Origin of the sequence: Mesorhizobium sp. M0954, assembly GCF_040319155.1 — a bacterium.
Taxonomy (GTDB): domain Bacteria; phylum Pseudomonadota; class Alphaproteobacteria; order Rhizobiales; family Rhizobiaceae; genus Mesorhizobium.
Genome location: NZ_JAMYNR010000011.1, coordinates 114,451 through 169,613, shown reverse-complemented (window position 1 = coordinate 169,613; position 55,163 = coordinate 114,451). Strand labels below are relative to the sequence as shown.

Here is a 55,163-nt window from a genome sequence, read left to right as displayed (position 1 = left end):
CCTTGATGCCACAGGCATCACCTCCGGCGGCGAGATAGGCATTGACCAGCGTGCCGATATATTCGTCGCACCGGTCCCGTTCCCGCCACAGCGCGGCGAGCTGGTGAAGGGTGCGGCCGGGCATCTTGAACGCACCCCAGATCCAGTTCGATTGGGCATTCTGCTGCTTGACCTGGATTTGCTTCACCCGGCCGTCCTGGTCGACAACGACGGCATCGAAGAACTCCGGCTGGTCCACCGGAAACAGCAGGAAGGACAGGCCGTCGTCCGGGAGGGCCAGGAAGCCGTCTTCGGGAAACCAGATCGTATCGGGCAACCCGACCAGAACGGTCTCATCGGCTGTGACGAGCGGTGCGGCACGGAAGATGGCGTCGCAAAGGCCGACCGGAGAGGGCTGCACCACAAACAGCGCAGTCGCGTCGGCATAACCGGCAGAATAATATTCGAGGATATCCGACTTACCCGAGCCGATGACGAAGCAGATCTTGTCGGCCCCCGCGCGCACCATGCGGCGCACCAGGTATTCGCTGACCGCGCAAGGCCGCTCGGTGTTGCCGTCGATGCGGCTGCCGACCGGCAGAAGCTCCTTCGAAAAGCCGAGCGGCTGGATGCGGCTTCCCCGTCCGGCTGCGGGCACGATGCCCAACATCAAACTGCCTCCTTCAACGGCTCGCCATGCGTGGAGCCGTGCAGTGCATCGGACAGGATGCGGTCGAATTCCTTCGCGCGCCGCGCCGAGGTGTGTTCGTCCAGCACCCGCTCGCGTGCTCGGCGGCGGATAGCGTCAAGCTCGGCGTCGGACAGGTCGAGCGCGGCGACCACGTCGTCGGTGCTGTTCGCCACGACGATCTCTTCGCCGGGCCGGAAAAAGGCCTCCAGTCCCGGCCATGTGTCGCTCACCATCGCGGCACCGCAAGCGGCGGCTTCGAACAGCCGGCCGGAAGGACACCAGCCCCTTTCGGCCATCGCCTCGCGGGTCACGTTCAGAGTCAGCCGTGATGATGAAAAGAAGGCGGGGTGGTCGGCCGGCGGCAGATGCCGGACGAAGAAAATATTGTCGCTCCACGGGAATTCCTGCGGATATTGTGCGCCGCCAATGATGAAACGGCGCTCCGGCAGGCGCGCAGCCGGACTGACCAGCAGCCTCTCGACCCCGGCCTGGCGGTCTGCCGCATAGGTCCCGAGATAGGAAAGGTCGCCGGCAAACTCCGGCCTGGGCGGGGCGGGCCGGTGTCGCTCTGGATCGACATGGCCGTAGAGCGGCATGACGTGGCGCGCACCCAGCATCGACCTCAATGCGTCGATCGCGGTTCCTCCCGTGTAGCTCAGCACGAGATCGAAATCGCGAAGCCCTTCCGGCCCGAAATAGGCCGGAGGCTCACCTTGTTCGATCCGCGCCAGCGTCACCGGCGTGTCCAGATCGTAGAACACCTTCAGTCCGCGGCAGGCCTGATGGGCAAGGCGCGACGCGCTCACGGCATCGGGGCAATAGGAGGTGACGATGACGACATCGGCCTCACTCATCGCCTGCTCGGCAACGCTCTGGATGTCCTGCCAGTCCGGATAAAGGACAATGCTGCCGCCATCCAACTGATCGAGGTCGCGCGTCCCGGCATAATAGGGAGTGTTGCGTTCGAAGAAGGTGATGGACCAGCCCAGCCCGGCCATCGCCCGGATCAATCCGCGCCACAGCGTGGCGTGCCCATTGCCCCACGACGATGTCACGGTAAGACCGAAAATAGCCATGCGCATCCGGCAAGTCCTCGTCAGGCAGCTTCGTTGAGTCTGATCAGCTTCGACCCCCAGTCCCCCCAAACAACCGTGGTGATCGACGCTGGGTCGATATCGAAGCGAAAGCAGTTTCCCAGCGACAGGCCGAGCACCTTGCACACGGCGGCCTTGATGACGTCGGCATGGCTGACCAGCGCGACGCCCTGGTTCTGGTAGGTGCCGCGGACCTGCTCGATCAATGAGACGACGCGTTGCTGCACGTCCAGCATGGTCTCGCCGCTCGGTGTTCTCGCCTGCTGACGCTGGTCGTTCCACACCCGCCAGTCGGCATCCTGGTTCAGCTCTTCGAAGGTCTTTCCCGACCAGGTGCCGAAGTCGATCTCATCGAGTTCATCGCGGATCGCGATTTCACCGGCATTGCAGGCGAGCGCGATCGGATTGGCCGTTTCCTGCGTGCGTTCGCGCGGGCTGCAGAAGATTGCCGCTATCGCCTCGCGCGCCATGCGGTCGGCCAGATGCGAGGCCTGTGCCTTGCCGGCTTCGCCGAGGCAAACGCCGGCCATCCGTCCGGCAAGATAACGGCCGACATTGTCGTGCGCGGCGTGGCGCACCAGAAAGAACGTCGTCGTCATTCCGCGGCATCGAGCATCGGCTCGTCCTTGCCGGCGATGAAAGAGAGCGTGCGCTGGCGCGCTTCCGCGTCGGTGAACTGCTCGGGCGGCGATTTCATGAAATAGCTGCAGGGACCGGTCAGCGCGCCCGCGATACCGCGGTCGAGCGCCAGCTTGGCGCAACGCACCGCATCGATGACGACGCCGGCCGAATTGGGCGAATCCCACACTTCCAGCTTGAGCTCGGCATTGAGCGGTACGCCGCCAAAGGTCGTGCCTTCGACCCGGATATAGGCCCACTTGCGATCGGTCAGCCACGGGACATGGTCGCTCGGCCCGACGTGAATGTTGCCGGGCTCCAGGGGAACGTCGATCTGGCTGATGACGGATTGCGTCTTTGAGATCTTCTTCGATTCCAGCCGCTCGCGCTCCAGCATGTTGAGGAAGTCGGTGTTGCCGCCGAAATTGAGCTGGTAGGTGCGATCGATGCGCACGCCGCGCTCGCGGAACAGGTTGGCGAGCAGCCGGTGGACGATCGTCGCACCGACCTGGCTCTTGATGTCGTCGCCGATCAGCGGCAGGCCGTGCTGCTCGAAGCGCCGGCGCCACTCCGGCCGCGAGGCGATGAAGACGGGTATGCAGTTGACGAAGGCACAGCCCGCCTCGAGCGCGCATTCGGCATAAAAGCGCGTTGCCTCCTCCGAACCGACAGGCAGATATGACACCAGGATTTCGGCGCCGCTTTCGGCGAGGATCTTGCTGATGTTGGCGACGGGTTCGTCGGCCTCCACGATCTCGTCACGCAGATATTTGCCGATGCCATCCAGCGTCGGTCCGCGTTCGACGCGGGCGCCGGTAGGCGCTACATTGGCAAAGCGGAAAGTATTGTTCGGCGCGCTGTAGATCGCGTCGGCCACATCGCGTCCGACCTTGCCCTTGGCGACGTCGAAAGCGCAGACCACCTCGATGTCCTTGACATGGTAGCCGCCAAGATCGGCATGCATCAGCCCGGGTATGGGCTCATTGCTTCTTGCGTCGCGGTAATAGGTGATGCCCTGAACAAGGGAGGAGGCGCAGTTGCCGACGCCGACTATTCCGATCCGAACTTTCTTCGATCCCACGAAACCGCTGCCTATGCTGTTGAAGGTAAGTTCTTCGTGCCAAACCGCCTGCCTCGCTGATTGTTCCTTGCCGGCTGCAAAAATCGTGCAACCGATGGTGGATCAAAGTAGCGCTCGCCGAGTTGTGCAGTGAGGTCAACCGGGACGGGACAATGATCGTCTATGGCGACCACAAGCGAATTGAGAGCGCGCGACATGTTCGCAGCTCGGCCTGCGAAGCGGCCGGGCACATTGCGGACATGCCCAGCGGGATCGAACGCCACGCAGCCCTGGTCGGCCTGTTCATCAAGACCTCGGAATTGGTCCAGGGCCTTGCCGATGCTGAATTCGAGGCCAACGGCATCGACAGGTATTCTCGACAGCGGATCGCGGGCGCAAATCTCCTGGTCGGCTTGGCCCGGGACGTGGGCAGATCGTGGAGGGCCGGATTCGCCGTCGACGGCCCGATCGATGCCGACGTGCCGCGAATGCTGGCCGAACTCGATTGCGACGGCGAAATCCTCATCGGCACGGCCGAGGGCTACGCGCATTACGCGCTCTATCCGGAAAGCTATTTGGTCGCCGCGCGGCAGTCGGGTCTCGATGCGAACACATGCGTAATCGGCATCCGCAGCATCGGCCTGGGGCTTGCAGCGATGGTGGCTGCAGCCATCGGCGCACCGGCACCCGTCAGCGTCCGTCCGACCGGTCATCCGTTTCGCAGGCGGCTTGCCGCCGATCCGGAGTTGATCGGTAGCTGGATGGCGAAGCCGTCGGCCCGCTTTGCCATCGTCGATGAGGGCCCGGGCCTGTCCGGCAGCTCGTTTCACGCCGTCGTCGCATGGCTGCAAGCGCTGGATATCGATGCCGGGCGCATCCATCTGTTCCCCAGCCATTCGGGTGGGCCGGGGGCCGAGGCATCGGCGGACATCCGTGAGGCATGGACGGTTTGCCAACAACACACAGCGGATTTCGAACGGACTTTCCCCGCGGGATCCGCTCTGCCGGCGCTGCGGGATTGGGTGGCCAGGACGATCGGCCGCACAGCGGTCAGCCTGATGGAAATATCCGCCGGAGAGTGGCGTCGCTTGCATTATGGCTCGCAGGATCATTGGCCACCCGTCCACCGCCGCTTCGAGCGGCGAAAGTTTCTTGCTTCTGCGGGCCGGGAAAAATGGTCGGTCAAATTCGTCGGCCTCGGTGAAATCGGAATGCACAAGGCCGAGACTGCCAGGAGGCTGCATGACGCAGGCTTTGGCCCGGAAATTGCCGGGCTGTGCCATGGCTTTCTCGTCGAACGCTGGAGCGACGGTGCAACGCTGGAGCGGGCAAGGCATTCGAAACAAAAAATGGTCGCTCATCTCGCGCGCTATCTGTCCTGGCGCGCAGCCAATCTGCCCGCCTCCGAACCGGGCGCCTCGCTGAAGGCGCTTGCCGACATGGCCGTGCGGAATACAAGCGAGGCTTTGGGCGAAAGCCGCGCGGCGGAGCTGCGGAACTGGTTCTCGAAACAGGCTCCACCAAAGACCATGCAGCGGGTCGAAATCGACGGGCGGCTTCATCCGTGGGAGTTCATCCTTTCGCGCGGCGGAACGCTGATCAAGACGGACGCCCTCGACCATTGCCGATCGCACGATCTGATCGGCTGCCAGGACATCGCCTGGGACATTGCCGGCGCCCGTGTCGAGTACAGCCTCTCCGACGCGGCGACTGCGGCACTGTGCAAAGCTGTCGAGGCGACTACGTCTCGTCCCGTCGATGCCAAACTGGTCCACTACTACGAGCCCTGCTATCTCGCCTTCCAGCTTGGCTTGTGGAGCATGGCTGAGCGATCGGGCGATGATCGGGAACAGATCCGGCTGGCGGCCGCGGCAAGACGTTACGCTGCCGCGCTGCTTCGTTTCCTGGAAAGCCAAGGCGACCTGCCGCCGCTCGAGCGGGATCAGTCCAGCCGGCGCAGCATATCTGCTTCCTTTTCGAGGATCGCGGCTACCTCCTCGCGCTGAAGATGCGTCATCATCAGGCTCACACAACATTCCAGATAGGTGATAGAGGCGCGCCGCAGGAAGGCAGCCGTCTCCTTTGCGGCCATTTGTTCGATGTCTTTGGCGGATCGCTTCGGATGCACAATCGTCTCCATCCCGGTACCTTGGCAGAACCAGAAGCTGGACGGGTTGTTCCCGCGACGAGAAAAAGTGACCAAATCCGAAACGACCGCGCGATCATACAGCGGCCAGACGCTCCTCGCCTCAGGCCGGCAGGTTTTGCAGCGGGCCTGATGCAGAACGCACGGTGGCGGCAATTCGACGTCTTCTGTCGATCATCTGCGCCGTCTCAAGCTCGGCAAAATAGCCGATCGTGTGCATCAAACCCTGCCTGAGCGGCACTTTTGGCGACCAGCCGAGAAGCTTTCTTGCGCGGGAAATGTCGGGTTGCCGACGACGAGGATCGTCTTGCGGCAGCGGCAGGAATTTCAGGCCCGATTTGGTTGCGGTCATGCCTCTCACCAGGCTCGCCAGTTGCAGGATGGTGAACTCCCCCGGATTGCCCAGATTAACCGGCTGGCGTGGATTGGGATCGACCTCCATCAGCCGGATCAAGCCGTCGACCAGATCGGAAACGTAGCAGAACGACCTGGTCTGCAGCCCGTCGCCGAATATCGTCAGCGGCCGTCTCTCGAGTGCCTGCATGATCAGATTGGAAACGATCCGTCCGTCCGCAGGGTCCATCCTGGGACCATAGGTGTTGAAGATGCGCGCGACACGGATATCGGCCTTTCCCATTCTCAAATAATCGAAGCATAAGGTTTCGGCGGTGCGCTTGCCTTCGTCATAGCAGGCGCGGGGCCCGATGCAGTTCACGTGGCCGACATAGTCTTCCTTCTGCGGATGCTGTTCGGGATCGCCGTAAATTTCGCTGGTGGACGCCTGCAGGAACCGGGCGCCATTGCGGGCGGCGAGCTCCAGCAGATTGAGCGTTCCGATGACGCAAGTCCGCGTCGTATGGACCGGGTCGGCCTGGTAACGCGGCGGCGAGGCCGCGCACGCCATGTTGAAGATGCGGTCAACCGGTTCGCCAAGCTCCAACGGTCGGCAAATGTCTTGCTTGATCAGCCGAAAATCCGGACGATCGGCGATCGATGCTATGTTCTCCATGCGGCCGGTAAGGAAATTGTCGACGCAGATCACGCGCCAGCCGGCCTGGAACATTGTCTCGCAAAGATGCGAACCGAGGAAACCTGCGCCGCCGGCGACAAGCACGGTCTTGGTCCGTTGCGCCTTTCTTGATAGCTGCATCTCTATCTTCTCCCGTCTGCGGGTCATGCTGCGCTCTCGACGTCCAGATCGAGAACAGAACGTGGCGATTTGGCCTGCGCCAGCAGCGAAACGAATTCGCGGGCTCTTGCGATGCTTGTGTGAGCTGCGAGGATGAGCACGCGCGCCTGCCTGGCCATGGCAAGCCGGGCGCCGTCGGATTCCCCGGACAGGATACCGACTACGTCCTCGGTCCTGCGAGCCGTGTGGATCGTCCGCTCTGGAAACAGGCTGTCCAGTCCGGCCCAGCTATCGCTGATGATCGCCGTACCGCAGGCGGCGGCCTCGAAGAGGCGCACGCTGGGCGACCATCCGGCCGCGATCATGGAACTGCGCGTGACGTTCAACGTGTAGCGTTGGCGGCTGTAAAAGGCGGCGTGATCTGCCGGCGGCAGGTGTTCGATGCGATCCACATTGTCCGGCCAGGCGATTTCGCGCGGATATTGCGAGCCTGCCACGACGAAGCGGCGCTCCGGCATGCGACGCGCCGGTTCGAACAGCAGCGTCTCCAGCGTCGCCTGGCGGTCGGGGCTGTAGGTGCCGAGATAGCCGAGATCCCAGCGGATTGGATCACCGGTTCCGTGATGCCGTTCAGGGTCGACGGAGCAGTAGAGCGGCTCGGCCCGCCTCGCGCCGAATTCCGCCGTCAGACGGGCAAGCGTCGGCCCGCCGGTGAAGGAGAAATAGACGTCGAAATACGGGACCTGCCGCCTGGCAATGTACTCGCAATCATCGCTCGAAAGCTTTGCCAGCGTGATCGGCGTGTCGATGTCGTAGAAACAGAACTGACCCGTGCACAGCGATGCCACGACGTCGATGATTTCAGGGCCTTCGGGAACGAAGGAGCCGACGACCACGATATCGGCATCGCGCAGGCAGCGCGCAAAATTGCGGCGAAGATCATCGATCGTTTCATAATAGCGCAAGGCGCAGAAATCGGGATCGCGCAGATCCCGGTGACTTGCGTACCACGGCACGTCGCGTTCGAGAAAAGTGACGCGGTGGCCGAGTTCGTGGAGACCTTTAAGCAGCCCCCGAAAAGTGGTGGCGTGGCCGTTTCCCCAGGATGAGGAGAGCGACAGGCCAAGAAAGACGATGTCGAGCGGCTTTGTCATTCGGCCACCTCCACGGTCGGACGCTCGAAATGGCGCCTGAAGATGGCGTCGGCCAAAACGGCACGTGTCGTATAGGTATGTTCGCCAAGCACGCGCCGAAGCGCCGATGTCCCGATCGCCTTGGCCCGTTCGGCACTAAGGCTTTGCATGATCTCGGCGACGTCCTCGCCATCGCGCGCGACCAGGATTTCCTCGCCGGGTTTCAGGAACAGGTCGACGCCGAGCCAGGCGTCGGTGATGAGGCATGCGCCGGCGCCCGCCGCCTCGAAAACGCGCGTCGCAGGTGAAAAGCCATTGGCCGCCATGCTGTCGCGGCTGATGTTCAGCACCGCCTTGGCCGTGACGTTCAATGCATTGTGGTCACGCGTGCCGACATGGCCGAGCCATCGGACATTGGCGGGCATCTGCTTGTCGCCCCAGCCCGATCCGCCGAGCAGGAAGCGCTGATCGGCGGAGCGGCCGGCCGGGTCGAGGAAGAAGGCCTCGACGCGCGCCTCGCGATCCGGCAGCCGGTTGCCGAGAAAGGCGAGATCGCAGGCAAAGCGCATATCCTTGCCGACCGGATGATGCGTTTCCGGATCGAGCGCATTGTAGATCGGCACGCATTCGGCCGCCCCCATTGCCCGATAGGCCCAGACCACCGGGTCGCCGCCGCCATAGGTCAGCACGAGGTCGATTTCCTGCAGCGCGCGATGCAGCGGATGGTCGGGCTCGTCGCGCAACTGGCCAAGCGTCGCCGGCGCATCGACATCCCAGAATACGGTGAGCGCATCGGCACGGGCGTGATCGAGCACCGCCCGCAACAGTGCGTCGTCGGCGAAACCGACGCCGCTCGCCTTGACGACGATATCTGCCTCCGCCGCTCGCGCCGCCACCTGCATCATGGCATGCGGAGTGGCCTCGTAGACGACGACGGCACACCAGTCCGGCGCCTCGATGTCGCGGTTCTTCTGGCGATCGTAGACATCGGGCTCATAGAAGGTGATGTCGTAGCCGAGCCTGGCCAAGGCCTTGAGCAGCCCGCGGTAATAGGTGGCCGCGCCGTTCCAGTAGGACGACAGCAGGCTTGACCCGTAAAATGCGATCTTCATTCGGCGGCCTCCTTTGCAAGGATCGTGTCGGCGGCTTGGCGGCGCCCGCATTCGGCGAGCACGCCGAACAATTGATCCGCCCGGTGCCGGCATGTGTGCCGCAAGCGGATGGTCTCGAGGCCCGATGTCGCCAGAGAAGCGGCGAGGTCCGCGTCGTGCAGCACGGCGCGAAGATGACGCCGCATCTCGGAACCGTTGTTTGCAAACAGAAAATCTACGCCGGGCCTGAACAGGCGTTCGACATCGGACCACGGCGCCGAAACCAGCGGGATGCCGCAGGCGAGCGCCTCGAACATGCGGATGGTCGGGATGCCGGGCAGGCTTTCGCGGTATGGACGCCGCGGGATGTGAACCGTGATGCGGTTCGCCGCGAACGCCTTCGGCACGTCGGCATTGGCGATCCAGCCTTCGCAGCGCAGGCCGGCGGCCGCAAGGTCGGCGAGCGCCTCCCGCGGATAGCGAACGCCGTGGACGGTTCCGCTCAGGCCGAGTTCACGCACCGGGCCGACCAGGAACTCCCTGATTTCGGCACTGCGCTCGTCGTCGCCCCAATTGCCGATCCAGATAAGGTCGGCGCTGCGCTCGATTTCAGGATGCGGCTGGAACAGGTGGTCATCGGCTGCTTCATGCCAGGTGAAGACCCGCTTGCCCCATCCGGCGCGAAGATAGCTTTCCCGCAGCGCCTCGCCGAAGGCGAGCACGCCGTCGTAATGTTCAAGCCGCAAGGCGGAAATCGCTTGCGTAGCCGAGATAGCGCGATGGTGCGTGTCGTGGAACAGCAGCGTGAAACGCCCGCCAGTTGCTTTCGCCCTGCCCAGCCGCGCAACAAGGTCCGGCTCGGTCCACTCATGCACGATCACCACATCGGCGTCGGAGATCCAGGCTTCGTGGTCGAAAGCGGCATCGTAGGTCACCGGCATCAACTCGGGAAAGTCCTTCCGGAATCGCTCGATTGCGAAGGACCCTTTCTCGGCCAGCAGGTTCGACCGGCTCCAGCCGTCGGCGGGCTCCAGCGCGATAGCCTGGTGCCCGCGCGCGACCAGCTCACGCATGATGCCGCGCAGGAAATGTGCGTTGCCGTGGTTCCAGTCGGACACGATCGAATGGGTGTAGAATAAAAATCGCATAATCAATTATCCGCCATGGTGGCCAGGGCCGCCTTGTCGTAGACGCCGCGCATGGCGGTCGCCTGTCTTGCCAATGAAAATCTGCGGCTTCGGCGAGCCGCTGCTTCACCGAGCTCTCGCCGGCGCTGCGCGTCGCTGCAAAGGCTGTTGACGCATCTGGCGAGATCGCCCGGATCGCGCGCGTCGAAGAACATGGCCGCCCCGTCCCACAATTCGCGATAGGTCGAGATATCCGCGAGCACCAAAGGCGTCTTCGACATCGCGGCTTCCAGCGTGGCCAGGCCGAACGGTTCGTAGAGCGACGGCGATACGAAAATGCCTGCCCGCGCCATCAGCGAGCGCACTTCCTCATGTGGCACCGGTCCGACGGGAACGGCGTGACTGAAGCCAACATGCTGGCCGTCCGGGCCTTGCAAGGAGCCGGCGACGAAGACCGGCCATTGCGTCAGGGAGGCGGCCTGGTCCAGCACCGCCGCATTCTTTCCTTCGTCCCACCAGCGCGCGGCGGCGAAAACCACCGATTCCCGTCTTTCGCTCTTCGCGCCGGGCCGCGCCCCGTTGCCGACGACGCTCAGGCGCGCGATCGGCCCGTAGCAGGTTTCGAGCATGTCGGCATGGCTGCGGCTGGGTGCAACGATAATGCCTGCTTTGTCGAAACCGCGCCGGTTGCGGTCCTTCTGCCAGGTCCATTCGCCGTCCGCCGCCTGTCCCTTGACGGCGTGGAACCATGTCACCACGCAGGAATGCGACACCGTCACGACCGGGCAGGGCACATCGAGCCCCGCGGCCTGCGTCGGCGCGTTGAGATGGACGATTTCGACGGCGTAGTCACGTATGAGCGGGTGCAGCTCCTGCTGTAATGTGTCGAGGTCGTGCTCGTTGCGGGTCATCCAGTCGGGCGGCGTGTTGAGCCATGTCAGCGCCGCGAATGACCGGGCCTCCTCCGCCTGCTGCCTGGACGGTTCCGGACCAAGCCCGGCAAGCACGACGCTGTCGCCGCCGGCGACCAGTTGCCTGGCCAGATCGAGCGCATAGCGCCAGACGCCACCGACGGCATCGACGGTCATCAGTATGCGACGCGGCGGGCTCAGTGTCCGCAACATGTGGCCTCCAATTCAGCCAGCGGACGCGGACGCTTCTCCTGGATGTCGCTGAACGTTCGGAAGGATGCGAGGTAATGTTCATGCGCGCGCTCCCAGGCGAGATCGTCCGGCTCGCCCCAAAGTTCGCGATAGCTGGGCGAACTCGGATAAGGGTAGAGCGGCACCGGTTCGTTGGCCCAAACGCCGTTGTCGATCAGGTGCTTTCGCCAATAATCGACGAGCGCGGGATCGTCCTCGACCACGCCGATCAGATTGGCTTGGACGAACGGCACGTGGCGCCTTGCGTCGACCAGCAACGCGGCCAGCTCCTCGGTGCCCAAACGGCAGCGTTTTGCCAGCATGGCGCGGCCTTCCACAGTCAGGCTTTCCAGGCCCGCCTCGATCGAGACGCAGCCGGCGGCACCGAGCAGCTTCAGCAATTCCGGCTTCCAGAGGTCGATACGGGTCTGCACGCCGAACTTCACATCGCGGTCGACCAGCGCCTCCAGCAATGCCTTTTGCGGCAGGAAGATCTCGTCGATGAAGTAGATGTAGCCGACACCCTGTGCGATCAGCCGGTCGATCTCGGCGATCACTGCTTCGTGGTTCCGGCGGCGATAGGCATCGCGGAAATCGATCTTGGCGCAGAAGCTGCAATTATACGGGCAGCCGCGTGACGCCTCGACCTCCGCGCCAAAGCCGACCTGGTTGTCGTCGAAGCGGTGATGGTGGTGCGAATGCGCGGCAATCCAGTCCGATGGCCATTCGAGCGGCGGGTGATCGATGAACGAGCTCGCATGCACGCCGCCGTTCGAGACCAGTTCTCCATCCTCGAAATGGGCCGTGGACGGCACCGCAGTCCAGTCGTCGCGCCGGGCAAGTTCCGCGACCACTTCCTCGCATTCGCCGCGCACGACGATGTCGACGCCAAGCTTGCGCAAAGTCGGCGTCGGCGTCGCCGAGCCATGCGGCCCGACGGCGACGGTGCGACCGCCGCGCCCGGCAAGATGATTGAGGAAATCGGCCGGCACGCGCAACTCGGGCGGTGCGCAGCGCCAGAACAGGTAGGTCGGCGCGGTGCTGACGACGGTCATGCCAGGCTCGAATGCGGCGACGCGATCGGCGAGCGCGGCGTTGTCGAGCTTCTGGATCTGCCCGTCCAGTATCAGCACCTCGTGGCCGGTGGCTTCGAGCAGCGCTTTCGAATAGCCGAGTTCGAGCGGCAGATGCGGCTGGCGGCAGCCGAAATAGATGCTGTCCTGGTACGTCCAGGACGGATTGACCAGGGCGACCTTCATGCCACGTACCTCGCCGGTTCGGGATGCGGGTCGAGGCGATGACGCTGCAGCCAGTCGGCGAGGTCGCGGATGCCATTTTGCCACGGGACGTGCGCTTTCCATCCCAGCGCCTCGATCGCGCGTGTGTCGGCGACGAAGAACGGTTGGTCGCCGGTGCGTTCGCGGTCGTAACGTATCGAAACGTCCCGTTTCGTTATGTCGCGAATCTCCTTCAGCAGCATGCGCAGGCTGACGGCGTTTTGTGGTCCGCCGCCGAGATTGAATGCCTGGCCGCTGACTTCCTTGATCCGGTCGAGCACGGCGCGATAGGCCGCGACCGCATCGGCAACGTGTAGGATGTCGCGCACCTGCTTGCCGTCGCCATAGATGGTGATCGGCCGGTCGGAGAAGGCGCTAAGCAGGAAGTGGGCGACCCAGCCCTGATCCTCCGTCCCGAACTGGCGCGGTCCATAGATGCAGCTCATGCGCAGCACCGCCGTCGGCAGGTCGTATGACTTGGCGTAGTCGAGGACATACTGGTCCGCCGCGCCCTTGGAGCAGCCATAGGGCGTGCAGAAATCGAGGCCGCGCGTCTCGTCGATGCCGTGCGCATGGATGGCCGCGTCGCGAGGCGCGTATCTGCCGTCCTCTTCGCGCATGGCGAGATCGGCGAGGCGGCCATAGACCTTGTTGGTGCTGGCGAAAACGACGGGGGTGCGCTTGCCGCTGCGGCGAGCGGCTTCCAGGACGTTGAACGTCCCGCGCAGGTTGACGTCGAAATCCTCGTCCGGTCGAACCAGGCTCGTGGTGACGGCGGTCTGCGCTGCAAAGTGGAAAACCGCCTTTGAACGCGCCACCAGCGGCGCGAGCGCCTCGGCGTCGCGGATATCGGCGATTTCGATGGTCAGGCGGCTGCCGTGCTTTTGCGTCAGCCATTCCAGGTTCTGCTCGACGCCGGGACGGCTCAGGTTGTCGATGACCAGCACCGGCTCGCCATCCGACAACAGGCTGTCGGCGAGGTTGGAGCCGATGAAGCCGCTGCCGCCGATAATGGCGATGGGCATTTCGCGAAAATCGGGTGACTCCGGTCTCATGATACCAGCCCTCGCGCTTCGAGTTCCCGCTTCATCTCGGCGCTGCGATCGATGGCGACCGTGTTGCGCACCCAGGCGACGAAATCGCCGAGCGAATGCTCCAGCCGGTACTGCGGCTGGAAGCCGAGCAGTTCGCGCGCCTTGGAGATGTCGGCAAAGCAATTGCGGATATCGCCGGAGCGTGCCTTGCCGAGGATTTCCGGCTGGCGGCCAGGCACGCCCATCGCTTCGGCGAGCAGCCGGGCGACGTCGCTGACCGCGTAGGCTCGCCCGCTGCCGATGTTGATGACGTGGCTGCGTGCCTGCGGCTGTTCCAGCGCCAGCCGGAAGGCGCGGGCGACGTCGCGTACATGCACGAAATCGCGCTGCTGTTCGCCGTCCTCGAAGATCAGCGGCCGCTGGCCGTTGGCGATGCGCGCGGCGAAGTTCGCCAGGACGCCGGTATACGGGTTCGAGAGCGCCTGTCCGGCGCCGAAGACATTGAACAGGCGCAGCGCCACCGCATCGACCCCATAGGCTTCGCCGAAGATCAGTACGGCGCGTTCCTGGGCGTATTTCGTCAGCGCGTAAATTGAGGCGAGATCGACCGGTTTCTGTTCGTCGGTCGGCAGCGGCGACAGGACTTCACCTTCCGGGGACAGGGGATTCCATTGGCCGCTGCGGATATCGTCCGGCTGCCGTCTTGCATTGTCGATGCGCCGGCCGTCCGGCGTCGCATAGAGACCCTCGCCATAGACGCTCATCGACGAAGCAACGACGATCCGTTCGATCGGGCGTTTGATCAGCGCTTCCAGCAACGTGGCGGTGCCGAGGTCGTTGGCGCCGACATAGCGGGCGATCTCGTACATGGACTGGCCGACGCCCACTTCAGCCGCCAGGTGAATGATCGCGTCGACATCGTCGACCGCCTCTGAGATGGCGTCGCGATCGCGAACGTCGCCTTTGATCAGCTTGGCGCCTGGCGGCAGGCTGATTGCCTCGCCACCATGCACCTGGTCCAGCAGCGCATCGAGAATTGAAACCCCATAGCCATGTTCAACGAGTTCCTGGGCGACGTGGCGGCCGATAAAACCGCAGCCTCCCGTGACCAGTATACGTTTCACGACAACTCCTCATACGAATGGCTTTGCCGCCCCAAACTTCCGGGCGAAAGGTTTGTTCCCTTGCTTCAACAAAGTTCCCGGAACGCTGCGCTCCGAAAGCGACCCCGCCTTGGGCTGGGCACGGGAACATCGAAGCGCGCTTGGTGTTAGGAGCCATAATCAACCAACCGCGCGCACATGCCGGGCAGCAATGCATCTGCTGGTTGTGTGAGGGCAGACCGGAGCAACGCGTGAGATCTCGCGGCCTGCGGTGGAATCGAAGGGAGATTGCGATGTCTGAATCCAAGACGACCACCGATCACGACGAAATCCGCCGTTGGGCCGAGAACCGCGACGGGCGACCGGCGGTGGTGCGCACCAAGGGCGAGGGAGGCATACTGCGCATCGACTTCGGCGAGCCTGAAGAGACGTTCGAGCCTGTCGAATGGGACGAGTTCTTCAGGATCTTCGATGAGAACGAACTGGCCTTCCTCTACCAGGATGAGACCAGCGGCGGAAAGACCAGCCGCTTCAACAAATTCGTCGAACGCAGCCGGAAGTAGGATCGCGGCAAACAGCGGCCACGGTCAGTGCAGCAGGTTTGGCCCGCGTGCCCTGACGATGTTTCGCATGATGCCGTTGAGCCAGTCCTCCGTGGAGGAGCCGGATCGTCTCTTGTCGATTTCGCCGATGGCCTGTTCGAGCGTTCGCTCGACCAGCCGGTCGGAGGCCTCCACATCTCCCAGCAGCAGGCGCGCCGCGAGCCTGAGCTTGGGCAGCAGCGAAAATACGTCGTCCGAGGGCTCCGACAATCGGCCTCCTTTCGATGCCGACGTCTCGGCTGGGAAGAGAGCATCGAAGACAGCCTGGCCGTTCGAGGATTTTCGGAGGCTGCTGGCATAGCGAAGGCGCTCAGGAATAACGATGTCTTCGTCGCCGCTGAAAAACACGAACGGCACGCCACGGCGCATCAACTCGTCGGCGATCGGGAATACCCGTCGTCCGTTGAGATTGACGTCCAGGATCGCGGCCTCCGCCTCGTCCGTATGTTTTGATGCCTGTTCGACCGTCGCCACCGGGCCAAGCACCACGGCGCCCATCTTGCTGAAGTAACGTGCAAGATCGCCCGCCAGCATCCATTCGTCCTCGACGATCAGGATATGCAAGCCTTGCAGGTCGCGCACCTCATTGTTCCTTCTTCCTGCGGGATTTAGGGCTGTCGGCGCGGACTTCCGCAAAATGGCGGGCCAGGACCTCTTGCAATCGTTCCGCGAGCGCGAGCAGGCGAGGCGGGATGTTTTCAGATACCGGGAACTTGGTCAGATCCGGCGAGGGCAACAGGATTCGCTTGGCCGGCTTTATTTCAGGTGGTCGTCTTGCCATTGGAACCGCCTCCGAAGTCAAATGTTAATGCCCAGCCGCGGTGCTTTGTTCCGTTACTGGACTATTTACTGGCCTCAGGCTCGGCCCGGTCTTAGTCTGAGGCGTGATTAGGGTCTGAGGCCCGATTTGACGGCTTTGTGTTCGCGGCTGTTACCAGGGGCTTGGCGTGGCATCCCAGAATGGAAGGTTTCCCATAGTCGGCGTCGGTGCATCGGCCGGCGGCATTCCGGCGATGGAGGGCCTGTTCAAGGGAATGACCGGCGGCACCGGCATGGCGTTCGTCGTCGTCACGCACCTCAGCCCGGAGCGGGAAAGCCTGCTGCACGAGGTCATCCGACGTTATACCGAAATGCCGGTCTTGGTGGCCGAGGAGGGGGCAGCGGTCCAACCCGACCAGGTCTATGTGATGCCGCAAAACGTCGTCCTCACCATCCGTAAGGGCGCGCTTTCGCTGCGCCGGCCGAACACGTTCAGCCGCGAGCGCAAGCCGATCGATATCTTCTTCAGCGCATTGGCCGAGGACCAGGGCGAGTATGCCGTCGGCATTATCTTGTCGGGTGGCGATTCGGACGGCACGCTCGGCGCCAGGGCAATCAAGGAGCATGGCGGGCTGACCATTGCCCAGGCCTCCAACGGTTCCGGCCCGCGCAATCCAGCCATGCCGCAGAGCGCGATTTCGAGCGGCCTGATCGACATAGCGGCGCCCGCCGAGCAGATCGGTGCAAAGCTTCAGGCGTTTGTCCGCGGTTTCGACGTGCTGAACGGGCTGACCGAAGCAGACGACGAACACAAGGCCGAGATGGATCGAGCCCGCGATGAAATCTACGCCATTTTGCGCAGCCATTCCGGTCACGACTTTTCCGGCTACAAGGCCAAGACGTTCCTGCGTCGCGTAAAGCGGCGCATGCAGATAACGCAGCTGCAGTCGATCACCACCTACACAGAACGGCTGAAAAGGGATCCGGACGAGGTGGCGAAGCTGTTTCGCGACCTCCTCATCAACGTCACCAGCTTTTTTCGCGACGCCGAAGCGTTCAAATTGCTGGAGGACAAGATCATACCGCAGATTTTCGAAGGCAAGAACGCCTCCGATGCGGTGCGTGTGTGGGTGCCCGGCTGCGCCACCGGCGAGGAGGTGTTCTCGATCGGCATCCTGATGCGCGAGCGCATGGAGAAGCTTTCGGCGCCACCGCGCGTCCAGATATTCGCGACCGACATCGATGAGCCGGCGCTCGCGGTGGCGCGTGCGGCACGTTATCCAGAAGCGCTGCTGCACGGGCTTTCGCCCGAGCGCAGGCAACGCTTTTTCCACAGTGACGGCGAGAGCTATGTGCTCGGCAAGGAGGTGCGCGAACTGTGCATCTTTTCGCCGCACAGCATTATCCGCGATCCTCCGTTCTCGCGCATCGACATGATTTCGTGTCGCAACCTGCTGATCTATTTCGGCCCGCAGATCCAGAACCGGGTCATCCCGATCTTCCACTACGCGCTGCGCCCGGGCGGCTATCTGTTCCTCGGGACCTCGGAAACCATCGGTCAGCACGGTGACCTGTTCGCCACGGTCGACAAGAAGCAGCGGATATTCCAGGCGCGGGAACATGCCACGCCGCGGCCGCCGGTCCTGATCGGCAATGGCCGCACGGGTGCCCTTCCGGTCGGACGCGGCGGCTCGAAGAAGGATGCGGCCAGCCATTCACTGCGCCAGGCGATCGAGGCTCAGGTGCTGGAGCGGTTCGCCCCGCCTCACGTTCTGGTCAATGGCGATGGCGACATCGTCTACTATTCGGCGCGGACGGGCAAATATCTGGAAGCGCCGCAAGGCGCCCCGAGCCGGCAGTTGCTGACCCAGGCCCGCCACGGGCTGAGACTGGAACTGCGCGCCGCATTGCGGGAAGCAGCCACGACGCGCCGCACGGTCGTGCGGGAGAACATAGCGGTCGAGGAAGACGACGGACAGCTTCAGTTCATTACATTGACGGTCGAGCCATACACGGAACGCGGTAATGGCGAGCCCCTCTACCTCGTCCTGTTCAATCCGGTGGGACAGGCCCAGCTACGCCCCGAGCCGGCACACGAAAGCCGCGGCACCGACGACGCGGCCGATCTCGAGCGGGAGTTGCGCGACACACGCGAGCGGCTGCAATCGACCATCGAGGAATACGAAACCGCGCTGGAGGAAGTAAAATCTTCGAACGAGGAACTCGTCTCCGTCAATGAAGAGGCGCAGTCGACCAATGAGGAGCTTGAGGCCTCGAAGGAGGAGATGCAGTCGCTCAATGAAGAGCTAAACACCATCAACGCGGAGCTGACCGGCAAGATAGAGGAACTCGATCGCGCCAACAGCGATCTCAGAAACTTGTTCGAAAGCACGGAAATCGCCACCATCTTCCTCGACCGCAACCTTGTGGTGCGGACCTTTACTCCCGCCGCGTCGTCGTTCTTCAACTTGCGTCCGTCCGATGTCGGCCGCCCGCTGACCGATCTTTCGAGCCGACTCGACTACCCCGAGTTGAAGCGGCACATCCAGGCGGTGTTCGAGACGGGAGAGACCCTGAACCATCACCTTGCGCGCGATGACAACGGCCGGTTTCACCTGGTTCGCATCAACCCTTATCGGGACAAGAGCGGCGGCGTCCAAGGCGTGGTCGTGACCATGATCGACGTGACGACGCTGGCGCAGGCGGAAGAGCGTCAGCAGGTGCTCATCTCGGAGCTGAACCATCGCGTCAAGAACATGCTGGCGGTCGTCGCCAGCATCACCAACCGGACACGTGAAAACTCGGCGTCGAAAGACGAGTTCGCCGACGCCTTGATCGGCCGCCTGCAGGCGATGTCACGAGCATACAGTCTGCTCTCGCGAGAAAGCTGGACCGAAGCTTCCGTCGAGGAACTGCTGCGCCAGGAACTCGATCCCTTCGGGGCCGAACGGTTCGAACTCCATGGCAAACGGGTGAGCCTCAAGCCGGTACAAGGGCTTTCCTTCGGCATGGCAATCCATGAACTTGCGACGAATGCCGCGAAATATGGCGCACTTTCGAAACCTGCCGGGCGGATAGTCGTGAAATGGTCGGTGGCGGACGGAACCTTCAGGCTCACTTGGCGCGAGAAGGGCGGCCCCCGCGTCAAGGAGCCAACCGACAGCGGCTTCGGCCTTACCCTTCTGCGCGGAGAAATCGGCTACCGGCTGGGCGGAAAGGTTGAAACAACTTTCCACTCAAATGGTTTGGAGGCGGAAATCGCATTCCCTCTGACCCGTGAGGGCTCGTCGTGACCGGAAAGATGCGTGTGCTGATCGTCGAGGACGAATGGCTGATCGCCGACGACGCGGCGGCTTACCTGCGCAAAGCCGGCCATCAGGTGGTTGGACCTGTTTCGTCGGTAACGGCGGCACTCCGGCTCGTTGGCGAAGGCGGGATCGACGCCGCGTTGCTGGATATCCAGCTGAACGACGAGACCAGCTATCCGATCGCGGAAGCGTTACGGACGCGCGGTGTTCCGTTCGCCTTCCTCTCAGGCTTTGGCGAACGCGAGATTCCAGCCGGGTTCCGCGCTTGCAGGATGGTGCAGAAGCCGGCGAGCCAGAGTGCGATCCTGAATGCTGTGGATGAACTCGCGCGAGCCGGCTGAGGTCGCGATTGAAAGTGGCGCCAGGTCACATCGGCGTGGTGCGTGCCTGCCGCGAACGACGAACGCCTATGGCAATATCCGCACCGGTACCGATTTGACCGCCGGAACATGAGCCCTCTCGGCTCTGTGCCACAAAGGAACCAGCGGGTTGAGCTCGGGGTAGTAACCGGCGCAATTTCCCTCCGGCACCGAGTAAGGCGTGATGCGCAGTCCGTGCACGCGGCGCTCCACACCGTCCCGCGCGTTGGCTTCGAGATCGACCTCCTGTCCCGCGCTCAAACCGAGGCGCTGGATATCCTTTTCATTCATCAACAGCACCATGCGTGTGCCGCTGATGCCGCGCAGCCGGTCGTTGTAGCCGTAGACGGTCGTGTTGAACTGGTCGTTGGAGCGCACCGTGATCAGTGTCAGCACATCATCGCCGGCGACATCGATGTCAGGATCGGTTTCAAGGCCACTTGGCAGCTTGAAATTGGCCTTCTTGTTCGGCGTCTCCCACACCCGCTTGCTCGCCTTGATGTCGCGATGGAAGCCGCCGGGCGTCAGGAAACGCTCGTTGAAGTCGCGGAAATGTTGGGGGTAGCAGCGCTCGATTTCGTCGCGGATGCGGGAATAATCGCCAACCCACTCATCCCATGGGATCGAACTCCTGCCCGGCACCGTGGCCTTGGCGAGTTCGGCGACGATCCTGGGCTCTGAAAGCAGATGCGGCGAAGCCGGAGGTCGCGATCCGAACGAGCCGTGGATACAGGCGGTGGAATCCTCTACCGACACCCTTTGGTCGCCGCTTGCCTGATGGTCTCTTTCCAGCCGTGACAGGCAAGGCAGCAAATAGGTTCTCCGGCCGGCGATCAGGTGACTGCGGTTGAGCTTGGTCGCGATCTCGACATGCAGGTCGAGCCCACGCCAGGCTTTCTCGACCAGGCCGGTTTCCGGAACGGCCCGCACGAAATTGCCGCCGAGTCCGACGAAGCCCTTGACCGATCCGTCGATGACGCCTTCGCAGGTCTCGACCGTATCGAGGCCTTTTTCGCGCGGCGGTTCAAAGGCGTAGAACTCGGCGAATTTGTCGAGCGGGACGAGCTCGGGTTTTTCCGATATGCCGACGGTGCGCTGCCCCTGGACATTGGAATGGCCGCGCAGCGGCGAAATGCCGGCGCCGGGTTTTCCGATATTGCCGCGCAGCATCAAAAGGTTGCACAGCATCTGGACGTTCTCGGTGCCGTGCCGATGCTGGGTCAGGCCCATGCCGTAATTGCTGATCACCGCGTTGGCATGGCTGTAGACCTCGGCGACATGCTCCAGGTCGGTCTGCGCAATGCCGGATCGCGCGACGATATCGCTCCACTGGGTTTTGCGCAGGAAGGCTTCGAATTCGGCGAAGCCATGCGTGTGTTCGGCGATGAAAGCCGTGTCGAGGATACGCGTCCTGCCGCTTTCGCGGGCGTCGTCGTCGAGCGCCAGCAACGCCTTGGCGATACCCGTCATCGCGGCGATATCGCCGCCCGAACGAACCTGGAAGTAGTCGCTGGACATTTTGGTACCCGGTCCGGGCGACAGCATGTCGAGGGGGTTTTGCGGATTCTTGAAGCGCTTCAGTCCCCGCTCGGGCAAGGGATTGAAAGTGAAGACGGGCACGTTGCGTTGACGTGCCTCCTGCAGCGGATGCAGCAGGCGCGGCGCCGTCACCCCGGTGTTGTGCCCGAAGAAGAACATCATGTCGCATTTCGCAAAGTCTTCGAGCTGCACGGTCCCCACCGGCGAGCCGATCGATTCCGGCAAGCCGACCGAAGTCGATTCATGACACATGTTGGACGAATCGGGCAGGTTCGAAGAGCCATAGATCCGCGCAAAAAGCTGGTACATGAACGAGGCCTCGAGCGAGGCCCGGCCGGACGTGTAGAACACCACCGATTTGGGATCGAGCCGCCGCAGTTCGGCAGCGATGTCGCGGAATGCATCGTCCCAGGAAACCGGCTCGTAACGGTCGGTGGCGGCATTGTAGCGCATGGGCTCGGTAAGCCTGCCCTGCTTCTCAAGATCGTGGTCCGGCCAATCGAGCAGTTCCGTCACCGAATGCTCGGCGAAGAAAGCGGGTTCGCAGCGCAGCTTGGTCTGGTCCCACATCGTCGCCTTGGCGCCGTTTTCACAGAATTCGAAAGGCCTCGGCTGGGCTGGCTTTGCCCATGAGCAAGACACGCACATATAGCCGTCGGCCTTGTTCTGCTTGAGCAGCGTGCTCCATATCCCGGACAACAGCAGGCCTTCGCCGCGCGCCTTGCGGACCAGGGATTTGAGCGATCCCCAGCCGCCTGTCGGGTGGTCGTATTTCTTGGTTTCGATGCGATCGGTTACGGCGGGTTTCATGCGAGCCACTCCCTGTAAGAAGAGCATGCATAAGAACCCGCCGTAAGGCTGAATGTTCCGGGCCGGGTCCGTTCCGTCTCGCCGGAACCATTTCCGCCATCGTTTGTTCGGCCCGAAGAAAGGAGCCGCGCGAAATGGAGCGACGTAACGCGTTAATTGCGATGGTGATTTCGGCCATCATCATCGTCGGCTTTCTCATCGGTTTTTTGTACGGCGATATGGGCTGGCGAACTTCGCCGCTCAAAAGAGCCCCTGAGCAGAACCAGGGTGGCAATGCTCCGGCCGACACCTCGCCTGCCGCCGGCATCAAGAAGAACCCCAAGGAAAATACCGAAATGCCAGGCCAGCAATGAGTGAGACTCAGCAATGAAGGCAGGCAATGCCACGAACTGAAACGGGGTCCTGTTTTTGCGGCGCCATAACGGCGGAGATGCGCGGCGAGCCGTTCTGGGTTTGCTCCGATCACGATGACGACTGCCGCAAGGCGATAGGAAGCCCGCTATCGGTGTGGGTCGGCTATCGGCCTTCCGAATTCACATTGCTCACCGGCACGCCGAAGACCTTTTCGAAAACCCCAGGCGTGCTTCGGTCCTTCTGTGCGGATTGCGGAACATCGATCGGCTATGTCGACCAGGGCCTGCCCGACGAACTCTATCTGTCGATCGGCTTTCTCGACCACCCCGAACGGTTTCCGCCGCAGGCCCACGCATATTGGGACATGAGGCTTCCCTGGGTCGACTTTCCAGACGAGCTGACGCGGCTGGGAAGGTATTCGAGGCGGCGCGATCCCCCGTTCGGAAATCCGGCGGACCGCTAGCCTGCTGCCCGCCTGCAGGTGGAAAACGTACCGTTCGCAGTTTCGTACGAATACGACAATTGGCGCGCGGCCGAAAACGCGCAATTATAGGCCAATGGGCCGCCGTTTGGATGACAAGCTCGATTGCAAGGCGTGTGGGACGATCCTGATGGAAATTCCCGACAACCCGAAGGATTCGACGCCGATCTATTGCAGCAATTGCGGCGCCTATCTTGGCGAATGGGGCGATCTGCAGGAGGATTTCTTCAGGCAGGCGTTCGGTGCTCAGGCCTTCGATCTGAACAACGGAAACATCATCAAGAAATAAATCCTGGATCCCGCCGGCCAAGCCACGGCCTGCGGGCCCGGCTATTCGCGGCAATTGCCGTTCGGACCGGGCCATCGGGAACCTTTCTCCCGAGCCGCTTGTTTGGGTGGCGGAAGGAGACACGCCATGAGCACAAAACCTCCCCCTGTGCCGCCGAAGAACCTGAGCCCAAAGGGCGCCGGTGACAAAAAACCGGTAGCAGCCGACCAGGCGCCGCAATCGACCGTGCCGGATCCCGACAAGCAGGGCCAGCAAGGCAATACGAAGGTCAACACCACCCATCAAGGCAACGTCCAGGATCGCTAGGTCATGTCCACGTCGAAGAAGACTCCTGCCAGCATCCGCCAGGGCGGTCCCGGCGCCGCGCACGAAAACGCCAAGAAGCCGCTGAGCGTCGAAAAGCCGCCGGCCGACTCCGACCGTCGCAGCCACAGCAAGGTCTCCGGCGGCGGCGGCGAACGCGACAGCCACCATACCCACGACCCCGAAAAGAAAGGCGACACCCGGTCCGCGCATCAGGACAAGTGAAGTCGGGCGGCGACGCGACGACCGGTGAGGTTCGAGCGAAGTGTCAGCGGGGACGGCGCGCCGAGGCAATCGGCACGACGTTGTCGACCACCGGCAAATCAAACAGCATCGGAAGCCCCCGCGTCGCGGCCATTTCCACGATCAGCTCCTCGATGGAGTGATCGGTCAGACGCGTCTCGACGCCCAGCCGGATCATCGCCGCCAGCTTGTGCACCGGCACCGGCACGGACTTCGCCCGGTCGTCGAGCAGCTTGCTGATTTCGATCACGACGTCGGCGTCGATATTCCTGGGCAAGTCTCGCATAAGCGCCTCCCCGCCAAACGAAACGAAAAGCCCGCCGCACCTTTCGATACGGCGGGCGATCCAGTAATGCGTACCGGCGAGGGATCGGGGTGGGCGTGCCGGCGCGCGCAGATCGCAAGTAATTTTAGTTAAATCCGTCAACTTCGATGTGTCACGGAAAAACGTCTGTACGCTTTTTACCGAACCGCGCGGATCGCTGGCTCTCCCCGCCGTCGCGCGGCGCGACCGCACGGATGGCGTGACCCTTTGCCCTCCGGACGGCGAACTCAAACAGTATACATTATAAACTTAAAACATCTTGCCAGGTGATCCAGCCTATGCTCCACTTGAGCCGGGAACATGGCTGATAGGTGGATTTCTGCCGACACGTGGCTGCATTTCAAACGGCACGACTGCGAGAACACAGCCTCAAACAATATACGAAATCTTCGCATGGGAAGGCGTGGATGACGGAAACGATAGAGCTCAAACGGGTTGGCGATGGCAATCTGCGTGCCCAGGTCTATCAACAAATCCGGCTGACGATACAGCATGGCGAATTGGCGCCTGGCCAGAAGCTCGTCGATGTCGATATAGCCGCCCAGCTCGGCATTTCCAGAATGCCTGTCCGCGACGCCTTGATGCAGTTGGTGCATGAGGGCTATCTCGTCGGCACGACACGCGGCTTCACCCTGCCCACGCTTACCGCGACGGATGTCGCCGACATCTTCGAGGTCCGCCGCCTGCTTGAGCCACGGGCCGCCGCGCACGCCGCACGGACACTTGACGCCGCTGGCCTCAAGACGCTGGCAGCCGCGCTTCGGGAGGCCGAGGCTGCGGCCGCCGCCGGCGATGCCGACCGCTTTTTCCAGGCCAATTCGGCATTCAGGAATTGTTGGCTCGGCGCCGTCGAGAACGAGCGCCTTTCCCAAACGATTGCAAGGTTCGCCGACCATGTGCTCGTCGTCCGCTTAAGGACGCTGTCGCACCAGCCGACGCAGGCCGTCATCGTTGCCGGCATGCGCGCAATCTATGAGGCATTCGTCAAGCGCGACGCCGTCGCCGCTTACGACCGCATGACCCACTTCATTCAGAACGCCGAGGAGCGTTTCACGAAGCTTAGCCCACCGTTTCAAAACTCCAACGGTGAAGGTGAGGGCATGTCGCGGCAGGGGAAAGCATGATCAGGAAGCAGCACCCGCTGAAAGGGCCGAACAGGTTCAAGCTCGGCGTCTTTTCAATGAATGCCGATGGCGGCCTGGCAATGACCACCGTTCCCGAGCGCTGGCGTGCCCGCTGGGAAGACAACCTAAACTCCGCCTGCATCGCCGATCGCGCCGGCCTCGAGTTTCTGCTGCCGATCGCCCGCTGGCGCGGCTTCGGCGGTTTGACGCATGTGCGGGAATGGTCGTTCGAGACGTTCACCTGGGCGGCGGGCCTTGCTGTCGCCACGGAAAACATCGGCCTGTTCATGACGGTGCATGTGCCGCTGGTTCATCCGCTGCAGGCTGCAAAGGCGCTGGCGACGGTCGACCACATCTCCAACGGGCGTGCCGGCTTGAACATCGTCTGCGGCTGGAACCCGGATGAGTTCGCCATGTTCGGGCAGACGGTCGGCGAGCGGACCTACGATCAGGCCGAGGAATGGATCAACATCATCGTGCGTGCCTATCAATCGAGGGAGCCGTTCGACTTCAGCGGCGAGTTCTATGATCTGAAGGGCGTCGTCAGCCGGCCGCCAAGCCTGCAGGCGCCGCGACCGGTGACCATGAACGCCGCCTTCGGCGCGCCGGGGCGCAACTACGCAGCGCGCCACTGCGATTATCTGTTTTCGACCTTTTCCGAAATTGCCGACGGCCGTGCGCATGTGGTCGACATCACCAACCGCGCGGCCGAAGTCGGGCGCGAAGTCGGCGTCTATACGGTTTGTCACGTCGTCTGCCGGGAGACCCAGCAGGAAGCCGAGGATTACTACCGGCACTACGCGCTGGAATGCGCGGACGAGGGTGCGGTCGACGAGCACATGCGCAAGAAGAAGGAATTCGCGAACTCGCACGATGCGAAGGCTTTCACCGAATATCGGCAAAGGTTCGCCGGCGGTGCCGGAACCTTCCCACTCATCGGCACGCCGGAAAAGATCGTCGACGACCTCACCGAGATCATGGACCAGGGTTATTCCGGCGCCGCCCTCACATTCGTCAACTACACCTACGAATTGCCATTCTTCTGCGACCGCGTGCTGCCGCTGATGCGCCAGGCCGGGCTTCGAGTAAATTGATGCCGGCGGCCGCCATTCCGACGCCGTGGGTGGATGGGCACGACGCCATCAATCCGCGCGCCTTCAAGCAGGCTATGCGGGCCGTGGCGGGCTCGGTCGCCATCCTCGCGTCGGAACATGACGAGATCGGTTTTTGCGGTATCACGGCGACGGCCCTCTGTTCGTTCAGCGCCGAGCCGCCTTCCCTGCTGGCCTGCGTCAACCGCGGCAGCACCTTTGCCTCGGCCATTCGCGAAGGCTCGCCGTTTTCGGTCAATCTTCCCGCCGGCGACCAGGAGAACGTTGTACGTGCCTTTGGCGGCATGACCAAAGCCAAGGGCGCCGCGCGGTTCTCGTCCGGATCATGGGTGCGTGGCGAAACCGGCGCGCCCTTGCTTGTCGGCGCACGGGCAATATTCGAATGCCGGGTGGCCGAAATCATCGTGCGGGCATCGCACATGATCGTCATCGGCATCGTGTCGGGCGTTGCGCTGGACCGCGCTCATCGATCGCCGGTCTTCTACGCGCATGGGCGGTTCCTGACAGTAGGAGATGATGCCAACTAACCGCCGTTCACGCGGCGGCGCGGCGATTGCAATTTTAGATCGAACCCGATCATGGACGAACTATCAAAGGGAGTATGGCAATGCGCATTTGGAAATCCCTTGTTCTGGCTGCACTCATGTCGGGTGTGGCGGGTAGCGCCGCGGCCGAAGAGGTCGTCCTCAACGCCGTGCATTTTACGCCGACGCAGAACGGCTACGCGCAGAGCTTCCTGAAGTTCGTTCAGAAGGTGAACGAAAAGGGCAAGGGCGTGGTCCAGATCAACGTCCGTGGCGGGCCGGAGGTCATTCCGCCGATCCAGCAGGGCGCGGCGCTCAGGAGCGGCCTGATCGATGTGATCGACACACCGGCAGGGCAGTTCCTCGAACTCGTGCCCGAAGGCGAGGTTTTCTCCGCATCGACGAAGACGCCGTGGGGGGTCCGCGACAATGGCGGCTGGGATTTCATCAGCGGAATTTTCGAGAAGAAGGCCAATGCCCACCTGCTGGCGCATGTCGACGCGGGCTCGGGCTTCAACGTCTTCACCGTCGACGAACCCAAGCTCAACAGCGAAGGCAGCATCGACTGGGGCAGCCTGAAAATCCGCTCGTCGCCGCTCTACCGCGATTTCCTTGAATCCTTGGGCGCAACGGTGATCGTGCAGGCGCCGGGGGATGTCTATACCTCGCTCGAGCGCGGCGTCGTCAATGCCAACGCGTATACCGTGTTTGGCTATGCGTCGTTCGGCTGGGACAAATTCACCAAATACCGTGTCGACCCGCAGTTCTTCAAAACCGACGTGCTGATCTCGATCAACAAGGCGAAATGGGACACGCTGTCGCCCGAAGCGCAGAAGCTGCTTGCCGACACGGCCGTCGAATACGAGCGCGCGAGCTATGACGCCAACCTTGCCCAGTCCGAAAAACAGGCACAGGCGATGATTGACGGCGGGCAGAAGGTGATCAGCTTGACCGGCGCCGGCCGCGACAAATTCCTGGCGGCTGCCACGCAGGCGAGCTGGGCGAGAATGGCCAAACGCGATCCCACCAACATCGATCAGTTGAAGAAATTCTTCCAGTAGCCCGAGCCGAGGGCGCTGGTGCGCCCCTTCATCAAGGTGGACATGAGGGTCGTCGCGCATGGACAGATTGTTTGCAGCGATTGGGAAGCTGAGCCTTGCGTTGGCGGCGGCGGCAAAAGTGGTGCTTGGCCTCATCATCGTCGCGGTGGTTGCTGATGTGTGCGTCCGCAATCTGGGCCTGAGGCCGCTTGCCTGGGCGGTGTCGGCGACGGAATACGGCCTGCTTTACGCGGCATTTCTGCCGATGCCATGGCTGGTCCACAGCAAGGGCCATGTCTTCGTCGAGTTCCTGCGCCAGGCGCTGCCGGTGCGGGCACGGGCGGTGCTTGAAAAGCTGGTCTATCTCGCCTGCATCGGCGTCAGCCTCTACCTCGGCAGCGTCGCTCTGTCTTCGCTGACAAGTGCCGTTGCGGGCGGCGAATATGAAACGCGCAGCTTCGATATGCCGAAATGGCTGGTCTTTCTGCCCATCATGCTCGCCTTCTATCTCTCGGCGCTGGAATGGCTCAGATATCTGCTCGGCCGTGACACGCTGTACACGCTCGATCCGCTGGAAATGGAAGGGCTCTGACCGGTGGCCTGGCTGTTTCCATTCGCCGTGCTCGTTGGCACCATCCTGGTGTTGATGGGCCTTGGGCTGCCGGTCGCCTTCGCGTTCTTCGTCACCAATGTGATCGGGCTGTATCTGTTCTTCGGCGGCTCGATCGGCGTGACGCAGATGGTCGCCAACTTCTCCGACGCTGTCTCGACCTACGCGCTTGCCCCGCTGCCGATGTTTCTCGTCATGGGCAGCCTGTTCTTCCGCTCCGGCCTCGGCGAGAAGGTCATCTACGCGCTCGACCTGTGCATCGGCAATCTGCGCGGACGCCTCGCCTATGTCGTGCTGGCCGCCGGCACGATCTTTTCCGCGCTGTCGGGCTCGAGCCTCGCCAATACCGGCATGATGGGCTCGCTGATGGTGCCCGAGATGCTGAAGCGAGGCTACAAGCCGCATATGGCCTACGGCCCGGTGCTTGGCGCCGGAAGCCTTGCCGTCATCATCCCGCCATCCTCGCTGGCCGTCTTGCTCGGCTCGCTGGCCCAGATCGACGTCGGCGCGCTGCTCATCGCGGGGGCTCTGCCTGGACTGCTGCTCGTTGTCATGTATGCGGCGCTGATCTTCGCGCAGACAAAGATCGATCCGGACGCCGCTCCGCACTATCCGGTACCCGCCGTTCCCGCGGCCGAGAAGGTGAGGGCGGTCGCCGTCAACATCATTCCGATGAGCGTCATCGTGTTCATGGTGGTCGGCACGATCATCCTTGGAATAGCGACCCCGACCGAGTCGGCAGGCCTCGGCTGTGCCGCCGTCTTCGCCTTGTTGGTTGTCTACCGACGGTTCAGCTGGTCGGTTGTCTGGAAGTCGCTGGACGATGCGATGAAGGTCACCGGCATGACCTTCCTGATCATCTCGGCTTCGACGACGTTCTCGCAGATATTCGCCTTCTCCGGCGCCTCCAACGGCTTTATCCAGTTCATCGTCGGCTACGATCTTGGACCGTATCCCATGCTGCTCATGATGGTGCTCGTCATCCTGCTGCTCGGCATGTTCATGGATCAGGTCTCGATGATGCTGATCACGCTGCCGATCTTCCTGCCGATCGCCCAGCAATTCGGCTACGAGCCGGTATGGTTCGGGCTGATCCTGCTGCTCGCCTACGAGGTCGGCTTCACCACGCCGCCGTTTGGTCTGCTGCTGTTCATCATGATCGGCGTTGCGCCGAAAGGCACATCGCTCAAGACGGTTGCCATGGCTGCGGCGCCTTACATCGCGCTGACGCTTCTGCTGATCCTGCTGATTGTCCTCTTTCCGCAGATCGCTCTCTTTCTTCCGAATTTGATCTAGTCGAACTCGATCCAGCAGGTGTCCACATGCGCTTTGCCTATCTTGCTTTCTTCCATGATGACCGCGAGGCAAATTTGGCCATCGCCGGTGAAGACGTTGACGCCGTGCGGCGTGTGATTGCATCGACGCCGGGCCTTGCGCTTGCAAACATCTATCTGCCCGAAGTGGCGACGGACATGTTCAACAACGATGGTCCACCGCCGGTCTTTGGCTTCCAGCTCTATTTCGACGAACTGGCGGGCATGGAGGCGGCGCTGGCGCCGTCCGGCCATCTGCAGGCGCTTGCCGCACCTGGTATGCTGTCGAGCATCGCCGGTTCGAGGCCGACGCAACAGGCAATGTGCGTGCGTCCGTTTCCCGTCGACGACGCTGGCGTCAAGACGTCCGGGCTGCCCTGCAGCTATCTTGTCCACTATCCCGGGCCGGCCGAAGACATGAATGCCTGGCTCTACCACTATGTGACGCATCATCCGCAATTGATGCGGGGCTTCCCCGGCATTCGCCACATCGAGGTTCTGTCGCGACTGGATTGGTGCGGTTCGCTGCCCTGGCCGCGGATCGACCATATGCAGCGCAATCGCGTCATGTTCGACAGTCCCGCTGCATTGACGCACGCGCTGCAATCGCCGGCGCGGCTGGAGATGCGCGCCGACTACAAGACCTTCCCGCCGTTTTCAGGCGGCAGCCGGCATTTTCCGATGTCGACGGAAGCCGTGCATCCTTCGTCAAGGGCCACATAGGCAAACAGGTTTTTGCCGACGCCGAAAATTTCTGGAGATTTCATGTACGACTTTCGCAAGAAATGTATCTCTCTCGATCGCCTCATCGGCACCTTCTGCGCCATCCCGCACCCTGTGGCGGTCGAAGTGGCCGCCGCCAGCGGGGTCGATTTCCTGTGCATCGACTGGGAGCATTCGCAGATCGGCCGCGAACGGCTCGAGGATCTGATCCGCGCCGCCGATGTCCACAAGGTTCCCGCGATGGTGCGCGTTCCCGGCCACACGCCGGAGTGGATGGCCGCCGCGCTCGACGCCGGCGCGTCGGGTGTCCTGGTACCCCGCGTCTCCACGGCCGAGCAAGCGCGCGTGGCGGTCATGGCCTGCCGGTACCCGCCGGTCGGCGCCCGCGGTGTCGGCCCGGGCCGCGCCGCCGGTTATGGCTACAGGATTCCGGACTACCTCAACTCGGCCAACGATGTCCTGACGGTCGCCATCCAGGTCGAGACGGCCGAAGGGCTCGCCAACATCGACGACATCGTCCAGGTCGACGGCGTCGACGTGATCTTCATCGGTCCCGGCGACCTGTCGGTTTCGATCGACGCCATGGGGCCGGCCGGCCAGGACAAGCTCAATGCAGCGATTATGAGGATCGCGGCCGCGGCGCGCACGGCCCGCAAGGCCGTCGGCATCTTTCGCCCTTCGGCGGATGATGTCGGCAAATGGTCGCGGCACGGCATCAGCTTCTACATGCTGGCCAGCGACACGATGTTTCTCGGGGCCGGCCTTGCCGCCGGCGTCGCCTCGGCGCGCAGCGCCTCATAGCAAGAGTTTGCCATGAAGATCATCAAGACCGACGGTGTGCTGTCAGTCGAGGAGGAGCAGCTGCGCTACCTCGACGGCTTGAACGTCGAATTTGTCGAGAAGACGCTGCTCACGGAAGATGCCCTGATCGAACACTGCCGCGACGCCGACGCATTGATGGTATTGCGGGAGCCGATCACGGCTCGCGTTTTGGCGGAACTGAAGAGGCTCAAGGTCATCGGGCGGTTCGGCGTAGGGCTCGATTCGATCGACGTCGAGGCTGCCAGCCGTGCCGGTGTTCAGGTAACCTACGTGCCGGACGCCAATCTGGTTGAAGTCAGCACCCACGCCATGGCCCTGATCCTGGCCTTGACGCGCAGGCTGAAGCAGTTCGACAGCGCGGTGCGCGCCGGCCGCTGGGCTGCAATGACCGATGGCGCCGGCATCACACGGCCCGACAGGCAGATCCTCGGCCTGATCGGCTTCGGCCAGATCGGGCGACTGACTGCCGAGCGGGCGCGGGTCTTCGGCTACCACATCATCGCCTACGACCCGCATATGCCGGCCGAGCACATCGCGGCCGGTGGTGCCGAACCGGTCGGCTTGGACGAGCTGCTGGCCAGGGCCGACATCGTCTCGCTGCACGTTCCAGCGACACCGGAGACCAGAAACATCATGTCGGCGCAAGCCCTGTCGCGGATGAAGAAAGGGGCGATACTCATCAACGTGGCCCGCGGCGGCCTGGTCGACGAGGTTGCATTGGCGGACGCGATCCGGCGCGGCCATCTGGCAGGCGCCGGCATCGACACGTTCGAGCGGGAGCCGCCTTCGCCCGACAATCCGCTGCTGGCGCTGGACACCGTCCTGGTCAGTCCACACGCGGCGCACTACTCGACCCAGTCTTACGCGGAGGTTCGCAACAAGGTGTTTGCCGATGTCGCATCAGTCCTGCGCGGCGGCAAGCCTGTATATCCGGTCAACCGGATATGACCAATTCCCGATGTCGGCACCACCTCTATCCGCCTGCTCCGCGGAACCCAAGTCCTGCAAGTCGGGGTTCGCAGGGCGATAAGGGGCAGCGCCTGTCGCGATTTATCCGGTTTGCCACATTTTGTTCTTGCTTTGTGCCGGCAGCTATGCTACTAATTTGCGTATGGTGATGATTCACCGAGGACCCGCCGCAAGGCGGTTTTTTTGTCTTTAGGTTTCAGCGTCATCTGTCGAGGCTCTGCTCGGCTTGTCGCGACGCTCGACGATGTAGATGTGATCGGCGACCAGCACCACGTCGCCATGCTGGTTGATCACCTCGCAGCGCTCGACGACCCGGCCTGAATCGGGTCGCTTCGGGTCGTCTTCCCTAGCCGAGATGGTGGTGCGGGTCCTGATCGTATCGCCGATGAACACCGGCTTGATGAAGCGCAGCCGGTCGTAGCCATAGGAGAAGGCAACCGGGTTGACGACGCTGGCCGTCAGCCCGACGCCGACCGAAAACACCAGCGTGCCGTGGGCGATGCGCTGCCCGAACGGCGTCGCCTTCATGAACTCGGCGTCCATGTGGTGGGGAAAGAAATCACCGGTATGGCCGGCATGGACGACGAAGTCGGTCTCGGTGATGGTGCGCCCGCTGGTCATGCGCGACGACCCGATCCGGTAGTCCTCGAAATAGACTGTCTGCTCCATGTCAGGGCCTCGCCGCTATCGGTGTTGCCGGCGCCGCGCTCGATCGGTAGGCGGCTTCGACCAGCGCCATGGTGTTCCAGCCGTCCTCGACGGAACTGACAAGCTCGGCGTCCTCGCCCGACGCGTAGCGCTGGACATTGGCCATGCGGCCGGCAAAGGCGTCCGGAAACCATGCGCCGACGAGTGGAACCGCAATCCAGTCCGTGCCGCCTTTGGGGTAGATTTCGAGAATGTCCGGCTCGCCGCGCGGATAGTCGAGGTTGACGCCCAGTTTGAGGTAAGCGGCGCCTTCGGTGCCGCAGATGCGGAATTCGCAGGCCTGGTGTTTTCGACCGAATTTGTGATCGTGGTTGATCGACAGTGCACAGCGCACCGTGTCGCCATAGTCGAGAATCGCGCTGGTGCGCGTTTGCGCAACCTTGTGGCCGGGATGGCCGAGCGTCTTGGCGTGAACCCCCTTGGGGTCGCCGAGCAATTGTCGGATCAGGTCGAGATAATGGATCGAATGCATGGCGATCTCGACGCGCGGCGCCTGCAACAGGAATTCCCAGAGCTGCCAGGGTGTCGCCAGCGCCAGCCATGCATCGAAATCGACCACTTCGCCCAGCCAGCCCTTGGTGATCGCATCCTTGAGTGCCAGCATCATCGGCGCGAAGCGAAGCTGGAAATTCACCGCCGCCTTCAGGTCTTTGGAGCGGCAGATTTCTAGGATCTCGGTCGCCTCGGCGAGATTGCTGCCCATCGGCTTCTGGATCAAGGCCACGGCATTGTCGGGCAACGCCCTGAGCACGCCGGCGTGGTGAGCCGGGGGCGTCGCCAGATCGAAGACGGCGTCCTTGATTGACGCAGCTTCCTCGACCGACCGGTAAGCGGTGACGCCCCATCTCTGCGCCAGTTTTTCCGCCTTGGCCAGGTCGGGGTCGAACAGCCCGGCAACCGGGAAGCCGGCTTTCCCATAGGCCGGGAAATGCGCATCGCCGACGATCGAGCCGGCGCCGAAAATCACGATCGGCCTGGGCTTTGACGGCTGTGCCCAGGCCTGGGAAAGCGAGGCAGGATCGAAAATGTCATCAGTCATAATGGAAGACTTCGTCCATCGACGCCCACCACTCGCCGTCCTTGCGGGTCGGCAGCGGCTCCTGGCATGGCATGCAGAGCGCCCACCATTCCTGCGTCGTGGGATCGGCGGCCATCTTCGCCATGTCGGCGGCATAGTCGGTGCCGTGGTACTCGAAGGTGCTGAACAAAAGGTGCTCCGGCTCCCTCAGATAAATCGAATAATTCTTGATGTTGCAGGCGGAAATCATCTTGAGGACGTCCGGCCACACGGCAGCGTGAAGCCGCACATACTCGGCGACTTTCTCCGGCTTGAGGCCGAGCACCATTCCCATTCGCTGCATGTCCGCCTCCTATTTTTCTATCGTCGTGGTGAATTCCGCGATGCTCTTCGCCTTGATCGCATCCCAGTCCCAGTCGATACCAATGCCGGGTTCGTCCGGCGCCAATGCGTGCCCGTCCTCGATGCGCATCTTCTTCCCAGTCAGCTCGTCGAGCTGCGGAATATACTCGACATATCTGCCGTTCTGAACGGCGCACGTCAGGCTGACATGCAGTTCCATCAGGAAATGCGGGCAGACCGGGATGTCGAACGCCTCGGCTGCATGCGCCACCTTCAGCCACGGCGTGATGCCGCCGATGCGACCGACATCGACCTGCACGATCGAGCATGCGCCCTTCTGCATATATTCGCGGAAATGCCGGATCGAGTAGAGCGACTCGCCGACGGCGATCGGCGTCGACGTCGCATTCGACAGGCGGATATGGCCGTCTATGTCGTCGGCCGGCAACGGTTCCTCGATCCAGGCGAGATCGAGTTCACGCAAGCGCTCGGCCCGGCGGACTGCCTCGTCGACCGAGAAGCCCTGGTTGCAGTCGGTCATGATTTCGTAGGAGTCTCCAACCGCCCGGCGCACCGCCGTCAGCCGGACAAGATCCTCGGAGCCGTGCGGCTTGCCGATCTTGACCTTCGAGCCGCGAAACCCCTTGCCCTTGGCGGCCAGCGCATCCACGACCAGCGCCTCGGTTTCGATATGCAGCCAGCCGCCTTCGGTCGTGTAGAGCGGGCAGCGGTCCTTGGCGCCGCCGGCCAGCTTCCACAGCGGCAGCCTCTGTTTCTTGGCCCGCAGGTCCCAAAGCGCAGTGTCGATGGCCGCCAGCGCGATTGCCGTGATCGCGCCGATCGTCGTGGCATGGGTGGCGAACTCCAGCTCGTGCCAGATCGCCTCGATCATGTCGGCGTCGCGGCCGATCAGCCGCGGCGCAAGGTGGTCGGCCAGCAGCCGCATCACCGAGGAGCCGCCGGTGCCGATCGTGTAGCTGTAGCCGGTGCCGACCGCGCCGTCGGCGTCGGTGATGGTGACGATCGGTGTTTCCTGGCTGACAAAACTCTGGATGGCATCGGTGCGCTTGACCTTCGGCACCAGGTCGACCATCCGCAGTTCGATTTTCTCGATCTTTGCCATGGTTTTAACCTCGCAATGTCTTGCCCGTTTCAGCAGAAAACAGATGGGCCTGCGACAGGTCCAGGCTCATCTTGACCCGGTCGCCGGCTTTCAGCGGCTTTGGATTGAGCATCCGCGATACCCAGTCGCTGCCGTTGAATTCGGCGAACACCAGCGTCTCGTTGCCGAGCGGCTCGGTGACGGTCACCGGCAACTCCAGCTGGTGGACGTCGACGTCTTCGCCGGAGCTGATGCCATGCCCGGTCGGATAAATGTCGTCGGGCCTGAGGCCGAACACGACTTTGTCGCCGGCCTCGATATTGGCCTTGAACTGGCTGGGCAAAGGCAGCCTCTCGCCGCTGGCGAACAGCAACTGTCCGTCGTCGACAACCGCCTCATGCAGATTCATCGGCGGCGAGCCGATGAAGCCCGCGACGAAGCGTGTCTGGGGCCGGCGGAAGACCTCGTCGGGTGTGCCGACCTGCTCGATGAAACCGTCACGCATGATGACGATACGGTCCGCCAATGTCATCGCTTCGACCTGGTCATGGGTGACGTAGATCACCGTCGACTTGACCTTGGCATGCAGTTTCTTGATCTCGGTGCGCATCTGCGTCCGAAGCTTGGCGTCGAGATTGGAAAGCGGCTCGTCGAACAGGAAGACGTCGGGATCGCGCACGATGGCGCGGCCCATGGCGACGCGCTGGCGCTGTCCGCCGGACAGCTGCGACGGCCGGCGGTCGAGCAATTGGTCGAGGCCGAGAATGCCGGACGCTTCGGCGACGCGACGGTCCATTTCTTCTTTCGCGGCGCCCGCTATCTTGAGCGAGAAGCCGAGGTTTTCGCGCACCGTCATATGCGGATAGAGCGCGTATGACTGGAACACCATCGAGATGTTGCGCGAGCGCGGCGGCAGGTCGTTGACCATGCGGCCGCCGATCTCGATGATCCCGTCGCTGATCGCCTCGAGGCCGGCGATCATGCGCAGGGTTGTCGACTTGCCGCAGCCGGACGGCCCGACCAGCGCGATGAACTCGCGGTCGGCGACCTCGAGATCGATGCCGTGCACCACCGCCACCGGGCCGTAGCTTTTGGTGAGGTTCTTGAGCGATACAGTTGCCATGTCAGCCTTTCACCGCGCCGGAAGTGAGGCCGCCGACGAGGTGTTTCTGGACGATGAAGGTAAGCGTGAGCGCCGGTATGACCATGACCACGGCGAGCGCGCACATGCCGCGCCAGTCGATGGTGAATTCGGCTGTATAGTCGAGCAGGCCGACCGGCAGGGTCTTGGAGTTGATCGAGCGCGTCAGCTGCGAGGCGAGCGCGAACTCGTTCCATGAAGTGAGGAAGGCAAAGATGCCGGCCGAGGCGATGCCGGGCCCGGCGAGTGGAAACTCGACCTGCCAGAAGGCCTGCCAGCGCGTGCAGCCGTCGATCTGCGCGGCTTCGGCGAGATCTTTCGGCACCTGGCGGAAAAAGCCGTCGATCAGCCAGACGGTGAACGGCACGTTAAGCGCGACATAGACCAGGATCAGCCCGAAATGCGTGTCGATGATGCCGAGCCGCGCAAAGACGAAGAACAGCGGCAGCGACAGTGCGATGCCGGGCACCGTGCGCGTCAGCATCAGGCCGAGGAACATCGCCGATTTGGCGCGAAAGCGGTAGCGCGCAAAGGCGTAGCCGCCGGCCATGCCGATGACGATGGCGATCACCGTCGAGGTCACCGAGATGATCAGCGAATTGCGGAAGTAGTCGAGCACCGGAATGCCGCCCTGGCCGACGCCGCTGAACATGGCGATGTAGGCGTCGAGCGAGAGTTGCTGCGGGATCCACACCGGCGGCTTGGCCATGATTTCGACGGTCGGCCGCAGCGACGACAGCACGATCCAGATGCCGGGCAGGCAGATGACCAGCATGGCCAGGAACAGTCCGATGCCGTGAACGATTCCGAGCGCTTTGTTGCCGACGCGATGCAGGCTGTTCTGGTCCATCCTCACCACTCCGCCGCGATCTGCGTGCGCGCCGCGGCGAGCTTTCGGTAGAAATAGACGGTGAACAGTATCGATAGCAGGATCGAGAAATAGGCCATGGCATTGGCCATTCCCATCCTGGCATCGCCATAGGCGGTGCGGGCGACCAGCGTCCAGACCAGTTCAGTGCGGCCGGCGGGGCCGCCGTCGGTCATGATCTTGACGATGTCATAGGCGCGCGCGACGTCGAGTGAGCGGATGGTCATGGCGATAAAGGCAAACGGCATGATGAACGGCCAGGTGACATAGCGGAATGTCTGCCACGGCGTGCAGCCGTCGACGCGGGCCGCCTCGACCGGTTCGCGCGGCATCGCCAGCAGCCCGGCCAGGATCAGGATCGCGAACACCGAGGTCGACGACCAGATCTCGGCGATCAGGATGGCGATGAAGGCGAGATTTCCGTCGATCAGCCACGGGATGGCGCGATCTGTCAGGCCAAGCCCCTGCAGGGCGTTGTTCACCAGGCCGATATTGTCGTTGAACATGAATTTGAACTGGAAGCCGACGAGGATCGGCGAAAACATCATCGGAAACATCATGATGGTGCGCAGGATCCGCTGGCCGCGCGACGCTTTCTCCACCAGCAGGGCCAGCCCGAGCCCGATCAGCATTTCCAGGTTGAGCGCCACCGTCAGCAGCACCACGGTGCGGGCAAAGGCGACCCAGAAAGCGCGGCTGGTCAGGATGGCGACGTAGTTGCGCGCGCCGATGAAGACCCAGAACGTCTCCGGCCTGGTCAGCCGGAACGGCGTGAAGCTGGAATAGAGCGAAAGCAGCAGCGGCACCACCACCACCGCCGCCAGAACGATCACCGCCGGCAGCAGGAGCAGCAATGGCGGCGAAGGTCTCCAGCCTTTCATGGCGATCCGGTTCTGGTTGGTGCCCGGATACCGAAGGCCGCCATCGGCCAGCCGGGATCAAGACAAAGCGTGTTGCGCATGGTCCGAAAAAAGTTCGGGGGCGCCGCTCTTCGATGAGCGCGGCGCCCCCTTGGGAAAATGGTCAAAGCTTGCCGGCGTCCTCGAGGATCTGCGTGGCCTTGGCGGCAGCGTCGTCCAGCGCCTGCTTGGAGGTCTTGTCGCCGAGGATGGCGGCCTGCAATTCGGGATAGACGGCGTTGGAGATTTCGATCCATTCAGGTGTCTGCGGCACGGCAAAAGCGTGCTTTGCCTCCTCCTGGAAAGCCGCCAGCACTTCCTTCTTGTAAGGATCGCTGGCCGCCTGCTGGATATCCCAGTCCCACACCGCCGTGCGGGTCGGCAGTGGGCCGCTTGCCGCCTCGAGCTTCTGGCTGTCCTCATTGGTCAGGAACCAGACCAGCGACGCCGCGGCCTCCTTGCTGGCGCAGTTTTCGGTGACCGAAAATCCGTGGTGCCCCGACCAGCCGGTGCGAATGCCGGCCGATCCCTTCGGCGCCACCTTCACGCCGACATTGCCGGCGACCTTCGACGACTTCGGATCGTTGAAAAAGCCTGCCCAGCCCGGCCAGTCGAGGTTGATGGCGACGGTGCCCGAGGCAAAGCCCTGGCCGAGATCGTCCCACAGATAGTTGGTGGTGCCGGCCGGCACCGCCTTGGCCTTGTAGAGATTGACGAACCAGTCGAGCGCGTGCACGCCGGCTTCCGAGTTGAAGGCCGGCTTGCCATCCTTGTCGAGGTATTCGCCGCCGTCGGCGATGAGCATCTCGTAAAAGCGGCCGTTGATCGCCTCTTCCTTGCCGGCGAACTGGGTGCCGTAGAAATCGGGCGGGCTGGCGAAGAATTCCGCCTGCTGGGCGACCTCGTCCCAGGTGTCGGGCGGTGTCAGATCCTTGCCGTACTTGGCCTTGTAGGCGGCCTTCTTGGCTTCGTCCTGGTAGAGGCTCTTCTGGTAATAGAGCGCCGAGACGTCGAACTGCGCGCGAGGCAGCATGACCAGCTTGCCCTCGAGCGTGGAGGCCTTGATCGTCGACGGCACGAAGGCGTCGATCTCCTCCTTCGGCAGCAGCTTGTTGAGATCGGTGTAGATATCAGGATATTGCGGCGCGAAGGACGAGTGGTTCGACCCGACGCACCAGTTGATGCTGCCGGAGGCGATGTCCGACTTGATCTCCTTGTCGAGCTCGAAGTGGTTTTTCTTCGAGATCACGTTGACCTTGGCGCCGGTCAGTTTTTCCCATTCGCCGATGCGCGCGTACAGCCCTTCATATTGCTGGCCGCCGATCAGCTTGGCGTCGATGGTGACGCCGTCGAATTTACCGGGCAGGTCGGCAGCAAGGGCAGCACTCGCACCAAGTGCGAGCAGCGTTACGCCGGCCGACAGGCCGCAAAACAGTTTCGTCATTGTATCCTCCCAAGAGTCTGCGTCGATCCATAGCGAGGGCTGATCGGCAGCTTCATTCATATACAAACAAAACATTTATAGGATCGTCAAGCCGAAAGTTCTTCCGGAAGCAATGCCGTTATGCGTATATGAAAGGTGAAATTCACTGGAGAAGCCCAATGGCAGAGGACGAGGAAGACGACCGCTATCGAGCCCCGGCGTTGGACAAGGGGCTCGACATTCTCGAGCTGCTGGCCGGCGTCGACGGCGGCCTGACGCAGGCGGAAATTGCCAAGAAGCTCGACCGCAGCCCGAACGAGTTCTACCGCATGCTGGACCGGCTGGTGCGGCGCGGCTACGTCACGCGGCCGGATGGCGACCGTTATTCGCTGACACTCAAGCTGTTTGGCCTCGCGCAGCTGCACGCGCCGGTGCGCCGGCTGGTTTCCTATGCGACGCCGCTGATGCGCGAACTGGCCGAAACCACACAGCAGGCAAATCAGTTGGTTGTCTTCGACCGCGGTTCCGCGGTGGTGATCGCACAGCAGGAGGCGCCTGATTACTGGGGCATCTCGATCCGCGTCGGCTCGCATATCAGCCTGTTCGACACCGGCTCCGGCCATGTGTTGCTGGCGTTCCGCCAGCCGGAAGAGCGGCAGATGATGATCTCAGAACATCTGCGCAGCACCGACAAGCCACCGCAATCGCCGGAGTTCTTTGCCCGCCTCGACCAGATCCGGGAACGCGGCTACGAGATGATGGCATCGATGCAGACCGCCGGTGTCTTCAACCTGTCGACACCGGTTCTTGGTTCGGACGGCAGGGCGATCGCCGCGCTGTCGATCCCCTACATAACCCTGGTCAACGCACCCAAGGCGCCCGACATTACGAGGACGATTGAGCTGCTGCTGGCAGCGACCGAAAAGCTGTCGCAACTGGCGGGATCGACCGTCAAGCAATCGCGATGAATTCTTATTTGAATGAAGAATTTCTCCGTGAGATGATCTCGAAGTCGCCAAGGAGGAGCGCGCCACCATGATCTTCGACACCCATCTGCACCTGATCGACCAGTCCGCGCTGCGCTATCCCTGGCTGGCCGGCGTGCCGGCGCTCAACCGCGATTTCTCCTACGTCGAATATGCAGTCCAGGCCCGCCGTGCCGGCATCGACGGCGCATTGCATATGGAGGTCGATGTCGATCCTGCCGACATCGAGGCTGAAACCAGCCGTGTCAAAGCGCTGTCGCGGGAAAAGGCCAGCTTGCTGCGGGGGGCAATTGCCTCCTGCCGTCCGGAAGAGCCCGGCTTTGCCGCCTATCTCGAGCGCCAGCGCGCCGATCCTTTCGTCAAGGGCTTTCGCCGCGTGCTGCACGTCATGCCGGACGAGCTTTCGGAGGGCGCGCTGTTTCGTGAAAACATCAAGCGGCTTGCCGGCAGCGGCCTGACCTTCGACCTTGTCGTTCTGCCGCACCAGATCCCCAAGGCGATTGCACTCACCGACCTCGCGCCGGACGTGCAGTTCGTGCTCGACCATTGCGGCGTGCCCGACATCAAGGGTGGTGCCGAGCACCCCTGGCGCGAGCACATGGCGGAGATCGCGCGGCGTCCGAACGTCGTCGGCAAAATTTCCGGTGTGGTCGCCTATGCGGATGCCGGATCCTGGACTGTCGAAACGCTGCGTTCCTATGTCGAGCACACCATCGAATGCTTCGGCTGGGACCGCGTTGTGTGGGGCAGCGACTGGCCGGTCTGCACGCTTGGCGGCGGGCTTGCGACCTGGGTGGCGGCAACGCACGCGCTGCTTGCCGGCACCAGCGCCGATGAAAGGCAGCAACTGCTGTCCGGCAACGCCAAGCGGCTGTGGCGTTTGTAGAGCATTTTGCAGCCAAGTGATGGAATCACATGGCGTCGCACAAATGCGGCTAAAACGAATAGGTGGCCTCAGATCGTCGCCGACACGTGCCGCTCGCGACCGTAGAGCGAAACCAGGAGCACGATGACCAGGCCAAGTGCCGCCTGCACCGTCGAGGGCCGGAAGCCGAGGCCGATCAGCAGCGTGTTGATCTCCGTCAGCACCAGCACGCCGGCAACGGTGCCGAAATAGCTGCCGCGGCCGCCGACAAGGGCGGCGCCGCCGACCACCACGGCCGCGATCGTCTGGAACAGATAGGGCTGGCCGACATCGCCATAGGCAGAGCCGGTGAAGCCGAGCAGCAGCACGCCGGCTGCGGCGGCGAAGAAGGCGCTCGCGGCATAGGTCACGGTCCACATGCGGACTGGATCGATCAGCGCCAGCGGCGCAGCACCTGGATTGCTGCCTAGGGCGTAGAGACGGCGGCCGTATGGCGTGCGCGCCAGCACCAGCGCCACCAGCAAGGTCAACACCAGTACGCATGGCACCAGCCCCGGCACCGGCAGCGGTCCCACCGAACCGCCGATCGAAACGAAGGCGGAAACCGCTTGCGGCGCCGATCCGGACGGAAAGCCGCCGGTCCACAACAGGACGGCGCCTTGCACGATCATGCCAGTGCCGAGCGTGACGATCAGCGGGTGGATGTCGAGCCCGCGCGAGATCAGGCCGTTCAGCGCCCCGATCAGTATGGCGAGCGCGACGACGACTGCGCAGACAAGGGCAAAATTCCAGCCGCCGCCGTAGAGCTGTGCGGCAACGACATTGGCAAAGCCGATGATGAAGGGGATCGACAGATCGATACCGCCCAGGATTACGACGAGGGTCTGGCCGATCGATGCCACCGCCAGGAGCGAGGCGATCACCAGCAGCGCCCGGATGGCGAACGGCTGGGAGTAGCCCGGGATGAGCAAGGTGCCAAGGAGATGCAAGGCGACAGCGACGGCAAAGGCACCGGCGACGCGGGCATTGGTGGACTGGAACCAGTTCCGGCTCATGCTTCTCAGCCTTTCCGTCCCGAGAGCCGCTCCTGCAGCGCCGTCATGATGACGGCCACAACCAGGATCGTGCCATAGGCGATCTGCAGCACATAGGTGGAGACGTTGAAGGCGGTCAGCACGCTCTGCAGCAGGAAGATGTCGACAGCGCCGATGGCGGCGCCGGCGAGCCCGCCGCGCCCGCCGGCAAGGCTGACGCCGCCGAGCGCCACCGCGGCAATCGCGATCAGCGTGTAGGTCGGCCCGATATTAGGGTCGGCCGAACCGATCAGGGCGGTCAGCATGAGGCCGGCACAGGCGGCAAGTATGCCGGTCATGACATAGGCTATGAAACGTACTTTGGTGACTGGAACGCCGGCCGTGTAGGCGGCACGATCGTCGCTGCCCACCGCCATCAGCTGGTCGTAATAAGGCGCGTGTCGCACCAGCCACCAGAACAGCAAGATCAGCGCCAGCGGCAGTGCCGACCAGGGTCCGGCCATTGCCTTCAGCCAGCCCGGCGCCGGCCCGATCGGCGCCGGCAGGACGGTCAGCGTCATGCCGGTGAGGATCAGATAGGTGCCGAGCGTCGCAACGATTGGCTGGATGCGGACGATGGTCGCCAGAAAGCCGTTGGCGGCGCCGACGATCGCGCCGATCAGAAGCGCCGCCGGCACGATGACCAGCGGCGAAGATATGCCAAGCCTGAGAAACAGCAGCTGGATCACCATCGCATTGACGAAGCCCATCAATGGTCCGACGGAAATGTCGATGCCGCCGCGCCCGGCGAGGATCACCGGAGCCGAGGCGAGCGCTGCGCCGATCAGCGGCGCGGCGAGCCCGATCAGCGCCCCCCAGGCGGCAGGATGGAAGCGCGCCGGATTGAGCAGCAGATTGACCGCGATCAGGATGGCCAGCAGCACTGCCGCAAAGCCAGCGCCGCGCCATCGCGCCGCCATGCGCCGCAACCCGCTCATGCCGCGCGCCCGAACATGGCGGCGATCACCGTATCGCTTTTCATCGCATCTCCGGTGATTTCAGCCGCCACCTGCTGTTCGCGGAACACCAGCACGCGATGGCAAAGCAGGAGGATCTCCTCGATCTCGCTCGACAGGATGACCAGAGCCATGCCGTCCGCCGCCAGTCCACGAAACACATCGTAGAGGACATGGCGCGTCGCCACGTCGACACCGCGCGTCGGATCATTGAGGAGCAGGATCGCCGGTTCCAGCGCCAATGCGCGGGCCAGCAGCACCTTCTGCTGATTGCCGCCGGAAAGCGTGGTGATCGGGGCGTCCGGCCGTGGCGCGATGATCGACAGTCTGTCCCGATAGCGTTCATAGCGCTGCCGCCGCGCGGCGAAGCTGAGCAGACCGAAACGCATATCGCGCGACAGCGTCGAGACGGCAAAATTGTCGAGCACCGATTGGGTCGGAAAAATGCCGGTGGTGCGCCGGTCGCGCGGCAAATAGGCGATGCCGCCGGCGACCGCCTTGCGGAAATTGGTGATCGCGCGCGCTCCGGTTGGCGCCTCGACGGTCACCTCGCCGCCGGCCGGGCGTTCCAGGCCGGCCAGCACTTTCAGGAACCGCTCCTGTCCGTGGCCGTCGAGGCCGGCAAGGCCGACGATCTCGCCAGGCGCGATGGTTTGCGTCATGGGGCTTGCGCCCGGCGCGATCACCAGGCCACGCACCGAAAGGCTGGCGCGATCAGCCATGCGCCAGCTCCGCCGCCGTGCGTGGCGCCATCGCTCTGAGAAGTTCGGATGCGGAGGACGTGCCGCGTTCCTCAGTCGTCACCACGCTGCCGCCGCGCAGCACGGAAATCCGGTCCGAAAGCGACATCACCTCGTCCATGCGATGGGTGATGAACAGGATCAGGCAGCCTTCGGAGGCAAGCTTGCGCATCATGGCGAAGACCGCCTCGCGATCGGCAAAGTCGAGCGCCGCCGTAACCTCGTCAAGGATGAGAATGCGCGGGCTGCGCACCACGGCGCGGGCGAGCACTACCAATTGCTGAACCGCAAGCGGCAATTGCCCGGCCAACTGGTCGAGCGGGATCTCGGTCACCGCGAAGCGCTTCAGCACCGCTTGCGCGGGTTGCCGCCGCTCGGCACGCGGCACGGTGCGCGTCAGCAAGCCGTCGAGGCCGAGCAGGATGTTGTCCGTCACCGAACGGTCAGGCGCGATCAGCACTTCCTGGAACACGGTGGCGAACCCGACGCCCTGGAACGCCGCCGGCGAGAGGCCGGTAAAGGGCGCTCCGTCGAGCAGGATCGCGCCGCTGTCCGGCTGGACGATTCCCGACAGCAGCTTGACCAGCGTGCTCTTGCCCGACCCATTCTCGCCCAGGATGGTGTGGATCGTGCCGGCGCGGAATGCGATGGAGGCATTGGCCAGCGCGATCGTTTCACCGTAGCGTTTCGAGATGGCCTGGACTTCCAGCATGAGCAATCCTGATGGAGAAAGCCGGCACCGCCCGTGCGGAGCCGGCCTTCGTATCCTACTTGGCGCAGGCGTCCGGCACCTTCGAATAATCCCAGCCCTTGGTGGGTGCCGGATTGGCGAAGTAGGCATCGAGCCATTCCTCCGGCATCGGATCCTTCGGCGGGACCGGGAAGATCGAGACGGCGTCCGGCGTCATGCAGTCCTTGTACCAGGCGCCGAGGTCGGCATTGTGCACCGGCGGAATCGGGATCAGCAGCGTGTTGAGCTTCGGCTTCTGTCCGTCGAGCATGCGCACGCCGACACGAAACAGCGTCTCGGCCGTCCAGTGCGGCAGAACCGCATGGCCTTCGAAGCGGTATTTGTCGGGATTGGCCTTCCAGTAGCCGAGCGCATCGCCGGTGATCGAGCCGGTGATCAGCGGGGCAGGGCGGCCGGCCTCGGCAAAGGCCTCGGCGACGACGCGGCTTTCGCTGCCCGTCGTCCACACCGCATCGATCGGCGCCGGATTGGTGGCGATCGCCTGCAGCACCGCCGTCTTGGTGACGTTGGCCGTCCAATTGCCGTTGACGCTGCGCGAGACCTTGAGCTTTGAATTTTCGGCCAGCGCCTTGTCGCCACCCTGGCGCTCCTGCACGACGATCGGGTGACCGGCAATGCCTTCGACCAGAAGCACGCTGCCGCCGTCCGGCATTGCTTTGCCGATCGCGGTCATCATGTCGTAGCCCCAGCGCGCATAGTTGGAATCGACGTTGATCGCATTCGGGCTGGTCACCGACCCAGCTGCCGTGATGAAGGGGATGCCGGCTTTGGCTGCGGCATCGATGGCATCGTCCAGCGCCGTCGCCGAGCCGGGGATCGAGGTGATGATCGAGCATTTCTTGTCGATGAAGGCGCGGATCTGGTTGATCTGCTGACTGGCGTCGTTGTTGGAATCCGACACCTCGAAGCTCGCCACGGTGCCGTCGGCGATCAGGCCGTCGACCAGCCGCTTCAACTCCTTGGTCACGGTGACGCGCCACGGATTGCCCTGGTAGGACTCGGAGTGGCACCATTTCCACGGCTTTGACGGCGGCGTGAAATTATCCCAGGCCGACGGCAGCACCTTTTGCGGCGCGCCGTCATATTGTGCCTTCAGTTCGGTCGGCAATCCAGCAATCACGCCCGAAACGTCTTGAGCGCAGGCTATGGTCGTGACCGATGCAAGTGCGGTTGCGGCCATAAGGCCGCGGATCAGGCTGTTCATGTTCTCCTCCGTTCGGTTGTTTCAGGCTCCTCCGCCGGCAACGCCGGACACCTGCGTCGAAAGGCTCTCCCGAAACAGGCGATTGAGATCGGCAACGACGCGAGCGGCATTCTGCCTTTCGCTCAGGCCGAGATTGATGCGATCGGACGCCGCCTGCTGGAACGCCATGTAGCCGTCGTGCCGCGGCCTCACCCAGGCACCTTCGAGCGTAGCCCGCGTGTCCTTGTAGAAATTGCCGGCGGCGGCGTTGACGGCGGCATCCGCCCAGGCTGCCGCATGGCCGGGCTGGCCGCCGGCCGAGGCGTAGGGGCCGCGCTGCACGTCACCGCTGGCGATCCAGTAGGCGAAGTCGATTGCTGCCTGTCCGGCCTTCGAGAAGGCCGACACGGCGATGCCGGTCCCGCCGAGCGCCGAGCCTTTGGGGCCGGCATTGCCAGCGGCCGGGATATCCGCGAAAGCCAGGCGGGTGGGTCGAAACCCGGCGATGGCATAGGAGACATAGCCATAGATCAGCGGCGCGCAGGCGATCCGCGAGCCGGATCCGGCCATTTGCTCCAGAACCGCGATCGGATCCATGCCAAGACAGGCCGGGTCGACGAGGGCTGCGATCTCGCGCATCATCTCGAAGACCTGCTTGCCCGCTGCCGGATCCACGTGGTCGCCAGGGCCTTCACCGGCGGGCCGGCCGAGATTGCCGGCAAGCGTGTAGAACACCATCAGCGAATGCGGCGGCCTCAGCGGCAACAGCACGTGGCCTTGCCGCGCCAGATCGAGGGCATCGGCCCAGCTCGCCGGCGCAGCCGAAAGCATGTCGGGCCGCCATGCCTGCACCTGGCTGGCCGCGTCGATCGGAAACGCCCACTGCCGGCCTTGCCAGTTGTAGCTCGAAAAGGACCGGCCGACACTGCCCGCCGCAAGTGCCGCGCGTTCGGCTTCCCGGCCGGCGACATCGAGCGGCGCCAGGCAATTCTCGGCGGTGATCTGGCCGACATGCGGATGGTCGACGACGATCAGGTCGTAGGCACGGGCTAGTTCCTCGACCGGGAAGGATTCGAAATCCTGCAGCGAGCGCTTGTCCCATTCAACGGCGATGCCAGTTTGTTGCTTCCACAGTCTCGAACAGGCGACCATCGGGTCATAGCCGCGCGGATGGCTCCAGGTCATGCCTTTGAGCGTGGCGTCGCTCACAGCCCGAACTCCGCGCGGATTTTTGCGCTGTGCTCGCCGATGCGCGGCGCGGCCCGCTCGACCTTGGCGCGGACGCCGTCGACTCTGAGCGGCGAGCGCGTGGTGAGGATCGAAACGTTATCCTCGCGCGTCACCGTCTGCAGCATGTCGAGGACCTGGAAGCCTTCGCTGGCCATCATTTCCGGCCAGGTCAAAACCTTGGCGCACCAGATGTCGGCAGGCTCGAGGATGGCAAGCCACTCGTCGACCGTTTTCGTCGCGATTTTTTGCGCGATGATCGCCTTGATCTCGTCGCGGGCAGTGAACCAGGTCGACGGCTGGTCGCGGTAGGGCGCAAGTTCCTCGAGCCCGAGGAGATCGGCGAGTTTCGAGATCGGCGTCATGGCGATCGCCAGATAGCCGTCCTTGGCCGGATAGACGCCGTAGGGCGCCGAGAGATAGGCGTGCGCGCTGCGGAAGCTCGACCGCCGCGGCAGCCGGCGCCCGTCATTGAGATGCGTGGTCAGCACCTCGAACTGGAAGTCGACCAGCGCTTCGAGCAGGCTGGTCTCGACATGGCTGCCCTTGCCGGTCACGCCGCGCCGCACCAGTGCGGCGAGGATGCCTTGCGCGGCGGCGGAACCCGCCAGCATGTCGGCGATCGCCAGGCCGAAGGGCACCGGCCCCTGGTCCTCGTCGCCGTTCAGCCACATCACGCCGGAGCGGGCCTGCGCCAGCAGATCCTGCCCCGGCCGCTTGACCCACGGGCCTTCCTCGCCATAGCCGCTGATCGAGGCATAGACCAGGCGCGGATTGATCTTGCGCACCGCCTCGTAATCGAAGCCCAGGCGTTCGATGACGCCGGGCCTGAAATTCTGGATCAGCACGTCGGCCCTGGCCAGCAGGCCGCGCAGCGCCGCAAGGTCGGCCTCGTCCTTCAAGTCGATGGCAAGGCTTTCCTTGGCGCGGTTGATCGCATGGAAAATGGTGGAATCGCCGCCGATCTCGGTGTCGCTGAGATAGAGCCGGCGCGACAGGTCGCCGCCGTCAGGCCGTTCGATCTTGATGACCCGAGCGCCGAGGTCGAGCAGTCGCAGCGAGCAGTAAGGCCCGGACAAGAACTGGCTCATATCGACAACGATGAGCCCGGTCAGCGGCAGTTCGGCAATGGCAGCCATTGCCTATTTCTCCGTCTTACCGGCGAAATCGGCCGGATTGCGGTACTTCACCGTCTGCAGGTGCTCGCAATAAAGCACGAGCTCGCCTTCACCCTTGAAGACTTCATAGCTGGCGCGGATCAGCCCCATTTCCTTGTATTTTGGCTTCTTGTCGAGGTTGGAGCGGATTGAATAGATCGTGTCGCCTATGAACACCGGCTTGATGAAGCGCAATTTGTCGTAGCCATACGAAAAGGCGTTGATGCAATTGGTGGCGACGAGACCGAGCCCGGCCGAGAACACGAAGGCCCCTGCCACCAGCCGCTTGCCGAAAATGCCTTGCGTCTCGGCGAACATCTGGTCCTGCACGTATGGATGGATGTCGAGCACCAGTGTGTTGAAGAGATGGCTGTCGCCCTCGGCAATGGTCCGGCGCAGCGAGCGGATCTTCTGGCCGACCGGCCAGTCTTCGTAGAACCAGTTCTCCGCGTTCCAGACGGGAAGGTCAGCGTGATCCCTAGGCATGTTGGCGGGGTGTGTCGATGCCACGCCCACGGTTGGCGCGAAACCACTCATGACGACTTCCTCTGGGAGCGGGAATCGTCCATCAGGGCGCGCCGCAGACCAGCGAAATGCATGATCGATCCTCCCGTCAATCTTCTTTTGTGAATAGTATTTTCACATATGGGGTTGTGTTGCAAGCGTGAACAGGCGAAATTTTGCCTGCTCCGTCGGGGCCAATGCCGGCGGAACAAGGGAGGAAGTGATGCAGAATGCCTGTCTGGTTTTCGTCGGCAGCCTCAATCGCGACGCCCCGTATTTTCAGGGCGCGCGCGGCATCGGGCTGGGTGTCTACAGTTTCGACGAAGGGACGCTGCAGACGAAGAAACTGGCCGAGACGGGAGACATCGACAATCCCACCTTCCTGTCGGTGACGCCGGACGGCTCCCACATCTATGCCAACTCAGAAGTGTTCACCTGGCGCGAAGGGGTGGTCTCGGCCTACCGTTTCGACAGGCAGGCCGCCACGCTGTCCTACATCAACAAGCAGCCGACGCTGGGCAGCATCACGGCGCACAACACCATCACGCGCAACCGAACGAAGCTGCTGGTCGCCAATTACGGCATGGGCGAGGGCGGCCCCGATCGCTCGGTCGTGGTTTATGGGTTGGATGAGAATGGCGGCCTGACAGCGCCGTTGTCGAGCGTTGCCCATAGCGGGACCGGGCCAGATCCTGCCCGCCAGGAGCGGCCGCATGCCCATAGCGTAACCGAGACGGTTGCCGGCGGCATGGCAATCGTCGCTGACCTCGGCATCGACCGGCTGGTGTCCTATCGCATCGGCTCAGACGGCAGCCTGACGAAGCTCGCCGAGTCGGCGCTTGCGCCAGGCGCGGGTCCGCGCCATCTCGCACTGCATCCGGGCGGTCGCTTCGTGTTCGTCATGAACGAGCTGGATTCGACGGTTGTCTCGCTGGCGCTGGACGAAGCATCAGGCAAGCTTACGGCGATCGACAGCAAGCCGGCCGTGCCGCCCGAGGCGCGCGACGGCAATCACTGCGCCGACATCCAGATCTCGCCTGACGGCCGCTTTCTCTACGGCTCCAACCGCGGCCATGACAGCATTGTGGTGTTTTCGATCGACCAGCAAACCGGCAGGCTTGCCCTTGTCGGCTATACGCCTTGCGGCGGCGCCACGCCGCGCAACCTGGCACTGACGCCCTCGGGCGGCCATCTGTTCTCGGCCAACCAGAATGCCGACCGCATCTCGATTTTCGCCCGTGATGCCGCAACCGGCCGGCTGACCGACACCGGCCGATCCATCGATATTGGCACGCCGATGTGCGTGAGGATCGTGCGTTGAGCGCTGGCGGGTGAAAATTCCGCCAGTACCATGGCCATAAGAACGTGTCGTTTCAATACGAGTGTCGGGACGCCCGTCGCGCGAGATAGGGAGCCACCAGCGCGCGTATGTCTGCGGCCGCTACGTCACCGGCAGCACGCAATGCGCGCTCGTAGCGCCCATATTCGTCAACTGCGCCTTCGAAATCATTGCGGCACAGTTGCTCCTTTATCAGCGCTTTGCAGATCGGTCCGGCATCTGGATAGAAGTCCAATACCCCTAAATATATCGCCCGTGCTTTGTCGGCTTGGTCGGCCGCCTCCAGCCGCTGGCCGAGCCGCAGCCCAAGATCGATCAGTTCGCGACGCACGCGCTCGCAAGTCGGGAGCGACCAGGAAGCGGTTCGCTCGTGCAACAACAACGGACCCGGGAATGCATGGAAGAGCGCCTCCGCGTCTGGCCGCAATCCCTCCGCATTGACCTTTGCGACAGTCTTGAGCCGTGCTTCCCAGTCGGCGAGGTCGACCCAGACCTTGTCCGATGCAAGGCGAAGCTTGCCTTCGCGCTGGACGATGAGGTCGGTCCGTCCCAACAGCTTGCGCAGCCGATGAAGCGCCTGGTCGCACGCCGCCCGCGCCTGGTCGCCGTCGAGGTTGGGCCACAGCCAGTCCTGAATGGTCTCCAGCGAGCAGGTATTTTCCTTTGAGATCGCCAGCACTCGCAGGATGTCGAGGGCCTTCGTCGGCGGCTTCGCGCCGAGCGCGAGAGGGTTTGCATCGAGTTCGAGCCGAAAGCCTCCGAGGACGTGGACCCTGAGCGGCCAGGGCCAGGCGGCGGGCCGCCGGGGCGGCGGCTCGAGCCGGCGTTCGCGGATCAACGACCGGCAGAACTCGGGCTCGATGCCGCGCTCAAGCGCATCGCCAAGCAGTTCGGCGAGCAATTCCGGGACATTGAGCAGCACCATTGGCCAGCTGATGTCGCGCAGCGCTTCCAGGAAGGCCTGCAGCCGGTCGCCATAGTGCGGATCGTCGCTCCACAGGTTCTCCAATGCGGCCGCTGCCAGAATGCATATCTCGGTTCGCTTGTGGGCGCCGCCGTCCAGCCGCGGCAGCAGATCGCTGAGAAGCACGGCGGCTTCGCGCGGCTTCCTGTCCGCCAGCAGCACCTGGAACTGCGTGATGTAGTGCGGCCAGCGCTCGATCATCGGCTCGTTGGCCGCCTCGATGGCAGTCATGAAGCGCTCGCAATCCTGGTAAGCGGCCGTGAAATCGCCTTGCCTGGCATGGAGCGCGGCGTGGCAATCGGCGACGACGGCGACCTGCGTGGTGAAACGGCTGTCGGCGATCTCGGCCAAACGCTCGACCACTTGGTGGAACTCGGCAAAATCGTTGCGGACCTTCATCTGCATTTGCAAATGATAGAGCCCCCCGAACTCCACGCCCCTCAGCGATTCGCGCTCGCCAATCGCGATCGCCGCCCGCAACGCCGCTTCGGCCGACGGATAGGGAAAATCCCTTCTCTTGTAGGGAAAATAACGTCCACTTTCCGCACCAAAGGCGACCAGCCACATGCCGAGAATCCAAGGCAGCACGCTCTTGTCACTCAAATCGTCAACGACGCTGTCGACGGCCTTGGCGAACAGATCGGCGCGCATGGTCGATACCGAAAGATCGATCAGCGTTTCGCTGGCAAGCAGCCGCAATCCGCTCGGATCGTGCTCGGGATTCCGGGTCAACCGCTCCAGGAGTTCGGTTTCGAGTGCTTGTCCGGCGGGGCTGCTGCGATAGCAGTCGTCGCCGAAGTTCAGCGCCCGCATCATGCCAATGCGTACCAGCATCGCTTCCTCGGAAGGTAGTTCCGGAAGCCCGCGTTCGATCAGCTCGAACGCCCGTCGCGTCCACATGGACAGACCTTCGTACGTGCGCCAGCTGGCAGTCTTGACCAACACCGCCCGCGACACAGTGAGGCACAGGCCGCGCAGATCGTCGGCCTCGCCAAAGGCTTGCCACGCCTTGGACAGCCAACGCTCCGCCGCAGCGTCGTCGGGCATGTGGGCCACGCCCAGCCAATAGAAATGCCAGCCATTCATGATGGTTTCCGGCAATCGGCCGCACCACTCGATGAAGGTCGCGCGGCTCCCTTGCGCCAGCAAGTCCTCTGCGCGGCTCAGCAGCAGGTCGCTCGCTTGGTCCCAGTCGTCGGCCTGTAAGGCGAGGCGTATGGCTTCGTCATGACGGCCCGCCCCCGCAAGGACCTTCGCCGCCTTTCGCCGGAGCGATTGCTGCTCTTCCCTGGCAATTTGCTGTGCGAAACGACGCTCGAGGAAGTCGCGCAAGAGGTCATGAAGGTGAAAGATATCGCGGTTGTTTTCCGAGCGCGTGACCAGAAACTGTCGCCTGTAAAGCCTGTCGAGCAGCTTTCCTGCTTCGCCCGACCCGATCATCTCGTCAGCCAACCCGGCGCTGATTTCGGGCAGCAGATTGAGTTTCAGCAGCATGTCCTGGTCGACGGAGGGAAGGGAAAGGAAGAAATGACGACCGAGAACGTCGGGCAGCACGTTCTGCCCGCCGGGGACCGTCTCCGTTGTGCCGTCCAGTCCGGCTTTGGTGCCTTGGTCCGCGAGCAGGACGAGCCCGACCGCCCAACCGCGCGCCGCCTCGACATCGACCCGAGCGGCGTCCCTCGAACGCAGGTGGACGAGATCGCGCGCTTCCGCGGTCGAGAATTCGAGCGCGTGGCGGTCGATGACAGCCATTTTGCCCTTGAGAATGAGGTCGCCCAATTCCTCCTGGGGCAGCGTGCGTGAGACACAGATGCAGCGGACGGTGTCAGGAAGTTCACGGAACATCTCGGAAAGCACCGCCCGAAATTCTGCGGTATCGGCGTCGTGCAAATCATCGAGCACCAGAATTGTGCCCGGCTTTAGCCGAGCGAAATAGGCTCTGGAAAAGCGCCTGGCGAACTCCTTCGGCTGCTCGGCATACTCGACGCCGAAGACCGGCATGTCTCCAGCCGAGACTGAGTCCAGCGACTGCGCCAGATATTGAAAGAACCGCGCTATATCCTGGTCGCCCTCATCGACACGGTACCATATGTGCGGCGCCTCGACGCTTTCGAGATAATCGATGACCGCGGTCGTCTTGCCGTAGCCGGCCGGTGCCGCCACCCAGCATACGCTCGACCGCGACACCCGATCGATCGCTTCGAGAACGCGGTTCCGCCTCAATATCCTGGCGCTGCGCGGCGCCGCCAGCTTGGCGATCCGGCCTGTGCCCGAGAGCGGTTGCGTCGCATCGGCTTCAAAGGCGTCTAAGGCGGCCATGGGGGCTCCCGCTCGACCAATCATCGAGCGACGGTCGTGCTGCCATGACCGTCCCGCCGATCCGATTGACGTTAGCCTGGCGCAGTCATGCGACAATTCGTGGGGGCTTCGTAGATGAAGCGGCACTGGCTGATCCCGGGAGGGCGGATCTCGATGGTTGCGCAACCTGAAACTGGGCAATGGACGGCGGGCGAACCTCGCACTCGGTCTTCGACCGTCGGCTCCAAATCCGGTAGAAGACCTGATCATGGCTATTCCCTCCGATTGGCAAGCTCATGGGCTGCCTGGCAGTCCTTTCCAAACGCACGAGCTCATCCTGTGCGCAGTGGCATCCGCGCACATCGGTACGGTCACCTAGTTTCCCGGCGATTGATCTCCCAGTTTTCGCAAGCGTGCCTAGTTTTCAAGGCTTGTTGGGCGCCCGGGTCTTCGGTGCCTTACGCAACCGGAAATCGGGAAGCGGACGGGACCGGATTGTGCGAGGGGATGGGCGACCGGTGGATCCCGCACTCTGTTTTCGACAATCCGCTCCAGCGGCCCGCGCGCGGATTGTCCGCACTGCCGCACGCGACGGTGCAGGGCGCACAACCGATCGAGAAATAGCCTTTTTCGATGAGCGGATGCCGGGGGAGGCGATGATGGTCGAGATAGACCTCGATCTGCTGCCGGGTGAAGCGGGCGAGCGGCTCGATTTTCAGGCGTCCGTCAGTTTCTTCCAGCGTCGCAACATCCGTGCGAACTCCACCATGATAGCGCTTGCGGCCGGAAATCCAGGCCTTGAAACCGCTCAGGGCCTTCTCGAGCGGCAGCACCTTGCGGATGTGGCAGCACCGGTCCGGATCGCTGCGGTGCAGCGATCCAGAGCCGTCGAGCACCCGCAGGACATTTGCCCGGGGCGTGACGATGCGCACGTCGGTGAGGCCGAGCAAGGCCGTCAATTGCGTACGATAGGCGACCGTTTCCGCAAACAGCTTTCCGGTATCGAGCGTGACGATGGGGAGCGACCTGTCGATCGATGCGGCCATGTGCAGCAACACCGCAGATTCCGCGCCAAATGAGGAGACGAGCGCTACCTTTCCGCGGAACAAGTCGGTGACGAGTGGCGCCAGCAGCTCGGGTCCGTCGAGATGGTTCAGCTCCGCGATGATGCCTTCATGCATGGCGATTCGGTCCGGTTTTGGCGTGACGCGGCCGGTTCATAGTCTGCTCACGAAATCGAGGATCGCCTGGCGGTCGGCCTCGTCCAGGCCGAAGAAGCGGTCGCGGACGATCTGCGCCGTGCCGCCATGCGCGAACACTGCATCGCGCAGTGTGGTCGCGCGGCCGTCATGTAGGAAGCGCTGGCGCAGGCGGATGCCGACCAGC

The 55,163-nt window shown here is 63.2% G+C and carries 57 protein-coding genes (2 of these 57 only partly in view); 21 read left to right on the top strand and 36 right to left on the bottom strand.

Features of this window, described 5'->3' with window-relative positions; all coding sequences use genetic code 11:
• The 4 genes in view from NKH93_RS17360 to NKH93_RS17345 are tightly spaced (at most 14 nt apart) and all read right to left on the bottom strand, a layout consistent with a single transcriptional unit that may run on beyond the window.
• A protein-coding gene (locus NKH93_RS17360; RefSeq protein ID WP_352971099.1) for a nucleotidyltransferase family protein crosses the window boundary here: on the bottom strand, nt 1-649 show its 5' portion. It extends 152 nt beyond the left edge of the window; 649 of the gene's 801 nt are visible here — the first part of the coding sequence; the start codon lies at nt 647-649; the stop codon falls past the left edge of the window.
• The gene (locus NKH93_RS17355) at nt 649-1,752 is read right to left on the bottom strand and encodes a CgeB family protein (protein ID WP_352971097.1); all 1,104 of its coding nucleotides are present in this window, start codon (nt 1,750-1,752) and stop codon (nt 649-651) included. Before NKH93_RS17355 ends, NKH93_RS17360 begins: the two co-directional genes overlap by 1 nt.
• 14 nt (nt 1,753-1,766) lie before the next feature.
• Complete coding sequence (locus NKH93_RS17350) at nt 1,767-2,363, bottom strand: histidine phosphatase family protein (protein WP_352971095.1); 597 nt, start codon at nt 2,361-2,363, stop codon at nt 1,767-1,769.
• Nucleotides 2,360-3,463 (bottom strand): inositol-3-phosphate synthase, encoded by a 1,104-nt coding sequence (locus tag NKH93_RS17345; RefSeq protein WP_352971092.1) that lies wholly within the window; start codon nt 3,461-3,463, stop codon nt 2,360-2,362. Before NKH93_RS17345 ends, NKH93_RS17350 begins: the two co-directional genes overlap by 4 nt.
• Before the next feature lie 152 nt (nt 3,464-3,615).
• Here NKH93_RS17345 and NKH93_RS17340 point away from each other — a divergent pair, with 152 nt between their 5' ends.
• On the top strand, nt 3,616-5,448 hold the full coding sequence (locus NKH93_RS17340) for a hypothetical protein (protein WP_352971090.1): 1,833 nt from the start codon (nt 3,616-3,618) through the stop codon (nt 5,446-5,448).
• On the opposite strand, the gene NKH93_RS17335 is transcribed toward NKH93_RS17340, so the two are convergent.
• The 9 genes from NKH93_RS17335 to NKH93_RS17295 all read right to left on the bottom strand — a co-directional run bounded on the left by NKH93_RS17335 (nt 5,385) and on the right by NKH93_RS17295 (nt 14,645).
• On the bottom strand, nt 5,385-5,582 hold the full coding sequence (locus tag NKH93_RS17335; protein WP_023676132.1) for a hypothetical protein: 198 nt from the start codon (nt 5,580-5,582) through the stop codon (nt 5,385-5,387). The genes NKH93_RS17340 and NKH93_RS17335 overlap by 64 nt on opposite strands.
• 109 nt (nt 5,583-5,691) lie before the next feature.
• A complete protein-coding gene (locus NKH93_RS17330; protein ID WP_352971088.1) occupies nt 5,692-6,738 on the bottom strand; it encodes a UDP-glucuronic acid decarboxylase family protein in 1,047 nt (348 codons plus the stop codon).
• A 23-nt stretch (nt 6,739-6,761) separates the two neighbouring features.
• A complete protein-coding gene (locus NKH93_RS17325) occupies nt 6,762-7,871 on the bottom strand; it encodes a CgeB family protein (protein ID WP_352971085.1) in 1,110 nt (369 codons plus the stop codon).
• Nucleotides 7,868-8,962, bottom strand: coding sequence for a CgeB family protein (locus NKH93_RS17320; protein ID WP_352971083.1), 1,095 nt, complete (start codon nt 8,960-8,962; stop codon nt 7,868-7,870). Before NKH93_RS17320 ends, NKH93_RS17325 begins: the two co-directional genes overlap by 4 nt.
• Nucleotides 8,959-10,089, bottom strand: a complete 1,131-nt coding sequence (locus NKH93_RS17315; RefSeq protein ID WP_352971081.1) for a CgeB family protein — start codon at nt 10,087-10,089, stop codon at nt 8,959-8,961. Before NKH93_RS17315 ends, NKH93_RS17320 begins: the two co-directional genes overlap by 4 nt.
• Nucleotides 10,090-10,091: 2 nt before the next feature.
• Complete coding sequence (locus NKH93_RS17310) at nt 10,092-11,192, bottom strand: glycosyltransferase family 4 protein (protein ID WP_352488481.1); 1,101 nt, start codon at nt 11,190-11,192, stop codon at nt 10,092-10,094.
• Nucleotides 11,177-12,469 (bottom strand): TIGR04295 family B12-binding domain-containing radical SAM protein, encoded by a 1,293-nt coding sequence (locus tag NKH93_RS17305; RefSeq protein WP_352612125.1) that lies wholly within the window; start codon nt 12,467-12,469, stop codon nt 11,177-11,179. The genes NKH93_RS17310 and NKH93_RS17305 overlap by 16 nt, the downstream gene beginning before the upstream one ends.
• Nucleotides 12,466-13,542: an NAD-dependent epimerase/dehydratase family protein gene (locus tag NKH93_RS17300; protein ID WP_352818960.1), complete on the bottom strand. Its 1,077-nt coding sequence runs from the start codon at nt 13,540-13,542 to the stop codon at nt 12,466-12,468. Before NKH93_RS17300 ends, NKH93_RS17305 begins: the two co-directional genes overlap by 4 nt.
• Nucleotides 13,539-14,645, bottom strand: a complete 1,107-nt coding sequence (locus NKH93_RS17295; protein ID WP_352818963.1) for an NAD-dependent epimerase/dehydratase family protein — start codon at nt 14,643-14,645, stop codon at nt 13,539-13,541. The genes NKH93_RS17300 and NKH93_RS17295 overlap by 4 nt, the downstream gene beginning before the upstream one ends.
• Nucleotides 14,646-14,917: 272 nt before the next feature.
• On the opposite strand from NKH93_RS17295, the gene NKH93_RS17290 reads away from it, so the two are divergent.
• Complete coding sequence (locus tag NKH93_RS17290; RefSeq protein ID WP_352818966.1) at nt 14,918-15,187, top strand: hypothetical protein; 270 nt, start codon at nt 14,918-14,920, stop codon at nt 15,185-15,187.
• A 24-nt stretch (nt 15,188-15,211) separates the two neighbouring features.
• On the opposite strand, the gene NKH93_RS17285 is transcribed toward NKH93_RS17290, so the two are convergent.
• Both NKH93_RS17285 and NKH93_RS17280 read right to left on the bottom strand, forming a co-directional pair.
• Nucleotides 15,212-15,808, bottom strand: coding sequence for a response regulator (locus tag NKH93_RS17285; RefSeq protein ID WP_352818969.1), 597 nt, complete (start codon nt 15,806-15,808; stop codon nt 15,212-15,214).
• A 1-nt stretch (nt 15,809) separates the two neighbouring features.
• Nucleotides 15,810-16,007, bottom strand: coding sequence for a hypothetical protein (locus NKH93_RS17280; protein ID WP_352818973.1), 198 nt, complete (start codon nt 16,005-16,007; stop codon nt 15,810-15,812).
• A 166-nt stretch (nt 16,008-16,173) separates the two neighbouring features.
• On the opposite strand from NKH93_RS17280, the gene NKH93_RS17275 reads away from it, so the two are divergent.
• Nucleotides 16,174-19,278, top strand: a complete 3,105-nt coding sequence (locus NKH93_RS17275; protein ID WP_352971079.1) for a CheR family methyltransferase — start codon at nt 16,174-16,176, stop codon at nt 19,276-19,278.
• Between the two features lie 8 nt (nt 19,279-19,286).
• Nucleotides 19,287-19,634 (top strand): response regulator, encoded by a 348-nt coding sequence (locus tag NKH93_RS17270; RefSeq protein ID WP_352502221.1) that lies wholly within the window; start codon nt 19,287-19,289, stop codon nt 19,632-19,634.
• A gap of 66 nt (nt 19,635-19,700) precedes the next feature.
• On the opposite strand, the gene NKH93_RS17265 is transcribed toward NKH93_RS17270, so the two are convergent.
• Nucleotides 19,701-22,001, bottom strand: a complete 2,301-nt coding sequence (locus NKH93_RS17265; RefSeq protein WP_352971077.1) for an FdhF/YdeP family oxidoreductase — start codon at nt 21,999-22,001, stop codon at nt 19,701-19,703.
• 134 nt (nt 22,002-22,135) lie between these two features.
• Here NKH93_RS17265 and NKH93_RS17260 point away from each other — a divergent pair, with 134 nt between their 5' ends.
• From NKH93_RS17260 to NKH93_RS17240, 5 genes are all read left to right on the top strand, one after another.
• Nucleotides 22,136-22,354: a hypothetical protein gene (locus NKH93_RS17260; RefSeq protein ID WP_352472892.1), complete on the top strand. Its 219-nt coding sequence runs from the start codon at nt 22,136-22,138 to the stop codon at nt 22,352-22,354.
• Between the two features lie 26 nt (nt 22,355-22,380).
• Nucleotides 22,381-22,818, top strand: a complete 438-nt coding sequence (locus NKH93_RS17255) for a GFA family protein (RefSeq protein ID WP_352971075.1) — start codon at nt 22,381-22,383, stop codon at nt 22,816-22,818.
• A 148-nt stretch (nt 22,819-22,966) separates the two neighbouring features.
• Entirely contained in the window at nt 22,967-23,125 is a 159-nt protein-coding gene (locus NKH93_RS17250) for a hypothetical protein (protein ID WP_023716639.1), read from the top strand.
• A 126-nt stretch (nt 23,126-23,251) separates the two neighbouring features.
• A complete protein-coding gene (locus tag NKH93_RS17245) occupies nt 23,252-23,431 on the top strand; it encodes a hypothetical protein (protein WP_352971073.1) in 180 nt (59 codons plus the stop codon).
• Between the two features lie 3 nt (nt 23,432-23,434).
• Nucleotides 23,435-23,653, top strand: a complete 219-nt coding sequence (locus tag NKH93_RS17240; RefSeq protein WP_352971071.1) for a hypothetical protein — start codon at nt 23,435-23,437, stop codon at nt 23,651-23,653.
• A gap of 43 nt (nt 23,654-23,696) precedes the next feature.
• Here NKH93_RS17240 and NKH93_RS17235 read toward each other — a convergent pair whose 3' ends face one another.
• Nucleotides 23,697-23,957: a hypothetical protein gene (locus NKH93_RS17235; RefSeq protein ID WP_352502195.1), complete on the bottom strand. Its 261-nt coding sequence runs from the start codon at nt 23,955-23,957 to the stop codon at nt 23,697-23,699.
• Nucleotides 23,958-24,403: 446 nt separating this feature from the next.
• Between NKH93_RS17235 and NKH93_RS17230 the strand changes: the two genes are divergently transcribed.
• From NKH93_RS17230 to NKH93_RS17190, 9 genes are all read left to right on the top strand, one after another.
• On the top strand, nt 24,404-25,120 hold the full coding sequence (locus NKH93_RS17230; protein ID WP_352502196.1) for a GntR family transcriptional regulator: 717 nt from the start codon (nt 24,404-24,406) through the stop codon (nt 25,118-25,120).
• Nucleotides 25,120-26,214 (top strand): LLM class flavin-dependent oxidoreductase, encoded by a 1,095-nt coding sequence (locus NKH93_RS17225; protein WP_352455311.1) that lies wholly within the window; start codon nt 25,120-25,122, stop codon nt 26,212-26,214. Before NKH93_RS17230 ends, NKH93_RS17225 begins: the two co-directional genes overlap by 1 nt.
• Nucleotides 26,214-26,759, top strand: a complete 546-nt coding sequence (locus NKH93_RS17220) for a flavin reductase family protein (protein ID WP_352768347.1) — start codon at nt 26,214-26,216, stop codon at nt 26,757-26,759. Before NKH93_RS17225 ends, NKH93_RS17220 begins: the two co-directional genes overlap by 1 nt.
• Nucleotides 26,760-26,839: 80 nt before the next feature.
• The gene (gene dctP, locus NKH93_RS17215) at nt 26,840-27,817 is read left to right on the top strand and encodes a TRAP transporter substrate-binding protein DctP (RefSeq protein WP_352971069.1); all 978 of its coding nucleotides are present in this window, start codon (nt 26,840-26,842) and stop codon (nt 27,815-27,817) included.
• A 58-nt stretch (nt 27,818-27,875) separates the two neighbouring features.
• Nucleotides 27,876-28,388 carry a TRAP transporter small permease gene (locus NKH93_RS17210; protein ID WP_352502198.1) on the top strand — a complete coding sequence of 171 codons (513 nt, stop codon included), beginning with the start codon at nt 27,876-27,878 and terminating at the stop codon, nt 28,386-28,388.
• 3 nt (nt 28,389-28,391) lie between these two features.
• Nucleotides 28,392-29,702, top strand: a complete 1,311-nt coding sequence (locus NKH93_RS17205; RefSeq protein WP_352818997.1) for a TRAP transporter large permease — start codon at nt 28,392-28,394, stop codon at nt 29,700-29,702.
• Between the two features lie 26 nt (nt 29,703-29,728).
• A complete protein-coding gene (locus NKH93_RS17200; protein ID WP_352819000.1) occupies nt 29,729-30,442 on the top strand; it encodes a hypothetical protein in 714 nt (237 codons plus the stop codon).
• A gap of 42 nt (nt 30,443-30,484) precedes the next feature.
• Nucleotides 30,485-31,243, top strand: coding sequence for an HpcH/HpaI aldolase family protein (locus NKH93_RS17195; protein ID WP_352819003.1), 759 nt, complete (start codon nt 30,485-30,487; stop codon nt 31,241-31,243).
• Nucleotides 31,244-31,255: 12 nt separating this feature from the next.
• Nucleotides 31,256-32,212 (top strand): C-terminal binding protein, encoded by a 957-nt coding sequence (locus NKH93_RS17190; RefSeq protein WP_352819006.1) that lies wholly within the window; start codon nt 31,256-31,258, stop codon nt 32,210-32,212.
• 210 nt (nt 32,213-32,422) lie between these two features.
• On the opposite strand, the gene NKH93_RS17185 is transcribed toward NKH93_RS17190, so the two are convergent.
• From NKH93_RS17185 to NKH93_RS17150, 8 genes are all read right to left on the bottom strand, one after another.
• Complete coding sequence (locus NKH93_RS17185; protein ID WP_352971066.1) at nt 32,423-32,902, bottom strand: MaoC/PaaZ C-terminal domain-containing protein; 480 nt, start codon at nt 32,900-32,902, stop codon at nt 32,423-32,425.
• A gap of 1 nt (nt 32,903) precedes the next feature.
• Complete coding sequence (locus NKH93_RS17180; protein ID WP_352819012.1) at nt 32,904-33,980, bottom strand: Gfo/Idh/MocA family protein; 1,077 nt, start codon at nt 33,978-33,980, stop codon at nt 32,904-32,906.
• A complete protein-coding gene (locus NKH93_RS17175; protein WP_352502205.1) occupies nt 33,973-34,302 on the bottom strand; it encodes an L-rhamnose mutarotase in 330 nt (109 codons plus the stop codon). The genes NKH93_RS17180 and NKH93_RS17175 overlap by 8 nt, the downstream gene beginning before the upstream one ends.
• 9 nt (nt 34,303-34,311) lie before the next feature.
• A complete protein-coding gene (locus NKH93_RS17170; protein WP_352819015.1) occupies nt 34,312-35,424 on the bottom strand; it encodes a mandelate racemase/muconate lactonizing enzyme family protein in 1,113 nt (370 codons plus the stop codon).
• A gap of 4 nt (nt 35,425-35,428) precedes the next feature.
• Nucleotides 35,429-36,526, bottom strand: a complete 1,098-nt coding sequence (locus NKH93_RS17165; protein ID WP_352472909.1) for an ABC transporter ATP-binding protein — start codon at nt 36,524-36,526, stop codon at nt 35,429-35,431.
• A gap of 1 nt (nt 36,527) precedes the next feature.
• Nucleotides 36,528-37,394 (bottom strand): carbohydrate ABC transporter permease, encoded by an 867-nt coding sequence (locus NKH93_RS17160; RefSeq protein WP_352451567.1) that lies wholly within the window; start codon nt 37,392-37,394, stop codon nt 36,528-36,530.
• Nucleotides 37,395-37,396: 2 nt separating this feature from the next.
• Entirely contained in the window at nt 37,397-38,293 is an 897-nt protein-coding gene (locus NKH93_RS17155) for a carbohydrate ABC transporter permease (RefSeq protein WP_352451568.1), read from the bottom strand.
• A gap of 142 nt (nt 38,294-38,435) precedes the next feature.
• A complete protein-coding gene (locus NKH93_RS17150; protein ID WP_352768372.1) occupies nt 38,436-39,755 on the bottom strand; it encodes an ABC transporter substrate-binding protein in 1,320 nt (439 codons plus the stop codon).
• A gap of 158 nt (nt 39,756-39,913) precedes the next feature.
• Between NKH93_RS17150 and NKH93_RS17145 the strand changes: the two genes are divergently transcribed.
• Together NKH93_RS17145 and NKH93_RS17140 are read left to right on the top strand one after the other, a co-directional pair.
• Nucleotides 39,914-40,702, top strand: coding sequence for an IclR family transcriptional regulator (locus NKH93_RS17145; protein ID WP_352971062.1), 789 nt, complete (start codon nt 39,914-39,916; stop codon nt 40,700-40,702).
• Between the two features lie 67 nt (nt 40,703-40,769).
• The gene (locus NKH93_RS17140) at nt 40,770-41,606 is read left to right on the top strand and encodes an amidohydrolase family protein (protein ID WP_352971059.1); all 837 of its coding nucleotides are present in this window, start codon (nt 40,770-40,772) and stop codon (nt 41,604-41,606) included.
• Between the two features lie 68 nt (nt 41,607-41,674).
• On the opposite strand, the gene NKH93_RS17135 is transcribed toward NKH93_RS17140, so the two are convergent.
• Genes NKH93_RS17135 through NKH93_RS17100 form a run of 8 tightly spaced genes read right to left on the bottom strand, consistent with a single transcriptional unit; the run spans nt 41,675 to nt 49,209 of the window.
• Entirely contained in the window at nt 41,675-42,640 is a 966-nt protein-coding gene (locus NKH93_RS17135; RefSeq protein ID WP_352971056.1) for an ABC transporter permease, read from the bottom strand.
• A gap of 5 nt (nt 42,641-42,645) precedes the next feature.
• On the bottom strand, nt 42,646-43,596 hold the full coding sequence (locus NKH93_RS17130; protein WP_352971052.1) for an ABC transporter permease: 951 nt from the start codon (nt 43,594-43,596) through the stop codon (nt 42,646-42,648).
• Nucleotides 43,593-44,336, bottom strand: a complete 744-nt coding sequence (locus NKH93_RS17125; protein WP_352472917.1) for an ATP-binding cassette domain-containing protein — start codon at nt 44,334-44,336, stop codon at nt 43,593-43,595. The genes NKH93_RS17130 and NKH93_RS17125 overlap by 4 nt, the downstream gene beginning before the upstream one ends.
• Nucleotides 44,329-45,066 (bottom strand): ATP-binding cassette domain-containing protein, encoded by a 738-nt coding sequence (locus NKH93_RS17120; protein WP_352971048.1) that lies wholly within the window; start codon nt 45,064-45,066, stop codon nt 44,329-44,331. The genes NKH93_RS17125 and NKH93_RS17120 overlap by 8 nt, the downstream gene beginning before the upstream one ends.
• Nucleotides 45,067-45,121: 55 nt before the next feature.
• Nucleotides 45,122-46,309, bottom strand: coding sequence for an ABC transporter substrate-binding protein (locus NKH93_RS17115; RefSeq protein ID WP_352590350.1), 1,188 nt, complete (start codon nt 46,307-46,309; stop codon nt 45,122-45,124).
• 21 nt (nt 46,310-46,330) lie between these two features.
• Nucleotides 46,331-47,473, bottom strand: a complete 1,143-nt coding sequence (locus tag NKH93_RS17110; protein ID WP_352971156.1) for an extracellular solute-binding protein — start codon at nt 47,471-47,473, stop codon at nt 46,331-46,333.
• Between the two features lie 20 nt (nt 47,474-47,493).
• Complete coding sequence (locus NKH93_RS17105; protein WP_352971044.1) at nt 47,494-48,654, bottom strand: CaiB/BaiF CoA transferase family protein; 1,161 nt, start codon at nt 48,652-48,654, stop codon at nt 47,494-47,496.
• Between the two features lie 3 nt (nt 48,655-48,657).
• On the bottom strand, nt 48,658-49,209 hold the full coding sequence (locus NKH93_RS17100; RefSeq protein ID WP_352455282.1) for a MaoC family dehydratase: 552 nt from the start codon (nt 49,207-49,209) through the stop codon (nt 48,658-48,660).
• A gap of 190 nt (nt 49,210-49,399) precedes the next feature.
• On the opposite strand from NKH93_RS17100, the gene NKH93_RS17095 reads away from it, so the two are divergent.
• Nucleotides 49,400-50,497 (top strand): lactonase family protein, encoded by a 1,098-nt coding sequence (locus NKH93_RS17095; protein WP_352971041.1) that lies wholly within the window; start codon nt 49,400-49,402, stop codon nt 50,495-50,497.
• Between the two features lie 52 nt (nt 50,498-50,549).
• On the opposite strand, the gene NKH93_RS17090 is transcribed toward NKH93_RS17095, so the two are convergent.
• The 3 genes from NKH93_RS17090 to NKH93_RS17080 all read right to left on the bottom strand — a co-directional run.
• Nucleotides 50,550-53,798: an AfsR/SARP family transcriptional regulator gene (locus NKH93_RS17090; protein ID WP_352971038.1), complete on the bottom strand. Its 3,249-nt coding sequence runs from the start codon at nt 53,796-53,798 to the stop codon at nt 50,550-50,552.
• A gap of 437 nt (nt 53,799-54,235) precedes the next feature.
• A complete protein-coding gene (locus NKH93_RS17085) occupies nt 54,236-54,958 on the bottom strand; it encodes a phosphoadenylyl-sulfate reductase (RefSeq protein ID WP_352612185.1) in 723 nt (240 codons plus the stop codon).
• A 36-nt stretch (nt 54,959-54,994) separates the two neighbouring features.
• Nucleotides 54,995-55,163: the final stretch of a putative sulfate exporter family transporter gene (locus NKH93_RS17080; RefSeq protein WP_352819046.1), read on the bottom strand. 1,262 nt of this gene lie beyond the right edge of the window; only the last 169 of its 1,431 coding nucleotides appear in the window; the start codon falls outside the window, past its right edge; it ends in the stop codon at nt 54,995-54,997.

Excerpts from the sequence above, each read along its gene's own strand:
- NKH93_RS17355 (WP_352971097.1), bottom strand. The coding sequence starts at position 1,752 with ATGCGCATGGCTATTTTCGGTCTTACCGTGACATCGTCGTGGGGCAAT.
- NKH93_RS17350 (WP_352971095.1), bottom strand. The coding sequence starts at position 2,363 with ATGACGACGACGTTCTTTCTGGTGCGCCACGCCGCGCACGACAATGTC.
- NKH93_RS17340 (WP_352971090.1), top strand. The coding sequence starts at position 3,616 with ATGATCGTCTATGGCGACCACAAGCGAATTGAGAGCGCGCGACATGTT.
- NKH93_RS17335 (WP_023676132.1), bottom strand. The coding sequence starts at position 5,582 with ATGGAGACGATTGTGCATCCGAAGCGATCCGCCAAAGACATCGAACAA.
- NKH93_RS17330 (WP_352971088.1), bottom strand. The coding sequence starts at position 6,738 with ATGCAGCTATCAAGAAAGGCGCAACGGACCAAGACCGTGCTTGTCGCC.
- NKH93_RS17325 (WP_352971085.1), bottom strand. The coding sequence starts at position 7,871 with ATGACAAAGCCGCTCGACATCGTCTTTCTTGGCCTGTCGCTCTCCTCA.
- NKH93_RS17320 (WP_352971083.1), bottom strand. The coding sequence starts at position 8,962 with ATGAAGATCGCATTTTACGGGTCAAGCCTGCTGTCGTCCTACTGGAAC.
- NKH93_RS17315 (WP_352971081.1), bottom strand. The coding sequence starts at position 10,089 with ATGCGATTTTTATTCTACACCCATTCGATCGTGTCCGACTGGAACCAC.
- NKH93_RS17310 (WP_352488481.1), bottom strand. The coding sequence starts at position 11,192 with ATGTTGCGGACACTGAGCCCGCCGCGTCGCATACTGATGACCGTCGAT.
- NKH93_RS17305 (WP_352612125.1), bottom strand. The coding sequence starts at position 12,469 with ATGAAGGTCGCCCTGGTCAATCCGTCCTGGACGTACCAGGACAGCATC.
- NKH93_RS17300 (WP_352818960.1), bottom strand. The coding sequence starts at position 13,542 with ATGAGACCGGAGTCACCCGATTTTCGCGAAATGCCCATCGCCATTATC.
- NKH93_RS17290 (WP_352818966.1), top strand. The coding sequence starts at position 14,918 with ATGTCTGAATCCAAGACGACCACCGATCACGACGAAATCCGCCGTTGG.
- NKH93_RS17280 (WP_352818973.1), bottom strand. The coding sequence starts at position 16,007 with ATGGCAAGACGACCACCTGAAATAAAGCCGGCCAAGCGAATCCTGTTG.
- NKH93_RS17270 (WP_352502221.1), top strand. The coding sequence starts at position 19,287 with ATGCGTGTGCTGATCGTCGAGGACGAATGGCTGATCGCCGACGACGCG.
- NKH93_RS17265 (WP_352971077.1), bottom strand. The coding sequence starts at position 22,001 with ATGAAACCCGCCGTAACCGATCGCATCGAAACCAAGAAATACGACCAC.
- NKH93_RS17260 (WP_352472892.1), top strand. The coding sequence starts at position 22,136 with ATGGAGCGACGTAACGCGTTAATTGCGATGGTGATTTCGGCCATCATC.
- NKH93_RS17255 (WP_352971075.1), top strand. The coding sequence starts at position 22,381 with ATGCCACGAACTGAAACGGGGTCCTGTTTTTGCGGCGCCATAACGGCG.
- NKH93_RS17250 (WP_023716639.1), top strand. The coding sequence starts at position 22,967 with ATGGAAATTCCCGACAACCCGAAGGATTCGACGCCGATCTATTGCAGC.
- NKH93_RS17245 (WP_352971073.1), top strand. The coding sequence starts at position 23,252 with ATGAGCACAAAACCTCCCCCTGTGCCGCCGAAGAACCTGAGCCCAAAG.
- NKH93_RS17240 (WP_352971071.1), top strand. The coding sequence starts at position 23,435 with ATGTCCACGTCGAAGAAGACTCCTGCCAGCATCCGCCAGGGCGGTCCC.
- NKH93_RS17235 (WP_352502195.1), bottom strand. The coding sequence starts at position 23,957 with ATGCGAGACTTGCCCAGGAATATCGACGCCGACGTCGTGATCGAAATC.
- NKH93_RS17230 (WP_352502196.1), top strand. The coding sequence starts at position 24,404 with ATGACGGAAACGATAGAGCTCAAACGGGTTGGCGATGGCAATCTGCGT.
- NKH93_RS17220 (WP_352768347.1), top strand. The coding sequence starts at position 26,214 with ATGCCGGCGGCCGCCATTCCGACGCCGTGGGTGGATGGGCACGACGCC.
- dctP (WP_352971069.1), top strand. The coding sequence starts at position 26,840 with ATGCGCATTTGGAAATCCCTTGTTCTGGCTGCACTCATGTCGGGTGTG.
- NKH93_RS17210 (WP_352502198.1), top strand. The coding sequence starts at position 27,876 with ATGGACAGATTGTTTGCAGCGATTGGGAAGCTGAGCCTTGCGTTGGCG.
- NKH93_RS17200 (WP_352819000.1), top strand. The coding sequence starts at position 29,729 with ATGCGCTTTGCCTATCTTGCTTTCTTCCATGATGACCGCGAGGCAAAT.
- NKH93_RS17195 (WP_352819003.1), top strand. The coding sequence starts at position 30,485 with ATGTACGACTTTCGCAAGAAATGTATCTCTCTCGATCGCCTCATCGGC.
- NKH93_RS17190 (WP_352819006.1), top strand. The coding sequence starts at position 31,256 with ATGAAGATCATCAAGACCGACGGTGTGCTGTCAGTCGAGGAGGAGCAG.
- NKH93_RS17185 (WP_352971066.1), bottom strand. The coding sequence starts at position 32,902 with ATGGAGCAGACAGTCTATTTCGAGGACTACCGGATCGGGTCGTCGCGC.
- NKH93_RS17180 (WP_352819012.1), bottom strand. The coding sequence starts at position 33,980 with ATGACTGATGACATTTTCGATCCTGCCTCGCTTTCCCAGGCCTGGGCA.
- NKH93_RS17175 (WP_352502205.1), bottom strand. The coding sequence starts at position 34,302 with ATGCAGCGAATGGGAATGGTGCTCGGCCTCAAGCCGGAGAAAGTCGCC.
- NKH93_RS17170 (WP_352819015.1), bottom strand. The coding sequence starts at position 35,424 with ATGGCAAAGATCGAGAAAATCGAACTGCGGATGGTCGACCTGGTGCCG.
- NKH93_RS17165 (WP_352472909.1), bottom strand. The coding sequence starts at position 36,526 with ATGGCAACTGTATCGCTCAAGAACCTCACCAAAAGCTACGGCCCGGTG.
- NKH93_RS17160 (WP_352451567.1), bottom strand. The coding sequence starts at position 37,394 with ATGGACCAGAACAGCCTGCATCGCGTCGGCAACAAAGCGCTCGGAATC.
- NKH93_RS17155 (WP_352451568.1), bottom strand. The coding sequence starts at position 38,293 with ATGAAAGGCTGGAGACCTTCGCCGCCATTGCTGCTCCTGCTGCCGGCG.
- NKH93_RS17150 (WP_352768372.1), bottom strand. The coding sequence starts at position 39,755 with ATGACGAAACTGTTTTGCGGCCTGTCGGCCGGCGTAACGCTGCTCGCA.
- NKH93_RS17145 (WP_352971062.1), top strand. The coding sequence starts at position 39,914 with ATGGCAGAGGACGAGGAAGACGACCGCTATCGAGCCCCGGCGTTGGAC.
- NKH93_RS17140 (WP_352971059.1), top strand. The coding sequence starts at position 40,770 with ATGATCTTCGACACCCATCTGCACCTGATCGACCAGTCCGCGCTGCGC.
- NKH93_RS17135 (WP_352971056.1), bottom strand. The coding sequence starts at position 42,640 with ATGAGCCGGAACTGGTTCCAGTCCACCAATGCCCGCGTCGCCGGTGCC.
- NKH93_RS17130 (WP_352971052.1), bottom strand. The coding sequence starts at position 43,596 with ATGAGCGGGTTGCGGCGCATGGCGGCGCGATGGCGCGGCGCTGGCTTT.
- NKH93_RS17125 (WP_352472917.1), bottom strand. The coding sequence starts at position 44,336 with ATGGCTGATCGCGCCAGCCTTTCGGTGCGTGGCCTGGTGATCGCGCCG.
- NKH93_RS17120 (WP_352971048.1), bottom strand. The coding sequence starts at position 45,066 with ATGCTGGAAGTCCAGGCCATCTCGAAACGCTACGGTGAAACGATCGCG.
- NKH93_RS17115 (WP_352590350.1), bottom strand. The coding sequence starts at position 46,309 with ATGAACAGCCTGATCCGCGGCCTTATGGCCGCAACCGCACTTGCATCG.
- NKH93_RS17110 (WP_352971156.1), bottom strand. The coding sequence starts at position 47,473 with ATGACCTGGAGCCATCCGCGCGGCTATGACCCGATGGTCGCCTGTTCG.
- NKH93_RS17105 (WP_352971044.1), bottom strand. The coding sequence starts at position 48,654 with ATGGCTGCCATTGCCGAACTGCCGCTGACCGGGCTCATCGTTGTCGAT.
- NKH93_RS17100 (WP_352455282.1), bottom strand. The coding sequence starts at position 49,209 with ATGAGTGGTTTCGCGCCAACCGTGGGCGTGGCATCGACACACCCCGCC.
- NKH93_RS17095 (WP_352971041.1), top strand. The coding sequence starts at position 49,400 with ATGCAGAATGCCTGTCTGGTTTTCGTCGGCAGCCTCAATCGCGACGCC.
- NKH93_RS17090 (WP_352971038.1), bottom strand. The coding sequence starts at position 53,798 with ATGGCCGCCTTAGACGCCTTTGAAGCCGATGCGACGCAACCGCTCTCG.
- NKH93_RS17085 (WP_352612185.1), bottom strand. The coding sequence starts at position 54,958 with ATGCATGAAGGCATCATCGCGGAGCTGAACCATCTCGACGGACCCGAG.